This is a genomic window from Streptomyces oceani (genome assembly GCF_001751245.1).
In the GTDB taxonomy this organism is placed as follows: domain Bacteria; phylum Actinomycetota; class Actinomycetes; order Streptomycetales; family Streptomycetaceae; genus Streptomyces; species Streptomyces oceani.
On record NZ_LJGU01000137.1, the window covers coordinates 93,755 to 146,471 of the forward strand.

39 protein-coding genes and 1 pseudogene (1 of these 40 only partly in view) are annotated in these 52,717 nt (G+C 67.9%); 24 read left to right on the forward strand and 16 right to left on the reverse strand.

Going from position 1 to position 52,717, the window contains the following annotated elements; genetic code table 11:
- Positions 1-236: pseudogene (locus AN216_RS30330) on the forward strand (PD-(D/E)XK nuclease domain-containing protein); it begins 351 nt to the left of the window's first position.
- A 338-nt stretch (positions 237-574) separates the two neighbouring features.
- Here the strand turns inward: AN216_RS30330 and AN216_RS30735 are convergent.
- The 3 genes from AN216_RS30735 to AN216_RS19890 all read right to left on the reverse strand — a co-directional run bounded on the left by AN216_RS30735 (position 575) and on the right by AN216_RS19890 (position 10,140).
- Positions 575-700 carry a hypothetical protein gene (locus tag AN216_RS30735; RefSeq protein ID WP_275522409.1) on the reverse strand — a complete coding sequence of 42 codons (126 nt, stop codon included), beginning with the start codon at positions 698-700 and terminating at the stop codon, positions 575-577.
- Between the two features lie 225 nt (positions 701-925).
- On the reverse strand, positions 926-3,208 hold the full coding sequence (locus AN216_RS19885; RefSeq protein WP_070198056.1) for a UvrD-helicase domain-containing protein: 2,283 nt from the start codon (positions 3,206-3,208) through the stop codon (positions 926-928).
- Positions 3,205-10,140: a DEAD/DEAH box helicase gene (locus tag AN216_RS19890; RefSeq protein WP_070198057.1), complete on the reverse strand. Its 6,936-nt coding sequence runs from the start codon at positions 10,138-10,140 to the stop codon at positions 3,205-3,207. The genes AN216_RS19885 and AN216_RS19890 overlap by 4 nt, the downstream gene beginning before the upstream one ends.
- Positions 10,141-10,374: 234 nt before the next feature.
- On the opposite strand from AN216_RS19890, the gene AN216_RS19895 reads away from it, so the two are divergent.
- A complete protein-coding gene (locus AN216_RS19895) occupies positions 10,375-12,432 on the forward strand; it encodes a hypothetical protein (protein WP_070198058.1) in 2,058 nt (685 codons plus the stop codon).
- 7 nt (positions 12,433-12,439) lie between these two features.
- On the opposite strand, the gene AN216_RS19900 is transcribed toward AN216_RS19895, so the two are convergent.
- Positions 12,440-12,931: an ATP-binding protein gene (locus AN216_RS19900; RefSeq protein ID WP_420855775.1), complete on the reverse strand. Its 492-nt coding sequence runs from the start codon at positions 12,929-12,931 to the stop codon at positions 12,440-12,442.
- 149 nt (positions 12,932-13,080) lie between these two features.
- Here AN216_RS19900 and AN216_RS19905 point away from each other — a divergent pair, with 149 nt between their 5' ends.
- A complete protein-coding gene (locus AN216_RS19905; RefSeq protein WP_070198060.1) occupies positions 13,081-13,935 on the forward strand; it encodes a helix-turn-helix domain-containing protein in 855 nt (284 codons plus the stop codon).
- Entirely contained in the window at positions 13,932-14,204 is a 273-nt protein-coding gene (locus AN216_RS19910) for a DUF397 domain-containing protein (protein ID WP_070198061.1), read from the forward strand. Before AN216_RS19905 ends, AN216_RS19910 begins: the two co-directional genes overlap by 4 nt.
- A 58-nt stretch (positions 14,205-14,262) precedes the next feature.
- On the opposite strand, the gene AN216_RS19915 is transcribed toward AN216_RS19910, so the two are convergent.
- The 6 genes from AN216_RS19915 to AN216_RS19940 all read right to left on the reverse strand — a co-directional run bounded on the left by AN216_RS19915 (position 14,263) and on the right by AN216_RS19940 (position 26,328).
- Positions 14,263-14,922 (reverse strand): hypothetical protein, encoded by a 660-nt coding sequence (locus AN216_RS19915; RefSeq protein WP_244502540.1) that lies wholly within the window; start codon positions 14,920-14,922, stop codon positions 14,263-14,265.
- A complete protein-coding gene (locus tag AN216_RS19920) occupies positions 14,919-16,142 on the reverse strand; it encodes an AAA family ATPase (protein ID WP_070198062.1) in 1,224 nt (407 codons plus the stop codon). Before AN216_RS19920 ends, AN216_RS19915 begins: the two co-directional genes overlap by 4 nt.
- A gap of 58 nt (positions 16,143-16,200) precedes the next feature.
- Entirely contained in the window at positions 16,201-21,285 is a 5,085-nt protein-coding gene (locus AN216_RS19925) for an Eco57I restriction-modification methylase domain-containing protein (RefSeq protein ID WP_070198063.1), read from the reverse strand.
- A 33-nt stretch (positions 21,286-21,318) separates the two neighbouring features.
- The gene (locus tag AN216_RS19930; protein ID WP_070198064.1) at positions 21,319-24,216 is read right to left on the reverse strand and encodes a DEAD/DEAH box helicase; all 2,898 of its coding nucleotides are present in this window, start codon (positions 24,214-24,216) and stop codon (positions 21,319-21,321) included.
- A gap of 153 nt (positions 24,217-24,369) precedes the next feature.
- Complete coding sequence (locus tag AN216_RS19935) at positions 24,370-25,635, reverse strand: serine/threonine-protein kinase (RefSeq protein ID WP_070198065.1); 1,266 nt, start codon at positions 25,633-25,635, stop codon at positions 24,370-24,372.
- Between the two features lie 270 nt (positions 25,636-25,905).
- Positions 25,906-26,328 (reverse strand): YjbQ family protein, encoded by a 423-nt coding sequence (locus AN216_RS19940; RefSeq protein WP_070198103.1) that lies wholly within the window; start codon positions 26,326-26,328, stop codon positions 25,906-25,908.
- A gap of 137 nt (positions 26,329-26,465) precedes the next feature.
- Between AN216_RS19940 and AN216_RS19945 the strand changes: the two genes are divergently transcribed.
- From AN216_RS19945 to AN216_RS19955, 3 genes are all read left to right on the forward strand, one after another.
- Positions 26,466-27,683 carry an NAD(P)-binding domain-containing protein gene (locus tag AN216_RS19945; protein ID WP_079166772.1) on the forward strand — a complete coding sequence of 406 codons (1,218 nt, stop codon included), beginning with the start codon at positions 26,466-26,468 and terminating at the stop codon, positions 27,681-27,683.
- Between the two features lie 135 nt (positions 27,684-27,818).
- Positions 27,819-29,099, forward strand: coding sequence for an exo-beta-N-acetylmuramidase NamZ family protein (locus AN216_RS19950; protein WP_070198066.1), 1,281 nt, complete (start codon positions 27,819-27,821; stop codon positions 29,097-29,099).
- A 101-nt stretch (positions 29,100-29,200) separates the two neighbouring features.
- Entirely contained in the window at positions 29,201-29,488 is a 288-nt protein-coding gene (locus tag AN216_RS19955) for a YiaA/YiaB family inner membrane protein (RefSeq protein WP_070198067.1), read from the forward strand.
- Positions 29,489-30,181: 693 nt separating this feature from the next.
- Here the strand turns inward: AN216_RS19955 and AN216_RS19960 are convergent.
- The gene (locus tag AN216_RS19960) at positions 30,182-31,270 is read right to left on the reverse strand and encodes a hypothetical protein (protein WP_139140960.1); all 1,089 of its coding nucleotides are present in this window, start codon (positions 31,268-31,270) and stop codon (positions 30,182-30,184) included.
- Positions 31,271-31,683: 413 nt separating this feature from the next.
- On the opposite strand from AN216_RS19960, the gene AN216_RS28735 reads away from it, so the two are divergent.
- Positions 31,684-32,355, forward strand: coding sequence for a hypothetical protein (locus AN216_RS28735; protein WP_139140961.1), 672 nt, complete (start codon positions 31,684-31,686; stop codon positions 32,353-32,355).
- A gap of 59 nt (positions 32,356-32,414) precedes the next feature.
- Here the strand turns inward: AN216_RS28735 and AN216_RS19965 are convergent, their stop codons facing one another.
- On the reverse strand, positions 32,415-33,095 hold the full coding sequence (locus AN216_RS19965) for a hypothetical protein (RefSeq protein WP_139140962.1): 681 nt from the start codon (positions 33,093-33,095) through the stop codon (positions 32,415-32,417).
- 11 nt (positions 33,096-33,106) lie between these two features.
- Positions 33,107-34,111: a peptidoglycan DD-metalloendopeptidase family protein gene (locus tag AN216_RS19970; protein ID WP_070198070.1), complete on the reverse strand. Its 1,005-nt coding sequence runs from the start codon at positions 34,109-34,111 to the stop codon at positions 33,107-33,109.
- Positions 34,112-34,430: 319 nt separating this feature from the next.
- On the opposite strand from AN216_RS19970, the gene AN216_RS30335 reads away from it, so the two are divergent.
- The 13 genes from AN216_RS30335 to AN216_RS20030 all read left to right on the forward strand — a co-directional run bounded on the left by AN216_RS30335 (position 34,431) and on the right by AN216_RS20030 (position 47,740).
- Positions 34,431-34,829 (forward strand): DUF6668 family protein, encoded by a 399-nt coding sequence (locus AN216_RS30335; RefSeq protein WP_338059271.1) that lies wholly within the window; start codon positions 34,431-34,433, stop codon positions 34,827-34,829.
- 15 nt (positions 34,830-34,844) lie between these two features.
- On the forward strand, positions 34,845-35,099 hold the full coding sequence (locus tag AN216_RS19980) for a hypothetical protein (RefSeq protein WP_070198072.1): 255 nt from the start codon (positions 34,845-34,847) through the stop codon (positions 35,097-35,099).
- A 76-nt stretch (positions 35,100-35,175) separates the two neighbouring features.
- Positions 35,176-35,457 (forward strand): hypothetical protein, encoded by a 282-nt coding sequence (locus tag AN216_RS19985; protein WP_070198073.1) that lies wholly within the window; start codon positions 35,176-35,178, stop codon positions 35,455-35,457.
- A 24-nt stretch (positions 35,458-35,481) separates the two neighbouring features.
- Complete coding sequence (locus tag AN216_RS19990) at positions 35,482-36,255, forward strand: DUF8175 domain-containg protein (RefSeq protein ID WP_070198074.1); 774 nt, start codon at positions 35,482-35,484, stop codon at positions 36,253-36,255.
- Positions 36,256-36,257: 2 nt separating this feature from the next.
- Positions 36,258-37,478, forward strand: a complete 1,221-nt coding sequence (locus AN216_RS29370; protein ID WP_070198075.1) for a hypothetical protein — start codon at positions 36,258-36,260, stop codon at positions 37,476-37,478.
- A gap of 111 nt (positions 37,479-37,589) precedes the next feature.
- The gene (locus AN216_RS20000; protein ID WP_070198076.1) at positions 37,590-39,077 is read left to right on the forward strand and encodes an SCO6880 family protein; all 1,488 of its coding nucleotides are present in this window, start codon (positions 37,590-37,592) and stop codon (positions 39,075-39,077) included.
- The gene (locus AN216_RS20005) at positions 39,074-40,579 is read left to right on the forward strand and encodes an ATP/GTP-binding protein (protein ID WP_244502541.1); all 1,506 of its coding nucleotides are present in this window, start codon (positions 39,074-39,076) and stop codon (positions 40,577-40,579) included. Before AN216_RS20000 ends, AN216_RS20005 begins: the two co-directional genes overlap by 4 nt.
- The gene (locus tag AN216_RS20010) at positions 40,576-42,345 is read left to right on the forward strand and encodes a type IV secretory system conjugative DNA transfer family protein (protein ID WP_070198077.1); all 1,770 of its coding nucleotides are present in this window, start codon (positions 40,576-40,578) and stop codon (positions 42,343-42,345) included. Before AN216_RS20005 ends, AN216_RS20010 begins: the two co-directional genes overlap by 4 nt.
- Complete coding sequence (locus AN216_RS20015) at positions 42,345-42,743, forward strand: DUF4913 domain-containing protein (RefSeq protein ID WP_244502542.1); 399 nt, start codon at positions 42,345-42,347, stop codon at positions 42,741-42,743. Before AN216_RS20010 ends, AN216_RS20015 begins: the two co-directional genes overlap by 1 nt.
- A 55-nt stretch (positions 42,744-42,798) precedes the next feature.
- Positions 42,799-43,932, forward strand: coding sequence for a hypothetical protein (locus AN216_RS28745; RefSeq protein ID WP_139140963.1), 1,134 nt, complete (start codon positions 42,799-42,801; stop codon positions 43,930-43,932).
- A 15-nt stretch (positions 43,933-43,947) separates the two neighbouring features.
- Positions 43,948-45,537 carry a glycosyltransferase family 4 protein gene (locus AN216_RS27375; RefSeq protein ID WP_338059270.1) on the forward strand — a complete coding sequence of 530 codons (1,590 nt, stop codon included), beginning with the start codon at positions 43,948-43,950 and terminating at the stop codon, positions 45,535-45,537.
- Between the two features lie 191 nt (positions 45,538-45,728).
- Complete coding sequence (locus AN216_RS27380; protein ID WP_079166774.1) at positions 45,729-46,526, forward strand: zeta toxin family protein; 798 nt, start codon at positions 45,729-45,731, stop codon at positions 46,524-46,526.
- A 2-nt stretch (positions 46,527-46,528) separates the two neighbouring features.
- Positions 46,529-47,740 (forward strand): amidase, encoded by a 1,212-nt coding sequence (locus AN216_RS20030; RefSeq protein WP_070198080.1) that lies wholly within the window; start codon positions 46,529-46,531, stop codon positions 47,738-47,740.
- Between the two features lie 48 nt (positions 47,741-47,788).
- On the opposite strand, the gene AN216_RS20035 is transcribed toward AN216_RS20030, so the two are convergent.
- A complete protein-coding gene (locus AN216_RS20035; protein ID WP_070198106.1) occupies positions 47,789-48,304 on the reverse strand; it encodes an O-acetyl-ADP-ribose deacetylase in 516 nt (171 codons plus the stop codon).
- 114 nt (positions 48,305-48,418) lie between these two features.
- Here AN216_RS20035 and AN216_RS20040 point away from each other — a divergent pair, with 114 nt between their 5' ends.
- Together AN216_RS20040 and AN216_RS20045 are read left to right on the forward strand one after the other, a co-directional pair.
- Complete coding sequence (locus AN216_RS20040) at positions 48,419-49,513, forward strand: DUF2332 domain-containing protein (protein ID WP_070198081.1); 1,095 nt, start codon at positions 48,419-48,421, stop codon at positions 49,511-49,513.
- Between the two features lie 107 nt (positions 49,514-49,620).
- Positions 49,621-49,998 (forward strand): VOC family protein, encoded by a 378-nt coding sequence (locus tag AN216_RS20045; protein ID WP_070198082.1) that lies wholly within the window; start codon positions 49,621-49,623, stop codon positions 49,996-49,998.
- A gap of 93 nt (positions 49,999-50,091) precedes the next feature.
- Here AN216_RS20045 and AN216_RS20050 read toward each other — a convergent pair whose 3' ends face one another.
- Both AN216_RS20050 and AN216_RS20055 read right to left on the reverse strand, forming a co-directional pair.
- Positions 50,092-50,532 (reverse strand): ASCH domain-containing protein, encoded by a 441-nt coding sequence (locus AN216_RS20050; RefSeq protein ID WP_070198083.1) that lies wholly within the window; start codon positions 50,530-50,532, stop codon positions 50,092-50,094.
- Positions 50,519-52,387 carry an ABC transporter ATP-binding protein gene (locus tag AN216_RS20055; RefSeq protein ID WP_070198107.1) on the reverse strand — a complete coding sequence of 623 codons (1,869 nt, stop codon included), beginning with the start codon at positions 52,385-52,387 and terminating at the stop codon, positions 50,519-50,521. Before AN216_RS20055 ends, AN216_RS20050 begins: the two co-directional genes overlap by 14 nt.
- 150 nt (positions 52,388-52,537) lie before the next feature.
- On the opposite strand from AN216_RS20055, the gene AN216_RS29775 reads away from it, so the two are divergent.
- Positions 52,538-52,717, forward strand: a 180-nt coding sequence (locus tag AN216_RS29775) for a hypothetical protein (protein WP_212732732.1), incomplete at its 3' end; no start/stop codon positions are given.

Consider the following 52,717-nt stretch of genomic DNA (forward strand, 5'->3'; position numbering starts at 1 on the left):
GGAGGGAACGGGTGGCGGTGGAAGCCAAGTTGGCCAGCCATTCACTGAAAGGGAAACGGCTCAGGGACCAGATCGTCCAGGACGTTTTCGGTTACAGAAAGCATCCGGATGCACAGGCTCTCTTCGTTGCCGTATACGATCCGATGCACGTGGTGGACAATCCTCGGGGATTCGAGGACGACCTCGACGAAGAAGCATCTGCCTTCCCGGTCAGAGTTACCGTCGCCGACGGCTGAGTTCACCGGGCTGAGCCCGAGCTCTTCGGCAGGTTGCTCACGGTGTTTCGGCGCGAAGGCGCCTGGTCCTCGTCAGGGGCGCCTTCGCGATCTTACCCTCGTGGCCAAGGTGACGGTCTTCGAAAAGGCCGCGCGCCATTGGGGTCACCGAGGCAAGCATCAGCGGCGTCCTCGAAGGCCGCTGTGTCAAGCAGCGCGAGTCGGTGCGAAGCCCTGGGCCTTCAGCCCGTCCCGGTCAGCCGCAAACCGGAACGGGCTCGCCGCGGTGGACGCCGCTCTCGATGGGTTGGCCTCAGGTGATACCGCGCATGTGGCAACCGAACTTGGGACGTTCTTGTTCAGCCCAGGAACGACAGGCGCACCTTCCGCTCCGGATCATCCACGTTGGTGTCCGCCAACCTCCGCAAAACAACCGTCAGCATAGCCAGTGAGTAGCCGGCGACCAGTGTCTTCTGAGATACCACCCTTTCGCTCCGGACGCAGAGGCCACGCACTCCTACCCGCGCGCTCCCGAGCACCTCGACGTGAAGCCACTGCGAGCCAGCTGGGCATCGCTCAACCACCTACGCCGCCTCTGCAGCGCTGTGACGTGGTGCTCGAACTTGTCCGCACCCAGTGCTCCCCGCGTCCCTCCGCAGGAAGGACCAGATCCCCCGGCCACTGGACGCAACCGGGCCGAGACACCTTTCTCAGTTACCTGTTGAAGTTTCCTCGCTCGGAAGCAGGGGCGCGAGAAAGGGGCTCGGGGCCCCGTGCCAGAAGATGTCCAGGCTGTCACGTGCCCGTGTCGCCGCCACGAAGAGCAACGAGCGTGCCCGCTGCATGTCGCGACGGTAGCGCGACATGTCGACATCCTTCCTCCGCTGTATGTCGGCGCGAGGCACCAGTCCGTCGCTCGCCCCGGCGATGATCACGCGCTGGTACTCGAGCCCCTTGAAGCGGAACATGGTGCCGATATGGACGCCGGTGTCCCCTCGGGGACCTTCCGGGCCGATCTCCAGCGCCCTGATGTCGTGTTGAGCGAGGGTATACGCCATCTCGCCGGCCATCTGGTTCGTCGGAACGGCGATCCCGATCTGCTCGTGGGGGGTGTCACCCCACGACTCGATCAGTTCGGCAACGGCCTCGCGTGCGCTCTCCCAGTCCTCCTTGCCCTGCAGTTCGGGCACCCCGCCGCTGAGCACGGAGCGGTATCCGGCGAGGTTCTCGCCACCACCGTCGAGATCGTCGTACTTCTGCTCTCCGAGGACGTACAACGCGTCGTGCAGGATCTGCCGCGTCGTGCGATAGCTCAGGGAGAGCTTCGAGGAGCGACCGCGAATGTTGATCCCGAGACTGCCGAGCGTCACCTGGTTCTTGTAGATCCGCTGGTGGGTGTCACCGACCAAGAACACGTCGTTGCGGGCGGGAGCGGCCATGGCGCGCAGCATCTTCCAGTGCGCGGGCCGTAGATCCTGCGCCTCATCGACGACGATGTGCCGGTAGCGGTAGCGCAGCCAGCCGCCCGAGCCATCGGCGATGTGAATGTTCTCCCGCCCGTCGGCCTCCTCACGCTGCCGGTCGAGGCGCTGGATCCGGCGGGCGCGTTCCATCTCCAACTGTGCTGCCCGCTCTGCGACTTGGTCCCAGGTCTGCGCACCGAGCCGGTGGAGGCGCTGAGTGAAGCGTTCGACCAGCTGCCAGATCTCCGCGCGCTCGGCTCGCGTGACATTGCGGCCCCGCCCGGCCCTGCGGGCGCGGAAGTAGTCCGCACGGGAGGCGACGGCCTGGCCGAGGATGACCTGCGCCCACTCGTCGTGCAGGAACTCCGCGTCCCAGCCGGTCTCCCCGAGCTCGTCGAGTAGGGATCGCCACTCTCTTACGGCCTGGTTCTCGTCGATGATCCGCTGGCGGTTGCCCGGCTCCGCCTCGCGAACGGTCCGCAGCGCCAGCTGGTCCACATGGCTGATCTCGACCCGGTCCACGAGCTGTTCGCCCCCGAGAGCCAAGAGTCTCGAACGGAGGTCCGCCGCAAGGTTCTTGTTGAACGTGGTGAGAAGTACGGGCTTGTCACGCCCGCCGGGCAGGCGTTCGACAAGGTGACGCACCCGGTGCAGGGCGACGATGGTCTTGCCCGTGCCGGGGCCGCCTCCGACTCGGGCCGGGCCGTTGTAGTCGCGGGAGACGAGCTTCGCCTGGGTGGGGTGCAGGAACACCTTCCAGCGTCCGAAGTCCTCGCCTTCCAAGGCCTCCCGCAGCGCCTCGTCGGTGGTGGTGACCACGGTGGCGGGCCGCTCGACCGCGGCTCGGAAGTCCTCGGGATCGACCGGGTCCGGCGACGCGACCGGGGTGGTGACCTGATCGAGTACGTCCTGGTACGAGGCGCCGTCGTGCAGGGTGAGCAGCACCTCGCCTGTGAGCTGCGGGGCGTACTCGACGAGGCCGAGCAGCTGGTCCTCGTTGCTGAGGGCCCTGACGAGGGGGATGAGGGTCGGGGCGACGCCCAGCTCGGTGAGCTGCGCGTCCGTCCAGGCGGCGAAGAGGGGCTGCGGAGCGGAGGGCTCGGTGGGTTGGGGGCTCGCGGGCTTGTCCTGGGGCGCGGGCTCCCTTGCGGATGCGTGCGGGAGGCTCTTCTCCTCGACCCTTTCCTGGACGACCTGGAGGTCGACGTACTCGATGCCGCCGGTGATGCGGTTGACGGAGTACGTCAGCCGGTCCAGGTGCTCGTAGACGTCCTTGCGGTGCTTGACGGAGACGATCAGCCAGTCGTCGTCGGCGAGTCGCAGCAGCAGCGCACGGTACTCGTCGTTGACGCGTGCAGAGTACAACTTGTCGTGGCCCTGAAGTCGCTTGAGGCGCAACCCGGCCGAGTCCGGATTGGTCTTGAACTTGTGCTGGAAGTCATAGATCGCGCCCTTGACGGAGCGGGGGAGCTTGAGGACCTCCTTGTCCGCCTTGTCGAGCAGGCGCAGGCTTACGTTCTTGCTGGTCACAGCTGTCCGTTCTCCCCGTTGTCGGTACTCCTGGTCCTTTTTCGCGCGTCGACCGGCGGCGCGGCGTCTGATGTCGCGGCCTCGACTGCGTGGAGGATCTCTGTCGCACGCCACGCCACCGCCGGTCGCACCCGCCAGCCGGCTTTGAGGAAGGCGCGGTCCCGGTCCTCGGCCTCCGGATCGTGTGCTTCGCCCTCCGCGGGGCATGGGGCGAGGACCACACCGATGCGCGCTGCGGGCCAGGCGAGTTCGGCCATCCAGCCGCGGTCGTCGAGCTCGTACCCGTCCTCGGGGGCGGGGGCGCCGGCCTCGGCGAGCGCCTCGGCCAGCGTGACGAGGCCTATCTCATCCGGGTCGAGGTACTCCAGTACCTGGGCCCAGCGGGGGTCGCGCTCCACCACTCGCTCGGCAGCTGCGACCACCAGCGGCGGGGCCGCGGCTGCCTGTGCCTCGGGGGTGGACGCGGCGGGCTTCGCCGCCACGGCGGCGGGTGTTCCGTCGGCAGGTCCCACGAGGGTGCTGCGCACGGTCGCCAGCACGCCGCCGCCCCCAGCCACGTCGAGAGTCTCGGGGAGGAAGCCGTCCACTCCACTGGTCGTCAGCTGGGCGCTGTCGCCCTCCCCGGTGTCCAGGAACTGCAGCACGTTGCTCCAGTAGAGCCAGGCGCGCCACCTGCGCTTGTGGGCTTCTTCCTCGGCGTGCGTGCCGGGGCCGTCCTCGAGGAGGACCAGGCCGGTCCAGGCCGGGGGCTTCACCCGGCCGTCGGCGGCGAACACGAGGGGACAGCCGGAGGCGTCCGTCGCTGTCAAAACCTGGACGGGCCCGGCCGGTCCCTTCGGGGTGTCTCCGCGGAGTGCCGCACCGATCTGCTCTCCGACCGACGCGGGGGCCAGTGGAGCGCCCTTCGCGCCAGCCCCGGTGAGTCCCGCGAGTGCGGCCTCTGCCCGCCACCGCCAGCGCTCCTGCTCCGGCTGCCGCAGGTAGGCGACCAGCTGTTCGGCCGGGTTGACCCAGACGGTCTCCGCGAGCTCGCCGGGCAGTCCGCCGCGGACGCCGGCGTAGTAGCTGCGCGCCTTGGACTTGCCGCCCTCGCCGTACGGCTGCCAGGCCGGGCCGACCGGACCCGCGCCGGCGTAGCCGATGTCGCGTACGCGCTGCTGCCACTCCTGCACGTCCGCGTAGGTGAGTTGGAAGACGAGCATGCCGTCGGCGCGAAGCCGGGTGCGCTTGGTTGCGTCGTCGGCGGTCCGGTGGTGCTCGCGTCCCGCGTGGAACGCGTAGCCGTCCAGATACAGCGCGACGCGCGGGCCGGGCGCGTCGACGCGCTCGAAGAGCACGTCGGCACGGGTGCCGTGCATGGCACGCTGCTGCGATACGCGCCAGCTCAGCGTGGTCCCGGCCGCTGCCGTGAGTCTCAGATCCAGCGCATGGGTGCCGGCGGCGGTGACGTACGCGTTGGCGGTGGCCCGGCTCTCCGGCAGGCGGGCCCATTCGGCGAGGGCGTCGATGAACATGACCTCGAGGTCGCTCTCGGCCTGCTTGTCCATCGGAATCTGCGGCGTGCCGTCGACCTCAGTGGTCTCCCACAGCTCGCCGTCGACACCGAGTAGTTCGTCGAGCATCTGCCGCACTTCCTGGCGGCTCACCTTGTCATAGAGACCCGGGGGAACCCTGCGCAGCAGGCAACGATGGCAGCCGTCGAGCCCCTTCTCACGGCAGGGGCAACTCTCGATGACCTCGCGCGCCTTGAGCAGCACTTCCTTGAAGCCGCCGGGCGAGGCGAGCCGGTGCAGATATCCCGTGCCGCCGGGCAGGCGATCGTAGACGACGAGGAAGCGGCGCGGCCAGACCGTGCCCCGCTCGCCGCTGCCGTCCGGCATGGACACGGGGGTGATGTCGATGTGGTCCGGGTCGCCTCCGTAGCGTGCCGCGATGCCGGTGAACAGGGCGGCGGTGAACGAGGCGAGGCGCTCCGCGGCCCGCGCCACCGAGGCGGGCAGCAGTATGCGTACCGCCTCGGTGGTCAACTCGTGTGCGAGCAGCAGCGGTACGTCCTCTCCGGCGCCCTGCTCCTTCCCTGCCGCGGCTCCGCGCAGCCGTCGGCGCGGGCACCACAGCTGGTGGTGGGCGCTGGCTCGGGTGGAGCGGGCGAGGGACTCGCTGAGCGCGTGCTGCGGCTGGTCGGCCACGGGCTCGCCGTCAGCCGTCGCTCCCCCGCAACTCGTACACACGTGGAACGGGTTGAGGCGCACCTCCTCTCCGGCCAGTGGCACGGTGCTGCTGCCGTCCTGCCGGTCGAGGCCTAGGTTCAGAGTGCGGATCACGGCCTTGCGGGTGAAGTCGGCGCCGAACACGGCGGCCTTGTGGCGCCAGGACTTTCGCGCCCTGCGGTCCGGGTCGATGTCGACCACGGTCAGCTGGGCGTACTCCCGGCGGTCCCGCTCGTCGCGGTCGTCGCGCACCCGTGCGTCGTCCCGTTTGTCACGGGACAGCACCCGCTTGGGCTGCAGTACGTGCTGCACGCACCCCGCGTCGCCGATCTCCCGTGAGTCACATCGCGGGCAGGGCGAGGTGTCCTCCGCCGCGTTCTGCGTACGTACGTACCCGCAGGCGGGGCAGAGGCGCCACAGTGTCCAGGCGCGTCGCTCCGGGCTGCCGATGTCCAGGGCACGGACGACGTGCTTGTGGCCGTTGACGTAGAAGCTGTTGCCCGGGGCGAGTTCGGTGAGGGCGAGCTTGCGGGAACGCTCGTAGTCGCGGGTCTCGCTGCGGTAGACGGCCGCGGGACGCCCGGCGTCAGGAGCTTCGTCCTCGCCGGAGGCGTCGTCAGGGACCTCGCGCCAGTAGAGGGTGGCCTCCAGCTGGGTGGTGCTGTCGGTGAGGCTGTAGTTGGGCAGCAGTCCCAGCTCGACGAGCGCGCCGTGGGCGCTGGTCTGGCTCAGTTCCCGCAGCAGCTCCGCGGTGGCGCGCCGCTCCGCGAGCAGCTCGCGGCGTTCGGCGCTCTGCTCGCGGTCGTCGGCGTGCAGGCTCTCCATGGCCGTGTCGATGGCGGCGATGCGCCGGCGCAGTTCGTCGCGGCGCGCCGTCCACTCCTCCTCGGCCTCCTGGAGTGTCCGGGCGATGTGCTCCGTGGCGTACGCCCGCAGCTCGTCAGCGGCGTGATCGGAGACTCCGGAGTCGCCGCCCGGTTCTGCTGCCGGGAAGCAGGCGAGGAATTCCTCCACCAGCCGCGCGCCGTGGGTGAGCGCCGCGTCGGCCAGGTCCTGGCACCAGCCTGTGGTGCCGAACAGTGCCGAGGACAGCCGGGGTACCGGCATCAGCGTCTCGCCGTCCTGCGTGGTGAGTTCGCCCCGGGCGGCCAGGTCGAGCAGGCGGGCGGTGTACTGACGCCGCAGGATCTCCACGGCCGACAGGTAGCAGCCGGGCGGGACGATGTCGCCCGCGATCATCTCGGTGGGCTCGTCCAGGTAGTAGCGGTCGCGGGCCCGGCGCCCGCCGAAGGCCACGACCAGCGCGTTACCGGTCCCGCGGCCGGCGCGCCCGGCCCGCTGGACGTAGTTGGCCGGTCCCTTGGGGAGCGAGCCGAGCAGTACGGCCGACAGGTCGCCGATGTCGATGCCGAGCTCGAGGGTCGGTGTGCTGGAGAGCACATTGGGATCGGTGTAGTGGGTGCCTGCCCGGAAGGTGCGCTCCACGTGCTCCCGCTCCGGCCGCGTCAGCATGCCGGTGTGCTCGGCCGTCACCACTCGGTAGGTGCCGCCGGTCAGATACAGCCGTCGGTAGTAGTCGCCGCGGTAGTCCCGTTCGAGCTTTCCGCCGAAGCCGCCGCTGCCGGAGCCGGTGGATGACATGCCCTGCTGCGGGGGCGTCAGGAAGCCCTTGCAGCGGTAGCGCGGGCAGGGGTGTCCGTACCAGCGGGTGCGCCGGTCGGGGTGGACGACCTGCTGCCAGCCGCACTCTTCGCACCCCACGAACGCCTTGTTGACGCCGTCGTCCTCCAACAGTTGCACCGTGATGCTGCCCGGCTGGAGCCCGTACACGCGGGTGGTGCGGTCCTGCGCGGTGCGTACCGACAGCGCGCCCTCCGCTGCCAGCACGGGCAGCAGCCGCCGCAGATACTCCGCCGCCCCGGCCGCGTCGAGGCCGAGGCAGCGGCGCGTCCAGTCCTGGTACCAGCCGCCGCGCCCGGCGACGGAGTCGAACGCGCTCTTGTCCTTCACGGCGTCGAGCAGAAACCGCGGGGGCGCGACGCGCCCCTCGGGGAACGCCGGCATGCCCGTCGGGCGCCCCCCGGAAATCGTGAACTGGTTGGTGCCGACCTCCTTCAGCCAGGTGTCCAGCCAGCGGTGGCGCACACCGCCGCGCAGGCGAAGACGCTCCAACAGCCCGCGCACGAAGGCGAGATAGCGATCGGGCGTCGGCAGCCGGTCCGCGGCCACCAACTGGCCCGGCAGTTGCAGGTGCACGTCGCGAGCCAGATCGACGACGCGCTCGGGATCCTCGACCGCGACCTCGGCCGCTGTGGTGCGCGTCAGTTCGAGCGTCCGCCCCAGGCGGGAGCGGAGGCCGAACTCCATCACCGTGGCGAAGGCGAGCCGTTCCCCTATCAGCTTCCACGTCCGCGCGTCGCCCGTTCCCCGGCCCGAAAGCAGCCGGTCCACTCCGGCCTCGCCGTGCAGGTCGGGCGGCACGACGGCCGCCAGGGCCTGCGCGTCGTCCACGTTCTCCAGCACGTTCCCGATCAGGTCGTTGAGGGCCAGCGGCCCGCCGAACATGTCCAGTTCGTGGGCGATCAGGGAACGCAACGAGAACTTGTACGAGGCGTTGGCGACATAGCCTGCGCGGTGTGCGGCGTCCTGCGTGGAGTCGTTGAACAGCAGCGTCTTGCGCTCCTCCGGCGCCAGCGCGATCTCCTGGCCGCCCGTGAAGAGCTGGGTCACGGCGGCCGAGGCGAGTGCGGCGAGGGCGGTGCCGAGGAAGCGAATGCCGTTCTCGGTGTTGCAGGCGGGGCAGCGGTCGTCCTTCGCGGCCTTGTCCGCCGTCTTCTTGTCGAGTACAGCCAGCGCGAACCAGGCGTCCTGCAGCCCCTCCGCGTCCTCGGCGGCCGGCATCCGGTACGTGGCCTGAGCACCGTCGAGAACCACCACGGACAGCGGGTCGACACCGCCCGCGCCGGCGGCCGGCCGCGCCCGCTCGCCCGTGAGCGCGCCCAGGGCATCGCGCGCCTCGGCATCCGTGGCCGAGATGAAGTAGCGCAGCCGCCGCTTGTCCCTGCCGACGCCCGCCTGCCAGATTTTGGTGGGGCTCGTCTCCAGCTTCTGCGGATCGGCCTCCGGGGACAGCGCGGCCCAGCCGGAGCGGCCGCAGGTACGACAGTAGACCGCCGGGAGGAATGCCTGGGCAGGCCTGCGCACCGTGTCGGATCCGGGCAGCGCCGCAGGCCGTCGCGAGTCGGACGAGGGCCACTCCGCGCTGTCCGTCGAGTCCTCCACGGAGGGCGCGGCCTGCAGCGCGGCCTTGCGGGCCGCCGTACGCTCGTCCTCGTACCACCGGAACTCCGCGAACCCGCTCACACCGCTCAGCACCCTGCCGACCGGCCGCACCCACAGGTGCGCCTCGATGTGCAGCAACGGCCGGGGGCGGCGGGCGTCGGAATCGGGGTCGCAGGCGGAGGAGAGCAGGGCCACGAAGCGGGAGAGCGCCTCCAGAGCGAGGCGCGGGTTCTCCTTCGCCGTGCGTGCCCAGGCGTAGCCGAAGCGGGCCATGCGGTCGCGCAGCCCCCATTCGTCCAACGGATCGCCGTTCAGCAGGGCCAGCACGCCGTGTGTGAAGTCGTGCCGCTTCAGCAGGCGGCCGATCTGGAACGCGTCGATCCCCCGCCGCCCCAGCAGCCGGGCAGCGAGGGAGTTTAAGTCCAGCAGGTCGGGCCGGGACTCGACGCCCGGCCCGCCCGAGACCTCGATGACCTCCTTGGGACTCGGCGGCTCGTCGAACTCGTAGTCCACTTCCCCGACGAACTGGTCGGCGCTCTGCCGCTCCTCCCCGACGACCGCCTCCGGCCCGAACGGCACCCCGAATACCTGCTCGACGACGCCCAGCAGCGCGCTCGCGTCTCCGCCGCCCTCGCCCAGCGTCGCGGACGTCGCCACCGGGCAGGCCGAGCCGAGTGGCCGCCCGTCCCGGCTCGCGCCCACCGCCGAGGCGAGGCGCCGCAGCAGCATCGCCACATCGGTGCCCTGCGCCCCGTCGTAGGTGTGGAACTCGTCCAGCACGACGTGGGCGAGATCGGCGTCCGCCCACAGCGGCCGGTCCTCGGCACGCTGGAGCAGCAGATCGAGCATCTTGTAATTGGTGATCAGGACGTCCGGGGGCGTCAGACGCATCTCCTCGCGCCGGGTCATCACCCGCCGGAAGTCGGTGTCCGGCTTGTCGCCGATGTAGAGCCCTGCCGTGACCTGTGCCAGCTCGGGGCGGGCGAGGTACTCGCCGAGGCGTCCGGCCTGGTCGGTGGCGAGCGCGTTCATCGGATACAGCAGGACGGCCTTGACCCCGCGGCGGCCCCGCGCGCGCTCTCGGCGGCAGTGGTCCAGTACCGGCACCAGAAACGACTCCGTCTTGCCGGAGCCCGTCCCTGTCGTCACCAGCGTCGGCTCGGCGGGCCCGTTGAGGGTGCTGAGCCGCTCCCACGCCCGTGCCTGGTGCCGGTACGGGGGAAAGCCCGGCTGCCACTCCAGCGCCGACTGCCACCCGTCGTCCGCCACATGGAACGGCGTACGGATGCGCAGATACGGGCCGCGGAAGATGCCCGACTCCGGATCCGCGAGGAACCGCTCCAGCGCCATCCGGGTGTTCTCGTCCGCCAGGGCGTACGTCGTCGTGAGGTACTGCGTCAGACTGCCGCGCAGCTGAGCGGCGGCCAGGGTGGGCTTCACGACGGGGCCTTCCGGGAGACGGACACGGCAACGATCAAAGGCCAAGGTATCGCCCACCTTGGACATCGCGCCGCCCGCTCTCGATGTCACCCCTTGGCAGCTACGCACATAACTTGCTCTACTACAGGAGCCGTTGGCGCAAAATGTTCGCACACGCGCGGCTCCCCTTCCCTCCCCGCGGCAGGCACGTCCACTCTGGCCACCGAGCCGATACACGGGGGACGACGGGGGGACATGGGACTCGGTACGGGATTCGAGAGCGACGAGGACAGCCCCGCCGGGGAGCTCCACGAGCCGGATCGCCCACGCAAGGGCCGTCGGCTCAGCCTGCGCAAGGAGCCCGGAGCTCCCTCTCTCAGCATCCCCCGGCCGCGGCGCCCCGGCGAAGAAGCGACGCGTCCGCCCTCGGCGGAGACAGCGGACCACGAGGCGCTGTCCGACGTGGCCCGGTGGCTGTGTGCCGCCTCCTACCTCCGTCCCGATCACGCCACGAAGCTCGCCAGGTTCTGCGGCTACAGCGTCAGGCTCGCCCCGCGCGCCCTGTGGATCCTCCTCACCAGACGTAAGCCGTACAAACGTGAGCGCGCGCTGAACAAGCTGCTGACCGACATACGCCCCACGGATACGCAGCTTCCGGTACCCCTCGGCCACGAGTACCTGCGCTGGGTGCGCAAACGAGTGGGGCGCGGGCATCCAGTCCCGCCACACGGCTTCCACCTCGGCCCCGTGCTGCAGACCACCGCCTCCGCGGAGGCCCTCACCCACTTACGCCGCCTCCTGCTCGTGCTCGCCCTCGCCGCCGCGGTCCTCGCCGGCACGGCCCTGGGCCCGCTGACCGGGGTGGCGGTCGCTCTGGCAGGCACCTGGGCGGCCTGTTACGCAGACCGGATCCTCGCCTACTCCCAATTCCACAAGGCCCCTTGGGTACGCGGCCGGGGCACCCGCGACCTGCGATGGTGGATCGGTCCCGGCCGCCGCCGCGCACTGCGCCGGACACCGTCAGAGCGGAACGGCCTCATCGTCCCGTACGTGCTGCGCGAGCACTGGGGCGACAAACTGATGCACCACATCATGGGCGCGGGCACCGTGTCCTCCGACGACGCGATCGGCATCGACGTGGCAGCGGCCGACGCGGCGGAATCACGTAGCGCCGAGTCGGGGCAGGAACGCCTCGTCCGCGAAGCCTTCCGCAGTGTGGACGAAATCCTGGGGAGGGCGAGCACACGGAAACCGGTCACCCATTTCACCCCGGAGGAACTGCACAGCCACGTTGCCGACGAGCTCGGCAAGTTGCTCGACCATCGACCCACCCACCATCCGGACAACCGCCTCGACATCTTCGACGTCGCCGCCGTCTCCGCCGAACGCTGGCACGACATCACCACAACCGAGTGGGAGTCCCTGCTCACCCTCGCCCGCGAGGGCACCGGCGCCAAAGGTGCCGCCACGGAGGTCAAGGAGTCAGGACGGCTGCTGTGCGCACGCATCGTCTCCCGGGACGGGGAGCTCGTCACCTCGCTGTACGTCGGCTTCGCCTACGAGCACCACTTCCTGCGCGTCACCCTCCGCCCCCACGTCACCAACCCCGTGCACCCCACCCTCCGCGAAGGCGTACGAGCAGCCGAACGGGCCGGACCAGCCTGGCATCTGCGCACCGCGCTCAACGCGTTCCTCGACGTGTTCGCGCTCCTCGACCGGCTGCGTCCGATGCGGCCCCCCTCCAGACCCAAGGCCGATCCCGGGCGGGGGCCGGTGAGCCTGCGGGAGGTGTACTCCTCGCTCCGGATGGACGACATGCTCCAGTACGACGACGCACGGCGCCACATCGACTGGCTGCAGCGATGTGTCTTCCGGGCCGTCCTGGGCTTCCTCCAGGAGCACAACGTCGACGTCAGCGCCTTCCTCAAGCAGGCCACGTACATCCTGCAGAACAGCGGCACCCTCAACACCGGCGTCATCAACAACGGCTCCATGGGCAACGTCCAGAACCAGCCGGGGGCGAGCAACTCCCAGCAGCGCCAAGCGAACACCGACCCCGCCGCCGACGCCCGACTGGCCGAGACCCTCGACGCGCTCGGCGCCGCGCTCACCCGCGAACGCGCCCAGCTCACGGAACCCGAACAGTGCCGCGCACTCTTCGACTTGGTACGCCAACAGGAGCTCACGGAGGACAGCGGGCGGACAATGGCACAGTCCATGCTCGGCCAACTCGCCGAACGCTGCGGCGGGGCACCGGGCGTGGCCTCCTTGACCGCCTCGGCGCTCACCATGCTCAGCACCGCGATGAGCTGACGCCGGATCACGGCCGACCGCCGACCACGCCCGCCGCCTTCGCCACCCCCAACTCCGCCCAGACCGTCTTGCCCGGTGCCGACGGGCACGCGGCCGTACCCCAGTCGCGGGCGAGGGCGGCGACGAGGAGCAGGCCGCGCCCGTGCTCGGCGTCGTCGTCGGGGGCGGGTACGGGCCCTGGCTGCCGCTCGGTGCGGGTGTCGGTGACCTCGATACGGAGCACGGGCTTGGGGCCCGCGGACTCGGTGAGGCGGAGGTGGAAGTCGCGGCCGGGAACGTGCCCGTGCCGCACGGCGTTCGTGGCCAGCTCAGCGGCGATCGCGGTGACGGTCTCGTTGGCGGTCGAGGTGTACGGGTGGCCCCAGGTGTCGAGCCTGTGCGAGACGAGACGCCGGGCGAGCCGTGCGCCGCGTGGGGTGGAGGTGAAGTGCATGGCGAACTGATGGGCGGGGCCGGAGCACCGGGATTCGGAATCAGGCCTGTCATTTGCGTCGTTCATGGGAAAACGGTGGCGGGCCACGCATAGCGTTTACCAGGAGTGACAGGCGGACCGCGGGCCGTTGTATGCGCGGTGTGTGCGGCTGTATGCGGGGTGAGCCGTAACCGGGGGACGTGGTCCGCCGATTGGACAGGATTGGAGGTGGCCAGATGGACGAACCAGAGCAGTACGGGGACACGGACGGCGAGGAAGCAACGGAGCCCGGAGCGGGCGGGGGCTACGTCGTCGTCTTCGGGCAGCAGTTGAAGGCACTGCGGGAGCGAGCGGGGATGGACCGGTCGGAGTTCGCCTCGCGAGTGGGCTACGCGCCCTCGACCATCGCCGCCTTCGAACAGGGCAAACGCATCCCGCTGCCGACCTTCATCGACCAGGCGGACGAAGTGCTCGACGCGGGCGGGACGTTGAAGGCGGCGAAGAAGGAGATCGAGCGGGCCCAGTACCCGGCGTTCTTCCAGGACGCGGCGCGGTTGGAGGCCCAAGCGGTTGAGCTCCATGTCTACGCCAACCAAGCAGTTCCAGGACTGCTCCAGACAACGGAGTACGCTCTGGCGGTCTTCCAGATGCGCCGTCCGCTACTGGACGCGGACACCGTCGATCAGCGCGTAACGGCTCGCCTCGAACGCCAAGCAATCTTCGATCGAGTACCCATGCCGACGGTCAGCTTCGTGATCGAAGAAGCGGTCCTGCGGCGGCCCATCGGCGGGTGGAATGTCTGGCGCGGTCAGCTGGAGCACCTCCTCTTGTGCGGGCACCGCCGCAACGTGGAGATCCAGATCATGCCGATGGAACGAAGCGAACACGCAGGTCTGGCAGGCCCGTTCACCTTGATCGAGACGCAGGAAGGACGGAGGATCGCGTACGTAGAGGTGCAGCGGCACAGCCGTCTCTACACAGAGCGGAAGCCGGTGCGAGAGTTCGAGGAACAGTACGGAATCCTGCGAGCGCAAGCACTGACACCAACGGAGTCGCTGGACTTCGCAGAGAAGCTGCTGGGAGAGAGATGACCACCGAAAAGGCCACACAGAAGGTCGATGGGCTGCACTGGTTCAAGAGTAGCTACAGCAGCGGTGAAGGCGGCGAGTGCGTGGAGGTTGCCCTGAGCTGGGTCAAGAGCAGCCACAGCAGCGACAAGGACGACGCGTGTGTCGAGGTCGCCTCCTGCCCTGACGTGCTGCACGTGCGGGACTCGAAGGTTGTGGGAGGGCCCGTGCTGGACCTCTCCCCCACTGCCTGGTCAGAGTTCGTCGCGTTCGCGACCCAGCACAGCGCCTGACGCAGGCCAACTACCGGTGCCCTGCGGCCTGCCCGGCAGACCGCAGGGCACGTGCGTGTCACGTGTGCGTGGGCCAGTGGGCGAGCTCAGCGACGAGGTCGCTGTGTGAGGTATTCCGCCCCACCGGTGCGGTGAGCAGCCCTTTCTCCAAGGCCTTCTTGGCGATAGCCGGGCCGTCACTCTCGCGGAAGGACGGGGAGCCCAGACCTCGCTTCAGCTTCTCCTTCGGGCTGTCTATCAACCCCGTGTCCTTGCCGCGCAGTTGGGCCGGAACCTTCCACTTGGGACGCACCTGCGCGAACGCCTCGGGAAACAGGAGCAGCCAACTCTCCGACTCCCACGCGGCCAGCGCGTAGGCGGCCTCGGCAGGGCACTGTCGGCTCAGCTCCGCGGAGACCGCCTGCCGAACGGTCCGGTAGCGGTTGCCCGCGTAGTCGTCCAGGTCCTCGTGCACGGCGAAGCCGACAAGCGGGCCCTTCTCCCGGAGCGCCCTGCCCTTCGCCTTGCCCACGAGGACGCGTACGTTCTCCTCCAGCGTGGCCCCCGTCTTCTTCTTGAGCCGGACCGGATCGTTGATCCTGACGATCTTGGCATCGCCCAGGCCGGGATGATGCGCCTTGATGAACTCCGCGAGGATCTGGCAGTCGTTCGCGTCCTCCCCGGCCAGGACGATTACTCCGCGCCCGACTCCGGCCCCCTTGGCCCCCCGACGGCTCACATCTCACCCCCGTTGAGGTCGCCCCCGAGCACGCCGGAGAACCAGAGGTCACCCAGCGGCTGGTCCCCGCTCTCCTCGACGATCTCCCGCACGTCGTCAACCGTCAGCGCGGGGATGATCGATGCCCCCTCCCCGTCACGTTCGCAGACCACGATCTCCTCGGGGAGGAGCTGGTCCACGAGGGCCGGCGAGTGGGTGGCGACGAGGAACTGGCTGCGGCTCGACGCCTCACGCAGCCGTTGCACGATCAGGGACAGTGCCTGCGGGTGCAGTCCGTGGTCGATCTCCTCGACACAGGTGAGGGCTGGCGGATGTGGGTCGTAGAGAAGCGCGAGCAGGCCGAGCAGGCGCACGGTGCCGTACGAGGCGTAGGCGAGCGGTGTCGGGCGGCGCAGCCCGCGTTCCCGGAGCAGGACGGTGACCTGGTCGGAGGCGCCGCCGAAGGTGGCGAACTCGATGTTCTCCAGCTGCGGCAGCACGGTGCGCGCGTCATCCACCAGGGATGCCCAGGCGTCCTCGTCCTCGGAGCTGAGGTACATCAGGAACTCGGCCAGGTTGTCCGCCTGCGGGGACAGGTCGACCAGCCGGGCGCGGCGGCGCAGACGGTACGGCTGCCGGGCCGCCGCCACGTCCACGTCGAACACCTGGAAGGAGGAGAGCTGCTGGGCGAACCGGGACACCTCCGCACCGCCGTCCGAGGAGGCCAGCCGCGGGAGCGTGGACAGACCACTGCTCAGCCGCTGGATACCGAAGCTGCCGCTGTCGTACTCCTTGCCCGCCTTCTTGTCGGTGACCTGCGCAGAATCCCCGGAGATGGTGATGCGCCGTCCCCGTCCCTGCGTGCGCTTGAACCGGAAGGACTCACTGCGCGACAGGCTCTCGGCGCCGGACTTCAACACCCTTCTCCGCACGGTGAGTTGGTACTCGTCAGGGGTGTTCGCGGTCGCGTTGGTGGTCCAGGTCGCCTTCAGCCCGATCTTCAGCGAGGGCGGGGGCTTGGACCCGCCCCAGAAGGCGATCTCGTCGAACCCCTCCCGGGAGTCCAGAGCAGGCTGGAGGTCCGTACGGATGACGTCGGCGAGAAAATCGAACACCTCAAGGACGTTGGACTTCCCCGCAGCGTTCGGCCCGACGAGGACCGTCAACGGACGGAGCGGAACGGTCACGTCGCGCAGACTGCGGAAGTTCTCCACGTGAAGTTCAAGCAGGCGGTCGGACATGAAGAATGTCACCTATCTCGCGGGGAGGGCAGGACGGGGAAGCCGGAGCGGGCGAGTATCAGCTTCGTTGCGGAGTCCAGCGCCCGGCGGCGATCTCCGCATCCAGCCGAGCCTGGAACGTGGCATGCGCCGCCCGCATCTCGGTCTCCCGGTCAGCCTTGTAGAACGGCGCTGAATATCCGTCGGGTGGCGGAGTGTTGGTCGGGTCCTCCAGGTGTGCGAGCAGGTCGATGTAGTCCTGCTTGGTCTGACCGTGACCGTAGGTGTTGAAATCCCCTGCGATCTTACGTCCGTTGGCGTCGAAGTACGTCGCCGCCTCGTAGTCGTACAGCTGCGGGAAGCGGGACTTGAAGATTGCTACGAGTTGGTCGGCGGTGATGCCGAGCCAAACGGCGACTAGGGCGTCGAGCTCGACCAACATGGCGCGGCGGGCATGCTCGGTACGGAGAGGGGTGGCGTACTCCCAGCTTGGCCTGAGGTCGGCGGTGAGAGGCTTCAGGCCGGGCCAGTCGGGGTTGGCCCAGTCCTCATAAGCCGCCCAGCGCGGATCGAACAGCTCTTCCCAGAGCGGGGCGTGGTGGGCCGTCAGAGCATTCAGACGGAGGGCGCGCAGGAGAAGAGCGGAAGCGAGGGGGTGACTTGACTCAGGGGCCGGCATCTTGCGGGCCTCGCTGGTCTGGAGATCGGGACGGCCCGTGATTCGCAGCAGGTAGTCAAGGGGAAGCGCCGCCCAGAAACCTGCGTTGAGGGCTGTGAGCCGATTGTCTTCCAAGGCCAGGGACTGCACTGTGTGCACATGGGCGGGGCCAGGCGGGATGAGGGCAGCTTGTAGACTGCGGCTTGTGTTGAAGGGGATCATCCTTCGCCAAGCCAGCCGGAAGAATTCAGTGTGCGGCTTTCCGAACCAAGAGTCCTGGTTCGCGAGATATGTCCGCTCATCGGTGGCCCTCACGTAGTTAGTCACGGGGACGTGATCGCCGGGCAGTTCCGTTGGCGTGAGCGTATCCCAGTGCCTTTGATTGCGGCAGGGAATCATCGGCTCCTTCGAGAAGGGGGTTGCACATGAGAAGTGAGGCCCTTGCAGAATCACATCCGTGAGCTCGCTTACGACCTGGTTGCCCCAGCGGATGAGCCCCTCCCTCTTGGCAGCGCCTTCGTCGTACCCCGTTGTGATCAACGGACCGTAGTCCGCGAGGCTATTGGGATAGTCAGCAAGCGCCTCCACTGCGCCCTGTTCACTGACGACTGCCGGATACAAAAGAGGAGTCTGCACCGATCCGCCCGTTGAACTCGTTAAGGCCTGCCAACTATCCAGCAGGGCCGCGTCCACGTGTACCACCCGCTCGCGATGCGGCCGAATATCCCACGAACCATTGTGTTTGATGCCGGGCATCGGGCCTTGCCCATCGTGGTACAGCGAGTCAGGCAGGACATCGGCGCCGCGAAGCTGACTAACGTGTAGAAAATCAGGCTCCTGCGACGTACCGTAAACGTGCATCCCGAATTCCTGGGATCGGGAGAGGTCTTCGAATGCCCAGTTCGCGGAGTTGACGAAATGTGCGTGCACCCGCAGATGCCGGTACGCGGCAGCTCGGATTGCTCCCTCCCGCACTCCGCCGAAGTGCGTGTCTGGGTGGATGAGACCTGCACTGCCGTACTGCGCAATGTGCTGCCAAACCTGTGCCACGAATGCACGGTAGAGGTCACCCTTCGTTCCCACTAGCAGCGGATAGGCGACCGGGCTACCTAGCGCGGTTACCAGCCCAGTATTCGATGCTAGTTCGTCCAGGAAGTAGGAACTGTTGTCGTCTGACGCCTTGAGCAGTTCCTCCTTGCGTAGACGCCACTCCGACGCGCTTGGCTTTTCAGACAGCGTGAACCATGGCTCCTGCTCAGCGAGGACCTGGTCCTCATGCCACTGCGGCCGAACCCACGGCGGATTCCCCACCTGCAAGTCGTAGCCGCCCCGGGCAAAGACCTGGGCGAACTCCAGCTCCCAGTGGAAGAAGCCCTGGCGGTCGGCTACCTCGTTGGCCGTCTTCAGCCAGGGGAAACGGTTGGGGAGGCGGTGCCAGCGGCGCATGCCCATCCAGTCGGGGAGCTGGTCCTCGTAGAGTTCCAGCTCCTCCAGTGATGCGAAGGTGGCGACGAAGGAGTCCTCGGGCACGTCCTGGGTGCCGAGCAGCGCCTCGGCGAAGTCGAGCCAGCCGTACAGGTCCGCGAGGGGAATGACCCGGCGGCGCTGGCCCTTGACCGCTTCCTTGCGGCCTCCTTTCTGGTGCTTGGTGGCGCGCTTCGCCTGGACGGACGTCACCTCGCCCAGGAGGTCGACGGTCTCGTAGGTGTAGAGCACGTCCTCCGCCGCGTCCGCCTGGGCGCCAGAGTCGGCGCGTTGCGCCTCGCGCTCGTACTGTTCGTCCGTGCCGTTCAGCAGCGCGGCCTTCTGGACCGGCCAGAACCAGAGCGCGCACCAGGCGTCCATCAGGGTCTTGAGGCGCCAGTAGGGAGTGTCGGGCGCCTCCAGGTCGGCGAGGACCTTGTCTCGCGGTACGGCCACCTCGGGCGAGCGGAGCCAGCCGTCCTCCGCGCCCCACACGTCGATGCGGCGCGAGATCTCTCGCTCGGAGATCTCCAGGCGCCGGGCCACCAGGCCCCACAGGTACTCGGCACGGCGCGCCAAGCCCTGCAAGCGTTCGGTCTGCTTCTTCGTCGGCGACTTGGCGAGCGTCCTGCGCCATGCGCCCAGCGCCTTGGCCGCCTCCGGGGCGAGCGCCTTGGCCTCCTTCTCGGCCGCGACCGCGCCCCACTCCTTCGCCGGAAGCAGGAAGTGGTGCACGGCGCCCTCCGGCAGGCCGCGCCCGCCCTGGGAGTCGGCCAGCGGGAAGCGTTCGGGGGTGGTGCCGAGCCAGCCGCCCCTCTTCAGTTTCTCCGGCCCGTACACCTCGCGCCGGCCGCCGATCAGGGAGTTGCCGCGCCGGAGGTGGAGGCCGAACCAGGGGGCTTCCATGCCGGGGTGCATGGTGTTGAGCCACAGCGAGACCTCGGCCAGTTCGACGGCGGTCGAGTTGAGGTCGACGCCGTAGGAGTTGTGCAGGGCGATGTACGCCTTGGTTTTCTGCAGCTCGACGGCGTACTTCTCCGTATCGATCGCCTCGCCCAGCTCGTCCTGCCTGCGCCGCAGGTACTCCGCCGCGACCTGGTTGATGGCCTCGTTGAGGAACGCCCCCGAGCCCAGCGCGGGCTCGCAGATCCTCCACTCCAGCAGCTCCCGCGCCGGGGTGTCCTCACCGTCCTGGTCGAGTCGGTGCTGGAGGGCCAGCTGAACGGTGACGCGGGTCAGGGACTCGGGGGTGTAGTACGAGGCGGAGGTCTGCCGGTCGCGGCCGGAGAGGCGGTAGACGAAAGAGCCGGGGGCGTAGCGCGCCCGCCGCTCCTCACCGGTGTCCTCGTCCTTGACCCGTACGAACACGTCGTCCGGGTACTCTCCGATGCGGCTCGCGGGGATCATCCAGGAGCCGTCCTTGGAGTCGCCGTTCTTCGCGACCTCGTACAGCTCTTCGCCCGCGATGGAGCCGGAGTACGACATCAGGCCCTCGTAGACCGCGCCGAGCTGGTTGATGCCGAGCTGGGCGTACGAGATGAAGCCGCCGCGTTCGCCCTTCTTGCCGCGGGTGAGCATGAGCAGGCGCAGGACGCGGTAGAGGGTGGCGTTGCGCAGGCGGGTGTCGATGAAGCGTTCCTCGCCGGTGGCCGCCTCCGCGTCGGAGTCCGTGCGCGGGTCGCGGACGGCCTGCTCGCCGATGAGGCGGATCGACTCGGTCTCGAAGAGCTTGGAGTGGAGAGGTTCGAAGCGAAGCCCGATATCCTCCGAGGCCCGCTCGCCGTCGGCCGCCTCGGCCTGCTCGGCCTCCCCCGCCTGCTCCGCCGCGGCGCCGTGGGTGCGGCGGGGGCGGTAGCCCTCCTGGACCCTGCGGAAGAGGAGGTCGAGGGATTCGTAGAGATAGAAGCCGGTCCGGGACTTCTCGTCGACGAGGTCACGTTCGGCGACGAGTTCACCGAGCCGGCCCAGGCCGTAGCCCTGCTGGTACTCGGGGTAGTCGGCGGGGAGGATGCCGAGTTCGGGGCGGGCCTCGGCATAGAGGAGGAAGAGGACGCGGTAGAGGTAGCGGAGTGATTCGCGGGTCAGCTGGCGGCTCAGCTCGGGGAGTTCCTTGACCTGCTCGGGCCGTACGCCCGCCTCGTGCAAACGGTCCAGGACCTCGTTGGCGATGAGCTCGATGCTGGTACGTAGCCCGTCACGCAGCTCACTGGAGACGCCGACCGCGTGCTTTGCCGACTTGCCGACGAGCTCGGCGAGGGGGTTCTCACCGCCCTCCTCGGGGGTGCGGAGCGAGTCGGCGCCGAACAGGGCCGCCACCGTGTCCAGTTCGCCGCCGTTCCTGGTGTCGTTGCGTTCCAGAGCCGCGTCGAGGGAGACGGCGAGATAGCGGCCCTCGCCCCAGGCGGCCCGGTCGGCGAGGACGACGACGCCCCCGGCGAGCAGCAGGACGTAGCGGGGCGCGTCCTCGGCGGCGAAGAGGAAGGCGGCCAGCTTCGAGCCCGTGGCCACGGTGCTCTGGGCGTCGAGGCGCAGCGGTTCCAGCAGGCGGCCCGCGCCGTCGGCGTCCAGGGCGTCGTCCGGCTTGGTCGCCCAGCCGCAGTCGAGGGCGACCAGGCCCTTCTCGGCGTGTGCGACCCGTACCTCGTGGGACTGGTCGGCGCGTTCGACGGTGAGGGTGGCGGGCTTGGCGTCGAATCCGAGGGCGCGCAGCACCTCGGCGTTGAGGGCCCGTACGCGCGTGCACCACTCGGGCGAGTCGTAGGTGAGCGCGTCGTCGTCGGTCCTGGCGGGGCGCTCGTCCAGCCCCTGGTCTTCCCCCGTGGCGAAGAAGGAGCGGGCCTGGAAGTACGGGCGGCGCAGCGCGCGCAGGCCCGCGCGCGGAGTGACGGGGAGCACGTCCTCGGGGCGGTCCTCCCCTGCCGCCGCCTCTTCTCGCTGCTTCCACCGCGCGAGGAGGCCGGACTTGATGTCCTTGGGGAGGATCTCGGCCAGGTAGTGCGCGGAGAAGTAGTCGCCGCGGTTGACCAGGGAGTCGTACGTCATTGTCGGTGACCTTCGCGGTGTCGGCGGGAGGTGTCAGGCGGGGGTGAGGACGGCCAGGACGCGGAGCATGGGGCGGCCCGTGGTGAGGAGGGAGTCGGCGAGAGAGGCCAGCCGCTTCTTCGAGGTGTGGCCCTCGGCCGGAGCGCCGGAGAGGGTCGGCTGCTCCCAGTCCCCCAGGCGCAGCTTGTACTCCTCGATCGGCCCGCGCAGCGGCTCGTCCCAAGCCTCGCGGTGCTCTTCCAGGAAGGCTTCGGCTGCGTCCAGCACAGCGGGGATGGCTTCGGTGAGGGCGGTGGTGTCGTGCGGGGTGGCCGGGTTGGCCATGGAGGGGCCGACGCCGGCCCGGCGGAGGACCTCCACCATGTCACCGTCGACCGAGCAGCCGTCGGGGCCGACGCCGGAGCCGTCCGTCGTGACCGCCATCCACTGGACGACGGTGGGACGCCCTTGTTTGTTGGAGTAGATGCCCTGGACGAGGTAGGTGGGGCGCTCGACGTCGGCGGTGAGGACGGGGGCCTCCTGGCGGTCCAGGCGGACCAGGACCTTGTCCGTCAGCCACTCGACCACCGGATGCAGGTCGGTCAGCAGGGAGATCTCCGGCCAGCTGGTGGTGGCCGACTCACGGGCGCGCTGGAGGCTGTGCTCGGCCAGGCGACGGTTCAACGTCACCAACAGGCGTTCGCGAAGGCGCTGTTCGCGGACGTAGTCCGGGGGCAGGGCCTTGAGGCGGTGCACGAGGTCGGCGGGCGGGACGAGGGAGATGAGGCCGGTTTCGGGGTCGGTGTCCAGGTCGAGGCTCTTCCGCGCGTCCGGGAACACCTCGCGCAGCGCCTCATCCAGGAACTCGCGGGTGGAGGTGAACAGGCGCGGGACGTGGGCGCGGGGCACCGAGGCATCCGTGACGCCTTCGGGTTCGTCGCCGACCGCGCCGAAGAAGTCGGCGAGGAAGTCGTCCATGCCGCCGTCGCCGCTCTCCGCTCCTCCCTGGCCGCTCGCGTCAAGGGACTCGTCGACGGTGCGGCCGCGCAGCAGGTCCCGTACGAGGGACTTCTCCTCCGCCTCCGCACGGTAGAGGCCGGAGACGGCCTCCGCTGTGCCGAGTGCGCGGTGTGCCTCGTCCTCGCGTTCCAGCAGGCGCTCGGAGACGAGGGTGTCGTCCTTGGCGCCATCGACCGCGCTGGTGAGGATGAGCGCGCGGAACTGCGGCTGGTGCGCCTGCCCGTAGCGGTCGATACGGCCGTTTCGCTGCTCGATGCGGATGAGCGACCAGGGCACGTCGTAGTGGACCAGCTGGTGGCACTGGCGGTGCAGGTTGACGCCCTCGGAGGCGACGTCGCCGGTGAACAGGATGCGGACCGGGGTGTCCGCCAGACCGAAGTCCTCCACGCACTGCATCTGCTGCTCGTCCGTCAGCCCGCCGTGCATGACCCGACCGGCTTCCTTCGCCGCCTTTCCCTTGAAGCCGAGGGCGGCCGGGACGGTCTCGGCCAGCCACTCCAGCGTCTTGACCCGCTCGGAGAAGACCACTGCCCGAGTGGCCGACCGGGGTCCGACCCCGATCTCCCTGAGCTGCTCGACGAGCGCCCGGAACTTCCCGGAGTCGTCCTGTGTCATCCCGTCGGCCAGCTCGCGGAGCCGCTGGAGGGCCGTCAGCTCGGCGGACACAGCCTGGGCGTCACCACTCTCCTCCGCCTTCTTGCCCAGGGTCCTGATACGGCTGTCCACCGTCGCGACCAGCGCCTTGTGTGAGGAGAGGAAGGACTTCAGGAGCGTGTACGGGAAGAGCGGAACGTCGCTGACGGACGGGGCGCCGTCCGCGGGCAGCCACACCCGGGCCAGTTCCTCGAAGACTTTCTCCTCGGCCGGGGTGGCCTCCGCGTGCACTGCGCGGGAGGGCCCGCGGTCGGCCCACTGGCCCTTCATCTGGTCGCGGACCTCGGGGCTGACCTTCGTACGGCGGATGAAGAGGTGCTCGATGTCCTCGGCACGGTAGTGCTCGGGGTCCCGGATGGCTGTGGGGTCCAGGAGGGAGATGAGCTCGGCGAAGGAGCGCGCGTCACCGTTGTGCGGGGTCGCGGAGGCCAGGATGAGGGCGTCGGTGCGCGGGGCGAGGGTCTGGGCTAGCTGGTTGCGCAGAGAGCCCTTGTTGATCAGGTTGTGGGACTCGTCGATGACGACGGCGTCCCACCGGATGTGCTCCAGGTGGTGCTTGTACTGGTCGGTGTTCTTGAGCGTGTCGATGGAGACGATGACGCGCTTGAAGTAGGTGAACGGGTTGCGGCCCGCCGGGATCTCCCGCTGGATGCGCTCGATGCCGACCGAGTCGAGGCGTACCAGCGGGACCGCGAAGCGGGTCCACACCTCCTGCTGGAATTGCTCCAGCACGTGCTGCGGGGTGATGACGAGGATGCGTTCCCCGCGGCCGCGGCGGATCAACTCCGCGAGGGTGAGTCCGATTTCGAGGGTCTTGCCGAGACCGACGACGTCCGCGATCAGCAGTCGAGGCCGCAGGTTCCGCCCGGAGAGAGCGAGTTCGGCGGGGCGCTGCTGGTAGGGCAGGGGGTCGAGGAGGAAGGAGTCGGCGAGCGCCAGGCCGCGCTCCGCCTGCGGCAGTGCGGTCTTGCGGAGTACGGCCTCCAGGTAGAGCCGTGAGCGGCGGAAGGCGGGCGAGTCGTCCCGGACGAGCCGGGTCGCGCGCGGGTCGAGCAGCTCAACACGGTCCAGGTTGGTGAAGAACACCGCCTCCTGGTCCCGTACGAATTCCGAGGCGCCGACGGCCTCGATGAGCGTGCCGTCGTGCGTGGTCCGCTTGGTGTTGCGCACCAGCCACACCTCGTCGCGCACGAGGATCTGCGCACCGGCCGGGAACTGGGCATCCGAGCGGCCCGCTGTCGTTTCCGGGGCGTCTGCGGTGGTCTGGTCGGCGGTCACCCGAGGGCCTCCTGGTCGGTCGGTCTGCGGCGGGACGAGGCGGGGTCCCGCGCGCGGAGGAGCCGCCGTCGGTCTGTCTCCCAGCGGCGCGGTGGAAGGGACAGAAGTCGGTGCGGCACCAAACGGGGACGGGCCCGCTCGGTGGGCGTCATATCAGAACGGGGCGCCGGCCGCGTACGTCCGGCGGAGCTGTGCCGCGGTCGTACGGGCCTGCTTGGAATGCAGGACCGTGTGCCGGACGGACGCGCTTCGTTGCCGACCCAAGTGCGGCGACTGCGGCTCCCGCGGCTCGGGCTGCGAGCGTTCCGGGCCTGTGGCGGACACCGGGGAGTCGCACACGGAAGACGAGGGCGGCTCAGGAGTGTCGCGCCCGGTGGTGTCGGACGGTTGCGAGGTGGCGGTCCGCGGCTCCTCGGAGTCGGGCCGCGTCCCGCCCTCCTGCCCGGACCGTGGCGGGTCGGACACGGTGCTCAGGGCGGGAAAGGGAGCCGTCGACAGCGGCCCGCCGAGGTCGGCCGCCTCGGGGACATCCTGCTGTGCCATCGATGTCGCATAGGCGGTGAGCCGACGGCGCGCCTGTGCGATCTTCATACCCTGTGCCTCGATGAGGCTCCGACAATGCCGCACCACCTCTGTCAAGGAGGGCCGGTCCTCAGCGGACCGGGCGAGCATGTCGGCGAGGAGCGGGGTGAGTTCCTCAGGTGCCCCGGAGAGATCGGGGACCGCGTTCGGATCGGTGACCTGTTGGAAGACGAGATACGGGGTGGCGGCTCGGTACGGGTAGTGCCCTGTGGCGGCGAACAGCAGCACGGCCCCGAGCGAATACACGTCCACGGCGCTGCTCAGCGGCTTCAGATTCGCCGCCTGTTCGGGCGCCATGCACACCGGAGTGCCGACCACCTGGTCCGGGGCGGTGAGAGAGATGCTCGACTCGGCGAAGACGGCGAGTCCGAAGTCGATGATCTTGGGCCCGTTGGGGCCGAGCAGTACGTTCGCGGGCTTGAGGTCCCGGTGGAGCAGGCCCTGGTCGTGTACGGAGGCCAGGGTCTCCGCGAGGATCGCGCCGAGCGCGGCGACGAGCAAGCATCCCATGGGACCGTGCACTTTCACATGCTTGCCGAGGTCGGCGCCCTCCACGTACTCCGTGGCCAGCCAAGGCTGTTCGGCCTCGGCGTCGTAGCCCATCAACGCCGCGATACGCGGGCCCCAGACCGTCTTCAGGACCTCAACCTCCTGGGCGAAGCGCAGTCTCGACTCCGAGTCCACCACTGAGGGCTTGATCACCTTCACCGCCGCGGGCTCACCCCCGGGCGACTCACCGAGAAACACCCGCCCCATGCCTCCCTGCCCGATGCGCGCCTGGAGTTCGAAACCGCCCAGCGTGACGGGGTCCTCAGGGCTCAGGGGAGTGGTATGCAAGTCGTCCTCGGTCCTCGATCCTGGCCGCACGCCTGCGGCACTGGGGCTTCACTGCCTGAAAGGGGGCCGTGGAGCAGGCCACAACCTCGTACACGGTAGTCGACGGGTACGACAGACGGTGGGCGAATGCGATTGTCAACGCCCGCGCGGATGTGCAAACACGGGAACAGGAATCACGCATCACCTTCCGAACCCGTCGCGTAGGCGAAACGGGAGACATCCACGTACCTCGTGACCTACCGGGCAGGTGCATGGCGACATCACCCAGGCCTAGCCCAGAAAACTCAACCGCACCTTCCGGTCCGGGTTGTCCACGTTCGTGTCCACCAGGCAGACCGACTGCCAGGTGCCCAGTTCCAATCGTCCGCCCAGCACCGGCAGGGTCGCGTGCGGTGGCACGATCGCCGGCAGGACGTGGTCCCGCCCGTGCCCGGGGCTGCCGTGCCGATGCCGCCAGCGGTCGTCGGCCGGCAGCAGATCCCGTAGCGCGGCCAGCAGGTCCTCGTCGCTGCCCGCACCGGTCTCCAGGATGGCCACGCCCGCTGTGGCGTGGGGTACGAAGAGGTTGAGCAGGCCGTCCCGGCCCCCAGCCGCCTGCCGCAGGAAAGCGGCACACTCATCGGTGAGGTCGGTGACCACCTCACTCGACCCGGTGGTGACCTCAAGGACGTGGGTACGCAGTGTGTCGCTCATGACGTCCATGGTGCACGCCCGTGTCCGTACTCCGGAGCAGCCGCCTCGGCCAGGCCGCGCCAAGGCCGGTAGGCCGTCCGGCACGTCCGGCCCGCAACTCCCGGGAAGAACGAGCCGCCCCCGCTCGTTACCAGGTCATGCAGCACGTCGACATCGTCGTCATCGGCGCCGGTCAGGCCGGCCTCTCCAGCGCCTACCACCTCCGTCGGCTCGGCCTCACCGCCGGGCGGGACTTCGTCGTCCTGGACCACTCCCCGCGTCCCGGTGGCGCCTGGCAGTTCCGCTGGCCGACTCTGACGTACGACAGGGTGCACGGCATGCACGCGCTGCCCGGCATGGAACTGAGCGAGGCGGGCGTCGAGGCCGACCCGGACCGGCCGTCCTCGGGGGTGGTCGGCGACTACTTCGCCGCGTACGAGAACGCCTTCGGCCTGAGGGTACGTCGCCCCGTCCACGTGCGTGCCGTACGAGAAGCGCCGGACGACCCGCGACTCCTGCTCGTCGAGACCTCCGCCGGCACCTGGCGCACCCGCGGTGTGGTGAGCGCCGCGGGCACGTGGGACCGGCCGTTCTGGCCGTACTTCCCGGGGCGGCGCGACTTTCGGGGCCGGCAGTTGCACACCGCGGACTATCCGGGACCCGATTCCGAGGCGTTCGCCGACAAACGGGTCGTCGTGATCGGTGCCGGGACCTCCGCCGTGCAGCACCTGCTGGAGATCGGCCCGGTGGCGGCACACACCACCTGGGTGACGCGTCGCGAACCGCTCTTCCGCGAGGGCCCGTTCGGCAGCGAGGAAGGCCGGGAGGCGGTGGCTCGCGTCGAGGAACGGGTACGGGACGGGCTGCCGCCGCGCAGCGTCGTATCGGTGACCGGTCTGCCAATGAACGAGGCGATACGGCGGGCTCGGGAGAGCGGCCTGCTGACCCGCCACCCGCTGTTCGAGCGGATCACACCGGAGGGGGTGCGGTGGCCCGACGGCCACACGGTCTCCGCTGACACGCTGCTGTGGGCCACCGGGTTCCGGCCGGTCGTCGCACACCTCGCGCCCTTGCGGTTGCGTGAGCCGGCCGGGGGAATCGCCCTGGACGGTACCCGGGTGATAGGTGACCCGCGGGTGCATCTGGTCGGCTACGGTCCCTCGGCCAGCACGATCGGCGCGAACCGCGCGGGGCGTACCGCCGCCCGCGGGCTGCTGCGGCTGCTCGGCCAGGACACCGCGTCGCCGGCTCCGGAGCAGCGCCCGTACCCCGTGCCCCTGAGGGGCCAACCGTCACCGAAGGACGAAGGGACGGGGACGGCGGAGGGCGTACTCGCCGGCGGCGCGGCCGTGCGGAACGCGGTTCCGGTCGGCTGAGCCAGTCCCGTCGCTCGCCGTGCGCTACCCACTCCGACGCCGGGGGCCGCACCCGCCTGCCATGCCAGTGCTCTAGACCATTGCAGCCGTGCGTGGCCCCTTGTCCCGCTACGCCGCGCTGGATAGCTTCCCCGCATGCCTACCCGCCGTAGCCTCCTCGCCGGTGGCACCGCCGCCGCGCTGTCCGCACCCCTGGTCTCCGCCACGTCGGCTTCGGCCGCCCCGGGACGGCCGAAGCATCGCGTCACGCCCGGTGCCGATCGGGCCGCCGCCGACGGCTGGTCGACGCTGCGGGGCCGTAAGGTCGGGGTGATCAGCAATCCGACCGGGGTGCTGCAGGACACCAGCCACATCGTGGATTCGATGGCCGCGCGGGACGAGTTGAACATCGTCGGCGTGTTCGGCCCGGAACACGGCTTCCGTGGCAGCGGCCAAGCGGGGGAGTCGGAACCGGAGTTCGAAGATCCGCGTACTGGCCTGACCGTGTACGACGCCTACGGCGCCGACGAGAAGAAGCTGCGACAGCTCTTCAATAAAGCTGGCGCGGACACCATCGTCTTCGACATCCAGGATGTCGGCGTACGCTTCTACACCTACATCTGGACGATGTACCAGGCGATGGTCGCGGCCCGGGCCATCGACGCCCGGTTCGTGGTGCTGGACCGGCCCAACCCGGTCGGCCGTCGCGCCGACGGCCCGATGATGACCGAGAAGTTCACGTCCGGCGTGGGGTTGAAGCCGATCATCCAGCAACACGGCATGACGGTCGGCGAACTGGCCCGTTACTTCAACGGCGAGCTGCTGCCGGACGAGGGGGACGGTGGCCGGGTCGACCTGGAGGTCGTCGAACTCCGTGGCTGGGAACCGGACTCCCTGGCGGTCGAGAACGACCTCCCCTGGGTGCCGCCGTCGCCCAACATGCCGACTCCGGAGACCGCGACCGCGTACCCGGGCACCGGCTACTTCGAGGGCACCAACCTCTCCGAGGGCCGCGGCAGCACGCGTCCCTTCGAGTTCATCGGCGCCCCCTACCTCGACTATCACTACAGTGACCGGCTCAACGCCCGCGAACTGCCGGGCGTGCGCTTCCGCGAGTGCTACTTCGTGCCGACCTTCAGCAAGCACAAGGAGAAGACCTGCGCGGGCGTGCAGCTCTTCGTCACGGACCCGCGCCGCTTCGAGCCCGTCCCGGCCGCGGTCGCCATGCTGGTGGAGGCCAGCAGATACGACGAGTTCGCCTGGCGTGAGGACGACTGGGACAAGGAGCGTCCGTACTGGATCGACAAGCTCTCCGGTTCGACCAGGCTGCGGAAGATGATCGACTCGGGCGCGGAACCGGAGGAGATCGCGACCCACTGGCGGGGCGACGTACGGGACTTCGAACGCGCGCGGCGGAAGTACCTGCTCTACCGCTGAAGTTGGTGAGGCGAGGGCCGTGGCGGTCTCGCGAAGTACTGGGACGGCGAGTGAGTACTCGTACTCATGACGGTGTGTCGGGGCCGTATCACGATGGGCGCATGACGACATCCATTGAGCGGCCGACCACCACGGCCTTCTTCGCCCAGGCCGCCATCGCCTTCGGCGTGTCACTGCTCGCGGTAGCCATCGGCGTGGTGTGGCTGCCGGTCGGCCCCTGGGAGCGCGGATTCCTCGCGCTCGGCGTGCTGTTCCTGGTCAGCTCCTCCTTCACGCTCGCCAAGTGCGTGCGCGACCGGCAGGAGTCGCAGGAAGTCACGAGCAGGGTCGAACAGGCCCGTATCGACAAGATCATCACCGAGCACGACCCCTTCGACATGAAAGCCTGACCGGGCGTGGGGCTCGCGGACTTCGCCTCACCCTCGGACTGGCCCCCTCGGGCCACCACCCGGCTGCCGACGATGCGGCTGCTGCTGCACTGGTTGTTGGTGGCGTTGTGCCGCTTCCCGTACCGCTGCCGACCGCTCACGGTGCATCGCGTGCACGCCAGCCGAAGTGACGCCGGAGCGCAGGTTCGCCATAGCCGCCAACGGCATCCGTCCCACACGCGCCACGTCCCCCTGCAACCGCGAACGCATCGCGCCCACCTGGGCCAAATGGCCAGCCAGCTCACCCTGACCCATCTCCCGGACCGAAGCCTGGGCGGCAGCGAGAACCGCGCTCGGATGGGTGGGGATCGGGGCCGAGCCGGAGCGTGCAAGCGTGGAGGGTATACCGAGGGAGCGCAGGGCTGACATATCCGCGGTTCGATCGTGGGCGGCGGCGCGGAGGTGCCAGGGAGCCGGTACCGCGCCCTTCGGTCGGACGGATGTGGTCCGCCAACTCACGGTGCCGGAGAACTCGTTCACCAGTACCTGCGCGCGTGGTCGTACGGACCTCTCATGCGCAGCTCGGGCGCGTGCCGTGTCCCGCTCGGCTTGCCGTTGCTGCGACACGTCTCGACGAGTGAGCCCCTCGGTCCCGCTACGGAAGCGGTCGCGGGGAACATCCCCCGACGGTCCCGTCATCATCGCCTACTTCCGTCAGGCCCGCTGGGTGAGCCGGACCATCCGCTGTTTCGCGGCGTCGAGCTTCTCGACCTCCTCCGCGGCCTGCCCACCCACCCGTACGAGCGCTGACCAGAGGTCGACGAGTTCCCGACCACACTCCAGCCCGACCCGTGGATCACCGATCCTGGGCCAGACCGCAGCAGCACGCATCAACGTTTCGTAGGCACGTGGGTCGCGCCGCTGGTACCGCGCTCTTGCCACCTCCAGCGTTGTCGCCATGGAGCGGGCCATGTCTCCTGCCAGATAGGCCACCTGCGCCGAGAGCTCACGCAACTCCAGCACATGCGGATGCTCGGTCCCCAGTTGCTGGCTCACCACAGCCAGGCTCTGTTGGGCGGTTGTCGCCGCGAACTCGATGTGTCCCATCTGGATGGCGTGGTTGATGCGGGAGACGGCTTCGGCGACAGCCGGTGGTGTCCGATCAAGAGGTGGCGGCCCCTCAGTCGTCGGCTGTTGCTGGGGCGTCACCGGCTGCTGGATCTCCTCAACCGGCACCGGGTGCTCCAAACCCGGCGAAGCGGGAGCGGGTCGCGCCGCAGCCGACGATACGGAGGGAGGGGGAGTCATTCGGGTGTCCGGTGCGGGCGGGGGAAACGTCTGTTGGTCCTGCGGATGTACGGACCTCTGCCCGTCCTTCTCCAGTGACGTCTGCTCCGTTTGCGGCGCCCCTGGACTGGCTTGGGCGGTCGACCTCGATGTCGCGTCGCCCACGGCCACGGAAGAGCGCGCCGACGCGGCGACCCCACTTGCCGACAGGGGACGCTCCGGCATCCGCTCCGGCTCGCCGGCGAACTGACTGGAACCGTCCGTCTGCACCTCGATAGGCGTGATGAAGCCACCACGAGCGTCATGCACGGTGGCACGCACTGGATGGCCAGTGGCCATCGCCAGGCGGTAGAGATAGTTGAGCACGGAATCGTGCAACGCCTCGTCGTCGCGGGGGGCCACTGGCATCTCGCCGATGGAACAACCTCCCTCCTCCGTGATCAACACCTCGAAGGGAGTTGGCGTGGACTGCCCAGCTTCGGCAGTCGGTTTCCTGTCACGACGCAGCTTGGGCATCAGGCTCTCACTAGGCTTTCGCTCCGGGCCAGGGGGACTGTGGGCTAAGAACATCGTAGTTCGGCACCTCTCACCACGTGGCTGTCCGCGTCGGTCAACTCACCGCTCCCGAACGGCGCCTTCCCCGTTCTCGCGTACTGAGACATCTGAGCCGAGGATCTGGTTCCGGAACGGCAGGCTCCTCCCAGCGGCTGACACTTGACGCCACCACAAGGCCGACAGAAGGGCAACTTTCACACCTGAACCGCACTCAACTCCAGTACACCACGCGGTAGTTCGTTCATCTGAACGCCCAGCTTGGCAGAGACCACAGTTCACGAAACCCTCGCCAGGGCCAACGGGTTCTACGGTAACCTCTCCCCGCACTGCGAACGGAACGTAACCTGGCCGTCACGAAGAGGAGACTGTCCGACATGCGCGCAATGACGCGAAAACTGGCCACGGGCTCGATAGCCGTCCTCTGCCTCACCTCCTTGGCCGCGTGTGGGGACGAGGGCGGCAAAGATTCGAACCCGTCCGGGAAGGCTCCCACCACCTCCAACTCTCCCGAGGCCAAGCCACCGAAGCCCCGCGGCCCCGTACTCAAGGGCAAGGTTCTACGCAAATTCCCCTACGCAGCACAAATCGCATCCGCCAATACCAGTTATGAGATGAAGGATGGAACTCCCGTTGATCCAGGAGAACTCAGCTTGCAGATCTTGATGGTCGTCAAATCTGACCTGGACGGTCGTTCTATCAGGCCGCCAGGGTCCACTTCTATGGAGTTCCGAATGGCTCCAGGAGAGGGAGGGCAGGAAGGAGTATCCATCAGCCTGCATCCCGCAACGAATTACTTCAAAGCTGCGGACGTGAATGCCCAGGGCGAGGGTTCAGGGTTCGGCGAAGAGGACCTCCACGGAAGTCTCGAGGCGGGGACTCCCTACTATGTTACTTGGGAAGTTATCGTGGATGAGGGCCTACAGCTTGGCGAGGGCAGACTTTGTCCCCCGAACACGGGAGAGGAGCGCGATGCCGAGCCTCCGTCGGTCGAGGGCTGGAATAAACGCTGCATCCCCGTCGGCAAGGTGAAACAACCCACCTCCTAACGTCATTACGCCGACTCCCCCAGAAGGCCGGGAGCGTCCTTGGGTGGCCCGAACGATGCCTACGGGCTTTCCGAGGACTCATCGGTATCCCCGGCCTGGGTACTGGGCACCGCGGCTGCCGGGATGAGGTGCAACTCGCTGATGCGCCAGGGCTTCCCCTTCTCGCCTCGCTTCAGAGTGACGAACGCCTGCACCCTAGGACCCTGGCCTTTCCAGTCGTCCCGACCGATCGCCTTGCCCTCGACGGTGAGTTGCCGATGGGCCTTGAGTGGCCTGTCGGGCGGCGCGTCACCATCAAAGATGAACTGCGTCTCGACCTTCATCCACGCCTTGTGCTCAGCCCACTCGTTCCAGCGTGCGTCCGCCCCCGCGGCCCTTCGGTATTCCCGCTCCTGTTCGGCCTTCTTCTCAGTGAAGTACCGCGCGGCCCGCAGCACGGCGTCCTGCGGACTCGCGTCGTACTTGGTGTCATAGCTGTAGGCCACGCGGGCCCATGCCTTGACGACCTCGGTTGGATTCTCTCCATCGACCTCGGGCGGCTTCGGCACTTTTGCGTCCGGCCCTAGCGGCTTGCCTGATGGCGCCGGCGCCTTGGCACTGAAGGTGGACCGTGTTGGCTTGACCCTGGGTCCGGAGTCGCCCTCCAGCCCCGGCAGGCCGCAACCAGCGAGCGCGACGAGAGCCGTGGTCACGGCTGCGCTGATGATGACTGACCGTCGTTCGGTGATCCGTACGTTCACGCCGCCCCCTATCAGAGTCCGAGCCACGGGGCGGGGTCGACGTACTCGCCGTCGAGTTCGACCTCGAAATGGCAGTGCGCGCCCGTGGAGTACCCGGTGGATCCCACCGCGCCGACACGAGTTCCGGTCTTCACCTTCTGGCCCTCCTGCACGGTGATGGCGGACATGTGGTTGTAGGTCGTCGTGACCTTCTTGCCATCCTTCGTCCCATGTGAGATCTCCACACGGTTGCCGTAACCGCTCGACCATCCGGCGAAAATGACGGTGCCCTCCAGCGACGCGCGCATGGGATCACCCATCGCGGCGTCGAAGTCGATTCCGGTGTGAAGCTTGTACTCGCCCGTCACAGGATGCTCACGCATTCCGTAAGGCGACGTGACAGTGGGGTCCCCGCCGATAGGCATCGCCATCTTCGCCCCTGGTGGGATCTTGACGTCGCCTCCGACCGCCTGTTCATACTTGGAGATCAGCGACTTGATACGGGCGACGTAGGTGGTCGTTTCGTCGTACGGCGGCATGCCACCGTACTCCTGCACCGCGCCCGGCCCAGCGTTGTAGGCGGCGAGCGTGAGGTCGAGGATGTTGTCTCCATCGGCATACGGCTTGACCTCGTCGACCAGCGCGCAGTCGTAGCGCCCCTGAGCCATAATGGCGTCGCCCGCGTCGTACGGGGATATGCGCCCGTTGTTGTCGTCGTCCCGGCCCCACGTGTCCCACGTGCCGGGCATGAACTGAGACAGCCCCTCCGCGCCCACGGGCGACTTCGCCTTCGGGTTCCAGCCAGACTCCGCCTCGATCTGCGCTGCGATGACGGCCGGGCCGATCTCCTTGCACTGCTTGCCGGACTTGAGTACCCAGGAAACGTATTCCTTCGGCACTTCCTTGGTGTTGAGGCCCCCACCTCCACCTGTGGTGTCCTCGGGCTTCTCAGCCGCCATGCCGACGAACAGCAAGAACGGCATGAACGCCAGGGCCGCCGCCCCGCCAACCGCCCACGCCACACCGCTCTTCGACATTTGCCCCCCGACCCGTCGATCCACAACCGACCGGTAGATCCTACTGTTTGATGCGGTACGCTCTACGTTCCGTCACGATGACGGTGCGTACAATATAAGCTACTGCCGTTCAGTACATGACACGTACTCAGGAGAGCGTGTACGCAATCAACTTGGGGGACGCACGGGGGCCATGGTCGATAGTGGCGCTGAGGACTACGGTCCGGAGATCTGGGTTCGTGGTCCTGTCAAAGACACTCGCGTCAGCACTGAAGAGGCGGCTGGAGCGAAGGCGCAATCTGATGCGGCGGCAGGAGCCGCGATGCAGCACCTTGCCTGGATGAACGTCCACGGCGGAGCCGGTGCGTCAACGCTTGCCCAGCTTGTCGGCGGTGTCGACATCGGCCAACGCTGGCCGGTGCCGACACAGGGCGAGCCGACCACCGTGCTCCTGGTGGCTCGCACACATGCCGCCGGCCTTCGTGCCATCTCCCAGACCCTTGACGTGTTGCGGCGTGGTGAGCAGCCTCCAGGCGTTCAGATCGCCGCCGTGATCCTGGTGGCCGACGCACCTGGTCGACTCCCACGACAGCTCAACCAACGCATCAAGATCATCGGGTCCGCGGTGGCCGTGCACCGTGTCCCCTGGGTCCCAGCTTGGCGCACCGGGGAAGTTAAGGGGCCAATCCCTCGTGAGGTCAGCGCCCTCGCACGCCTCGTCGTTCCAGCAACCCAGTAAGCCGGAGGGATCGCGATGGAGAACGTCCTGCTGTTCGTCGCCGGACCGCCCGCGGAGGTCACCGACGAACTGAACAAGATCCTGGGTTGGATGGCCTGGTTCGCCTCCGCTGCGGGAGTGATGGGCCTGCTCATAGTTGGCATGCGCATGGCAATTTCACTGCGCCAGGGAGAAGGCCAGGAGCATCTGGTTCAGTTCGCGACTGTGTTGGGTGCGTGCATCATCGCCAGCACGGCCGGACCCATTGTCCAATTCCTGTTGGCGGACTGATGACCGTAAGCCCTTACAACTCATATGCAGAATTCACGAATTGACGCCCACAAGACAACAGAAAGAGGAGAACCGCATGTCGATGACAAGAATCCATCAGCTTCTGGCCGACGGCAACGTGCCGCAGCCCGATTCCAACGCGCCCGACAAACTGACGAACAAGGTCGACACCGTGCTCGGCATAGTGGCCTGGGCAGGTACGGCCGCGGGCGTGGCAGGTGTGCTGATCACCGGAGCGATGATGGCCATATCCATGCGCCGAGGTGAAGGCTCCGAGCATATGGGAAGGCTGGGCATGGTCCTGGGCGGCTGTGTACTGGTGTCCTCGGCGGGACCGCTCGTCAACTTCATCTTCTGACCTGGCGAGCAGGAGGGGCATCTGATGGCCAGGCGTAGTAAGCACGATGAGGGCGAATGGGAGCAGCCATTCTACCAACAGCGGGGCTGGCTCCTCTCAGCAGGATTTCTTCTCGCCCTGGTGGCTTTGGCCGGTATGGCTGCGCTCGTCGACATAGGCGACTCCAGCAGCGGTACGCAGGCCACGAACGACGAGGATAGACCCTCGCCTTCCTCCAGCGAACGTAAGCCTGGCGGAGATCGCGCCGAAGACGGCAGACCAGCCGGATGCCGTACTGACGACAGCGCTCAGGAGGAACCGACGGAGCCTCCCAAGGACCTGAAGTGGAAGAACATCGGAAGCAATCCCGTGCCGACGTCTCCCACCGCAGGACCGTTGCAGTTCGACGGGCCAGTCTGGTCCTGCTACGCCCACACTCCGATGGGGGCTGTCATGGCCGCGCACTCAATAATCCAGCACATCCCCTATTCGGGTTGGGAGGAGCTGGCTGAGGAGCAGTTCGTCCCCAACAAGGGACGCGAGGTGTTTCTGAAGAAGCGGGCCGAGGAAGAGGACAGGCCACTTTCGGCACCGCCGAACGACATCCAGTACGCCGGGTTTCAGATGCTGTCCTATTCGAAGGAACAGGCGTCCGTCATGATGCTTCTGCACTTCTCCGCTGACGTCTACTTCAGCGCACCGGTTGATCTTCAGTGGCATGAAGGCGACTGGAAGCTGGAACTGAGCAGCGATGGGAGCTATTCACCCGACCCCACCATGGTGGATGGCACCAACGGCTTCGTGACCTGGGGGAAGTGAAAATGTGTAGTGTCACGGACTGGGGCAGCTGCATCGAGGACGTCAAGGGTGCGGTTCAGGATGGGCTCGCCAAGGCAGCCGACACGGTGATTGGAAACGTCGTGGAAGCATTCGCCAGCGCGCTGGGGGAAGCAGCGGAGTCATTCATGACATGGCTCAACAAACTCTGGCTAGGAATAGAGGCTGACGGCAGCGGAACCTCCATCCATGATATCCAGAACGAATTGGATTGGCTCGTCGGCTATGTGGCCGTGGCATCACTGCTTTTCGCAGCGATGCGCATGGCCCTAGACCGAAAAGGGCAAAGCATGCAGCAGGCCTTCCAGGGAATGTGGCGCGTGATCCTGGTGAGCGGTATGGCAACAGGCGTCGTGATGGCGCTGTCCAGCGCGGCAGATTCCTATGCTATGTACATCTACGAGAAGCCCAGGGGGGACAAAGAATCAACAACCCTCCTGGGAGGGGCGCTTGTGGCCTTGGCTAAGACAAGTCCAGGGCTGATTATCGTCTTTGGCTTGCTGGCCATCGTTGCGGCCTTGGTTCAGGCCCTCCTGATGCTGTTGCGCATTGGGGCTATGGTCATGTTGGTAGGCACTCTGCCACTCGCTGCCGCTGCCTCCATGACGGGCTGGGGAGGAGGTTGGTGGAAGAAACACATCGGGTGGCTCATTGCCTGGCTGCTTTACAAGCCCGCAGCTGCCTTGGTGTTCTTCTGTGGTCAAGTAATGATGGACAACGCGGCGAAAAGTGAAGGCGAACCAGAGATCACACAAGCTGTGGCTGGCCTGGCCACGCTTATCCTGGCGGTCTTCGCCCTGCCAGCTCTCCTCAAACTGCTCGTCCCGGCCACTGCGGCGCTCGGCAACACCTCGGGAGGCTCCGTAACGCTCAACGCCGCCAATACCGTTGCCACCGGCGCGGTCAGCATTGCCGGCGGTGGAATGAGCGGCGGTGGCGGCGGAAAGGGCGGCGGCGAAGGACCCAAGGGCTCACCTTCCAGCGCTTCGGCACCATCGTCCGGGGGTGCCGGCAGTGGCGGTGCAGGCGGGGGCGCTGGTGGTGCCTCCGCTGGTGGTGCCTCCGCTGGCGGTGCCGCCGCGGGTGGCGCTGCGGCGGCCGGAGTGCAGGCAGCGGCCGTAGCCGCTCAAGCCACCACGCAGGCAGCCACCGAGGTAACCAACTCCTTCGATGACAACGACGGAAACAAGGGCCACAACGAGTAGTCCAGCGCCGCGCCACGACTGGCGCTCGTACGGCGGTGCACAAGCCGTACGAACCGAGCCGGTCCACGGCATCCCAATAAGCAGAGCAGGGAACGCACCGAAAGGAACTTCATGGCTTCCGAAGCCGCACGTCCCACGTACGGCAACTGGCGGCAGCCCAGACGTCCCGGCCTGGGACCGCTCGGGCTGCTCGGCACCGTCGTCACCTTCGGCGGGCTGGTCGTCGTGCTGCTCGCCTCGCTGATCTCCCTGCCTCTCGCGATCACCGTGCTGGTCCCGTTGTTCCTGATCGTGGCGCCCATCGCCGTACGTACGGCGGACGGCCGCAACGTCTACCAGATGCTCGCCGTCCGTGCGGGCTGGTTGAACCGCAAGTCACAGGGCGCGCACGCCTACGTCTCCGGGCCACTGTCCAAGCGTCCCGGCGGCCGGTACTCGCCTCCAGGACTACTGGCACGGGTCAAGATGCACGAGGGCCGGGACGCGTACGACCGACCGTTCGGGGTGCTGCATCACCCGGGTCGGAACCTCTACACCGTGGTACTGGCCTGTGAGCCGGACGGTGGATCACTGATCGACGCCGAACAAATCGACATCTGGGTCGCGGCCTGGGGCGACTGGCTAGCGCGACTGTCCCACGAGCCGGGGTTGCGCGGCGCCTCGGTCGTCGTGGAGACGGCGCCGGACACCGGCACCAGGCTGGCCGCGGAAGTGCTACCACGTCTGTCTCCGGACGCACCGCCGGCCGCCCGAGCCGTGATGGAGGAGGTCGTGGAGCGCTATCCCTCGGCCTCCTCCGAGATGTACACGTACATCACCCTGACCTACGGCACCGTCGGTACCCGTCGCAAGCCAGACGAGATGGTCACGGACCTGTCCATGCGCCTTCCCGGCCTGTTGTCCGGTCTGGTGGCGGCGGGTGGCGGGTCCGCGTACCCGCTGTCCGCTGAGCGCATCGCGGAGACCGTCCGTGTGGCCTACGACCCGGTCATCGCACCGGACGTTCTCAACGCCCGTGCGGAGAGCGCCTCGACCGGCCTCGAATGGGACGACGCGGGGCCGGCCGCCGCCTTGGAGAGTGTCAAGAGCTACCAGCACGACTCCGGTGTCTCCCGCAGCTGGCTCCTCACTCTGGCTCCGCGCGGCACTGTCCGGTCCAACGTTCTTCGTGGGCTCCTGGAGCCCGCTCCCGGTACCAGCCGCAAGCGCGTCTGCCTGGTCTACCGACCTATCGACCCCGCGACGTCGGCACGAATCGTGGAAACCGATCGGCGCAGTGCGCACTTCGCTGCCTCCTCCGGTCGTGGGCTTGTCGCGGCCCGAGCCTCCACCGCGATCAAGGCAGCCGAGCAGACAGCCGCTGAGGAGGCGTCGGGTGCCGGACTCGTGGAGTTCTCCATGCTGCTGACGGTCACGGTGGAGAGCGAGGAACAACTGGCGGACGCCGCAACCACGGTACGGAACCTCCAGGCCTCGTCACGGGTGCAGATGCGGCCGGCAGACCGTATGCAAGCGTCGGCGTTCACCTGCAGTCTCCCGGTGGGAATCCTGCCTTGGGAGCACACCCTCATGCCACGCGAGGTACGGGAGGCGCTGTGAGCAAGAAGAAGCCGAAGAGCGCTCGAGCGCAGACACGGACGGCACCTTCCCGGGGCTGGCCAGGTCCCGGTGGCGGCCAGATCGCACACCTCGACCCGCCCGCGCTGTGGCGCGCGACCACCGTTCAGGCGTGCGGCCTGTGGCCGTTCGCCGCGGGATCGGGCGCTCCCATGACGGGCGTCCCGCTCGGCCAGCATCTACAGACTGGCGCCACCGTGTGCGGAGACCCAGTTTCCTGGTTCACACGCGCGCGTTACATCTCCAACCCCTCGCTCTTCATGCTGGGCATGCCAGGTCTGGGCAAGTCGACTCTGGTGAACCGGATGCTCATCGGCCTCTCCGCCACAGGCGTGGTGCCGCTGGTGTTGGGCGACCTCAAGCCCGACTATGCCGACACCGTCCGCGCCCTGGGCGGTCAGGTGATCTCCATTGGTCGTGGCGTCGGCGGAATCAACGTCCTCGATCCCGGGGCGATGGGCGAAGCGGCTCGCCAACTCACCGGTGAGGCCGCCCGTACACTGGCGGCCGAGGCGCACGGGCGTGTGCTCAACATGGTGGCCGCGCTGATCACCATCGTTCGTGGACGTCCCATGGATGATCACGAACTGTCGGTCGTCTCCGCGGGTCTGCACCACCTCCGAGAACGAACCCCAGCGGGACGCGCGCCACTGCTTCCGGACCTGCTGCGGGTGCTTGATGAGGGGCCGGAGCGGGTGCGCGCGGTGACGCTAGATCGGGGGGACAACACGCGGTATCGGGAGGCCGTTGACCCGCTGCACCGGTCGCTGCTCGGGGTCCTGGACGGGCCGCTCGGTGACACCTTCGCTGCCGAGACGTCGACCCGTATCAACCCCAACTCCCCCGCCGTGTGCATCGACATCTCCCGGATCGGCGAGGCCGACACCCAACTGACCGCCGCGGCGATGCTAGCTGCCTGGTCGGACGGATTGGGGACGGTGGCCGCGAGTCACGCGTTGGCGGACGCCGGCATGGCACCCCAACGTTGGTTCTTCACCGTGTTGGACGAACTGTGGCGTCCGTTGCGCGCCGCCTCCGGCATCGTCGAGCGCATTGACGCCCTCACCCGGCTCAACCGAACTCTCGGCCTCGGGGACGCGAAGATCACCCACACCCTCAAGGACGCCGAGGCGTTGGGCAGCGACGCGGACAAGGCGAAGGCCCGGGGATTCGTCGAGCGCGCCGGGATGGTGGTCTGCGCCGGGCTGCCAAGGGCAGAGATGCAGGACCTCAGCAACATCGTTGGCCTCTCCGAGCGCGAGATCGAACTCGTCTCGTCCTGGTCCTCACCACCAGGATGGGCCGGCACCGGAACGAACGAGGAGCCGCCGGGACGAGGACGTTTCCTCGTCAAGGTCGGGGGGCGACCCGGCATCCCCATCCGGGTGGCCATCACGGACACCGAGCGGGAGTTGCACAACACCAACACCCGTTGGACAGGCGCGGGAGACACACCCGTAGAAAACTCGGGAGCAGTGCGATGAGCTCATCACATACGAGAGGTCGCAGGGGTGGCGGGGGCGCGGACGAGGTGCTGCCCTGGGTGATTGTCGCCGTCTTCGGGATCTGTCTGGTCACCTTCTTCGGCGCCTGGCTCGGGGGAACCATCGGCGCGGCCGTGTCCGGCGCGGGCTGGAGTCCGCCGGAATTCGCCCTCCAGTCCATGGCCGACCTCGTCAACGAGGGCCCGTCCGCACTGTGGCCGGACGCCCCGGTCGGCGCCGTCATCTGTGGGATCGTGCTGTTTTTCGTCCTGGGCGCGGCGCTCATCGTGTGGGTGGTGCTGGCCGTCCGAAGGCGACTGTCGAAACCAAAAGGACTCGCGGGGCGTCGTGATCTGACGACGCTGCTGCCCAAGCAGGCGGCGGAGAAAGCTCGGTCGCTGCGTCCCTCACTCGCGAAGTCGGGGAAGCTCGATCCGGACGACACCGGCAACCTGTTGGGGAATCTCGAGCCCAACGGGCCGGAGCTGCGCTCCTCGTACGAGGACGTGGAGCTGCACCTGATGGCCCCACGGTCCGGGAAGTCCACCAGCATCGCCGCACCGCGCATGCTTCGGGCCCGTGGCGCGGTGCTGTTGACCTCCAACAAGGCCGACGTCTACACCGTCACCAAGGCCGAACGACAGCGGGTAGGCACTGTGTGGACCTTCGACCCGCAGGGCATCGCCCATACACCACGGACCATGTGGTGGGACATGCTCTCGGAGGCCGCGACCATCGAGGGCTCCATGCGCCTGGCTGGCCACTTCGTGGGCGCCGTCAACGACGACGCGTCCAAGAAGGACTTCTGGATCTCAGCCGCGCAGAACACGCTCACGGCACTCTTCCATGCTGCGAACCGCGGGCAGCGCCAGGTGACGGATCTCCTGGGCTGGCTGGCCGACCCTGCCGACCGAACTCCCATCGACATCCTCAACGATGCCGGTATGCAGGCTCTGGCCGCTCAGTTGCAGGGCACCATCCAGGGAGCGGTGGAGACTCGAGACGGGATCTTCGAGACTGCCCGGCAGTGCGTGGCCTGTCTGTTGGACCCGCGAATCGCCGCTTGGGTGACACCGGATTCACAGGTGGCACAGTTCTCTCCCAATCGCCATGTCCACAGCAAGGACACGCTGTACCTGCTGTCCAAGGATGGCGGTGGTTCGGCGGCCGGCGTCATCGCGGCCATGGCCGACTCCGTGATGCGCGCCGGCGCCGTGGCCGCCGAACGGATGGGGGGTCGACTCGACCCGCCGATGACGGCCGTGCTCGACGAGGCAGCCAACGTCTGTCGCATATCGGACCTGCCTGACCTCTACTCCCACTTCGGCTCGCGTGGCATCAACGTCGTCACGCTCCTACAGAGTTACCGTCAGGGCAGCCGGGTGTGGGGGGAAGCCGGTATGGACGCACTGTGGAGTGCCGCCACCATCAAGCTGCTGGGCGCTGGTCTGGACGACGCCGACTTCGTGGAGAAAGTCTCGAAACTGGTGGGTGAGCACGACGTGTCGACGGTCAGCATCTCCCGCAGTAAGGACGGACGTTCCCGTTCGACTTCGTACCGCCAGGAACGGGTCATGCCGGTGGACCGAATCCGTGCGCTGCCCAAGGGCACTGCGCTGTTGTTGGCGACGGGCATTCGTCCGGCCATGATCCGACTGCGGCCCTGGTTCCAAGAACCGGGGGCTGGGCACATTCAGGCCGCGGCCAAGGCGGAGACGGACGCGATGACGGCACGTGCGGCACGGGGAGTGATGGAACAACTGTGATGGAACAAGACGACGGCCTGATGGGTGAGAGCTCACAGACGCCACCGTTCATCCTGTATCTGGGTGAGGAGGCGTACACCGAGGAACTGCGTCGGCTGGCGCTGTGGGTGAACCACCTCCTCATACCCGTCTACGGCCGGGAGACCCGTTCCCAGGCACCGTGGTGTCCCCGCTGGTGGGAACACCTTGAGGCAGTGGCACGTCTGCACGCCCTGTGGCTGACCTGGCAGGAACTCACTGACCCGGCGGCCGGGGCGAGTGGCCCGGCCCTGTGGCACCGCGACCACCTGGACCCCACCATGGCCGAACTGCGGGACCCCGCTGGGCCGTTCGGAGGGTGCAAGGCCGGAGCCCACCGAGCCAAGGAAGCACCCGTGGTGGAGGAATACGAGGGCTGACCGCACCCCGGTGCGGCGAGATCCCGAGAACCGTTCGTGCAAGGAGAGAGCCTGGATGACCAGTTCGGATAGTCAGCTCGCGGAGTTCGAGAGGGTCTACTCCGCAGCCGCCAGGATGCTGTGGGCCCAGGAGAACACCAGTTGGCGTGATGACAGTGCCGGTTGGCCCGAGCAACGACGACATGCCTTCCTCACGCTCGAGGAACAGCTCAAGGACGCCGCCCCGGAGCCCGCTCTGCCGGGCGATCCCATCGATCCCGCACGTCATCTCATCTCCCGCCACGCAAGCGGCGCGGACAACCGTCCGCTGGCCTTCAGCGAAGCAGTTACCGAATGGCGCGAACGGCTAAACGAAGATCCCGGATTCCTCGTCCCCCTCCGAAAGCCCTTCCCCGACTACTACATGGAACCCGGATCGTGCGTCATCATCCCCTACGGAACCCACCTTTCCATGACGGGTGTATTCCCCGAGATCTTTCACCGCTTGGCACCCGGACGGCCCCCCCTCACCATGGGACAAGGAGGGGCGGAACTCAGCGAAGTAGCCCACCAAGCCGCACAGTCCCTACGGGCACCACTCGGCATCCCCGCTGCTGCCACGCCCACTAGCCAGCAGATTTGCGGCGACATCCGCTGGGCCACCCAAATCACCCATATCGAGACGCGGTTGGACCGCCTGAAGCAAGCGGCCTGGGTAGCCATCGAAACTCTACCCACACCGGAAGAGCACAAGAGAAATCCCGACTTCTCACTTCAAATGGGAATGCTGCGGACCGGAGTTAACCTTCGCAGGCTACTGCACGGTGAACCCGTACACGCATGGCAGGAGACATACGAGCACATCGATCCAACGGAGGACCGCACTCCAAGCGTCTTTGATGATGGCACTGGAAAGAAGCGCGCAATTCCATTGCGGGAAATGTCAAAGCAATGGAACGAGGGATTCTCGAGGAATCCACAGCCCTGGACTCCGAAAACCTACCAAAGACAGTACGATCCAAACCGAGGCGAGAGTCAAGTTGTTCTTTCGCGCGCCAATGCCTTGGTTTTCTCCGAAATTCTTGTTGAATATTCTGCAAGGATTTACCCAACTCGCCACACGGGCCTAGTACATTTCGACGCCATCGAACTAGGACAATTCATAAAATGGGAATTTGGCAGATCCATCCGGAGTCACGTGGGATTTTAGTCCAGAGGGATAAGCGTGAAAGCACAACGGCTTAGAATTCTTGCGGTATGCGACCTTAGTGGCATGGGAAAGGGTGGCGTCCCGGTATTCAACCAAAAAATCTGCGAAGCGTTGGCCACTGAACACAGTGTCACGCTGCTAACAGCCGCACTGGACACACCACCTCATCACGGCGTCCAGGTTGTGAACGCACCCTTTCCACCCGACTCAGGCGACCAGCCACCAGAGGGCCGGGTGTGGCTCGAGTACTGTGCGCAGTTTGATCCGCAACGCCTCGGTCTACCAGCGGCACAGGAAAGGCCTTTCGACCTACTCATAGGCCACTCCCGATTTTCCGGACCAGCTGTCATAGAACTGCGAGACAGATGGTACCCAGACGCCCGCGTCACGCATATCTTACACACCAGCCCAGAACGCCTCCCCGAGGTCAAATACCCGCACGATCTAGAACGGGCACAAGGCAAAGCACACCACGATTCAATGATCGAACGCGAGGTCATGGCGCAATCCGATCTCGTAGTGGGGGTCGGTCCACTACTAACACAAGAATCCCAAAGGCTCTCCTCAACTAGCGATGCGCCTCCCCGAGCTCACGAGCTCATGCCGGGTACCACTATCGAAGAACCCATTCAACACAGCACGCCCAACAACAGACTCAATCTTCTCATAACGGGCCGTACCGACGACCCTCTAAAAGGTGTGAACGACGCAGCATCCGCTGTCAAGCAACTCAACGACGCTGGGATTCAAGTTCATGTGACAGTACGCGGCGCGCAACCAGAAGGACTCATCGAGGCACAACAGACTCTACAAGATATGGCTGGCTCTGGAAATGTCACGGTGAAACCCTTCACTGACAACGCGTCAGAATTACAACAGGACGTCCGCAGCGCCGACGCAGTGTTGATGCCCTCCCACCATGAAGGCTTCGGTCTTGTCGCCACTGAGGCTTTGGGGCACGGCACGCCTGTCCTGGTCAATCAGGACAGTGGCGCAGCACAGTTCCTCGGAGACGAGAAGCGAATCGATCCGCGCATCGGGCAACCCTGCATCGTTCCGGAGCCACAGAACACAACACAACGACCGAACGTATGGGCCAACGCCATAGCGAAGCTCCACACAGAGTTACCCGAACGCCGCGCGCAAGCCCAACTCCTGCGCGAAGAACTCAAGAAGTACTCCTGGCCGGATGCCGGACGCTCACTCGTCCAAGCCTCGATGAACGCACCAACCCTGGCCGCACGAACCGCCACCAACACCCACACTCACACCCAACAACAAACAACGGTACAGGGCCCACACGGAACCCTGATGCACAACAACCAATCCTCCCACACGGCCTCGGAGTCGAGCGGTCTCGCCGCAGCGCAATCCCAGCCCAATATTCCCACACAGACACCGAACCAGCCGCAAACCCAAGCGGCCCCGTCAAAGACCAGCGCACCCGTCTCCCTCCAAGACATCGCCTCCATGCGCACCAACCCACCACGAACCGCAACCCCAAAACACAATCAGCAAACACAACCACCCCAAACCCCGACTCCTAAACCGCCTCACCGCCAAACACCCAGTCACCCCCAAAACCCAAACGGCCCCAAGCGCTGACGACAGACGTCCGAGTCACATGCGTTGTGGTCCGCTTGCGTGAATAGTATGCCGGATTCAGCAGCCCGTCCGGTGAGCAGGACGATCTGAGCAACGCGGGAGGATTCGCCGTGGGAGGTGCCCGAAACCCCTGGAAGTTGTCTGATCGGGACAGTCGGCGAATCTTCGAGGACCGCATCGTTCCCCGGGCCATGGAGGGTGTCAGGCTCCCGGAGGAGCCACACGTCGTCTTCGTCGGCGGCCAGGCTGGGTCGGGCAAGACCTGCGGACTACAGCCGACCCTTTCGAATCTCCATACCGAAGGGAGCGTCGTTGCCGATTTCGACGCCCTTCTCAGTCATCATCCACATTACGCGGAGCTCCTGGAAACAAATGACCAGAAGGCTGCTGAACTGGCCGGCGACGACGCTTACCTCTGGATGCGTGATTTGATCGACATGGCCCGGGAAAGGCGAGTCAACCTTGTCCGCGAAGGTCACATGGGTGGGAGTTCGACGGAACGGGAGGCGTCGCTCTTCCGGGAGCGCGGATTTCGAGTCGAGGCTGATGTGATGGCCGTCCCTCAAGCTCTCAGCAGGTTGGCCAACCTGAACCGCTATCAGGAAATGCGGGAACGTTCCCTGCACGGGCGTGTGGTGGCCGTCGATATTCATGACAGAGCGTACAGCGGAATACCTCGTACGTTGAAAGCGGCCGACGAGCGAGGGTTCCTCGATTCCGTCCGCATCCATCGTTGGGGCGGTGGCATCGTGTACGAGAACTTCCTGGACCCAGCAGGTGGATGGCGCGGCGCGGGACGTTCCCGGGACGCGTTGGAGGCCGAGCGCGCGCAGCCACTGAACTCACGGCATGTGCGCTGGTTCCAGGAGCGCTACGCCCACCTCGAGCGGACCCTGCCGCCCCGACTGCGCGCCCAGTTGCCGGAGATCGCACGTCTCGGGCAGCGGATCGGTGCCACCGTGCGCGTCCCCTCAGCAGGTGAGCCGTAGCCATGAACGGTTCCCAGTCATGGAGATGCGAGTGGCTCTCCGCCCAGGCTGTCGCCGACACGGTGGCCCGAGGTGCGGCCTCCGCCGAGGAGGTGACGCGTCTCGCATTGTCTCGGGTGACCGACCGGGACACCCTCCTGCGTGCCTTCGTCGAGACGTGGCCCGAGTCCGCGCTCGACACCGCCCGGCGGGTCGACGGGCAACTGGCCGCGGGTGAGGCTCTCCCCCTCGCTGGAGTGCCGATCGGTGTCAAGGGAAGAAGGGGCACGGAGGCGCTGGCGGCCCGGCGGCTGATCGCCGCGGGGTGTGTGCCCGTCGGTGCGACGTCGGTGCCGGGGTCCGGCGGCCCGTGGCAGACGTGGGGACGGGGGCGAGGCGGACGCACGGTCAATCCCTGGCGCCATGATCGTGTGCCCGGCGGCTCCTCCGCCGGCTCGGCGGTGGCCGTCGCCTCCGGGATGGTGCCCCTGGCGACCGGTAGCGACGGAGCGGGGTCGGTACGGATTCCCGCCGCCTGGTGCGGTGTCACCGGCCTGAAGCTGACCGGAGGTGGATTGCCCTCGCTCGATCCGAGCGGGCTCGCGGCACCGGGCGTGCTCGTACGGGACCCCGCGGACCTGCGGGCGTACCTGCGGTGCGTCGACCCGGCGAGGGCAGGCATGGACCCAGACACGTGCCCGGACGCGGATACGGCCCGCATGGCGGCGCCTCTGACGGCGGTCTGGTCCGAGGACCTGGGCTTCGGCACGCCCGACCGGCCCGTGGTCGAAGCCGCCCGGGAGGCGGTCCACCGATGCGTGGCGTCAGACGTGCTCCGGTTGGTACGTCCCCGTACGCCCCTCCGACTGTCCGATCCGGCGCGGGCGTGGCTTGCCCTGCGGCAGGGCGGCGACACCGAATCGAAGGAGATGGCCGCGGTGACTCGCGCTGCCAACGACGCACGCCTCGCCGCGTGCTTCGCCGAGGCCCGGCTGCTGCTCACACCCACCACACCGAACCCACCACACGGCCACGACGGACCTGGGGAGCGCTATAGCACCGAGTTGACCTGGGCCTTCAATCTCAGTGGTCACCCAGCACTGAGCGTCCCCACCGGCGAGACGGTGGAGGGCTGCCCTGCGGGACTGCAACTGGTGGCACCGCACGGCCGCGAGGCGCTGCTGGCTGGGGTCGCCCGGGGCGTGACGACGGCGGTGTCCGCGCGCACGGCTTGACCGCGCGGCTCCGTGGCCGTCGGTTGTCACCCTCCGAGACGCGACCTCTCAGAGTACGGCTTGGTAGGCGTCGTGCGTGTCCTGATCGAAGACCACGAACCGCACCTCGTCGAAGGCACCGGCGGCGGCCACCTTCGCCCGTACGGTGGTCACCGCACGCCGGGCCCCGTCCGCCTTCGGCCATCTGTACACGCCGGTGGAGATCGCCGGAAAGGCGACCGTACGGGCGCCCACGTCACGCGCCACCTGAAGCGACTCCCGATAGCAGGACTCCAGGAGCGCTGATCGATCCTCCTTGGTGGACCAGACGGGCCCGACCGTGTGGATCACCCAACGCGCGGGCAGGCGACCGGCCGAGGTGGCCACGGCACTGCCCGTGGGGAGTCCGCCACCGAGGCGCCCGGCACGCAACGCACGGCACTCGGCGAGGATCTCCGGTCCGCCCTTCCGGTGAATCGCGCCGTCGACGCCGCCACCGCCCAACAGCGTGGAGTTGGCGGCGTTGACCACCGCGTCGACTGGTTGTTCCGTGATGTCGCCTCGCACGAGAGTGATCGCCGTCATGCCGTACATTTTCGCAGAGGGAACGACGGGCAGGGCGGTGGTTTCCCAGGACGGTGGTTTCCCGACAGCCGCTGCCCCGAAGCTTCCTGACGCACCAGTGAAGGAGCCCCGGTGATGTCCCGAGAGCGGGCCGCGGAGATGATCGAGTGGCAGGCCCGGGCCTGTGCCGAGCTGGGTTCACCGCTCTACGCCGAGCTGTTGCCGCGGGTCGCTGAGGACGTCCGGGCCGGCGGGGTGTGCGCGCGTGCCGTCACGGGCCACGAGGACGCTCCCGGACCGGACGCCATCGCGCTGCGCTTGCTGGGTGGCGTGCACGCCCTGGTGCTCGCCGAGCAGGCGCCGGAGCTGGCGGCTCACTACCCCAGCGCGGGAGGCGAGTTCCGTACGGACCGGCGGGACACGCTCTGGCACGCCTTCCGGGACACGGTGGGTGGCGCGCTGGCTCACGTACGGGACTGGCTGGACCGACCGCCGCAGACCAACGAGGTCGGGCGGGCGAACGTGCTGCTGCCCGGCACTCTGCGGGCCGCCGCGAGGCACCCTCTTCCCATACGGCTGTTCGAGCTAGGCGCCAGCGCGGGGTTGAACCTGCGCGCCGACCTGTTCCGGTACTCCGGCGGCGCAGGCGCCGAGCGGTTCGACTGGGGCCCGGAGTCGTCACCGGTCCAGCTGTCCGACGGCTGGCGGCAGCCCGTACCGGAGTGGTTGACCGAGGCGGCCAGGGCGCATCCGACGCTCGAGGTGGTGCAGCGTGGCGGCTGTGACCTGTCGCCGGTCGATCCGCTGTCCCCGGACGGGGCGCTGGCGCTGCGCGCGTACGTCTGGCCGGACCAGTGTGCGCGCGCAGCGCGGCTGGACGGGGCGCTGGCGCTGGCGGCCGAGGAGCCGGCCGAAGTGGAGCGGTGTGGTGTGGCCGAGTACCTCGCGGGGGTCGAGCTTCGGCCCGGCACGCTCACGGTGGTCTGGCACTCGGTCATGCGTCAGTACGTGCCCGCCGAGGAATGGGCCCGGGTGGAGCGGGACCTGCGCCGGCTGGCGGCGGCCAGCGGGCCGGACGCGGCGTTCGCCCAGGTCGGCTTCGAACCGCGACGAGCGGGCGAACGCCGCCCGTTCACGCTGTCGGTGCGGGTGGACGCAGGCCCGGAGGAGTGGCTGGCGGAGGCGGCGCCGCACGGCCTCCCGGCGCGCGGGACGGCGCCCACCACCTGAACCCCACGGGGCGGTGGAGCGCCCGGGCAGCCGCGCGTGGGAACCGGTCTCCACACTCGCCGGCACGTCACCACGTGTGTGGCCGACCACGGCAGTAGGCTCCGCACATGCCCGCACGTATCAAGGCAGTGGTCCTGGACGCCGTCGACCACCAGGCACTGGCCGACTGGTGGTGCGCCGCGCTCGGGTACCAGCGTCGCCAACCACCCGCCGGGTACGACCAACGCCCCGCCGAGTGGCCGGTACCGCTGTACGACCCGGCCGCTCGCGGCCCGATGATCTGGGTCAACCCGGTCCGGGAGCTGCCGGAGGACCGGAGCCGGGTGCGGCTGGACGTGTACGGGCACACCGACGAACTACTGTCCCTGGGGGCCGTACTACTCCAGCGGCATGCCAAGCCCGTCGACTGGGACGTGCTGGCGGACCCGGAGGGGAACGAGTTCAGCGTGTTTCCCTTCCCGCCTCGCCGTCCGCCCTCGCACTGAGAAGGCCGAGGTTCGCCCGCACTGGGGCGCGCGGACGCGTACGGGACACGGGTCCGCGCGATCTCGTACGGGCGGGTGTAGGGGCGGGGTCAGTCAGTGGCGTACCAACAGCCGGAAGCGTTCGGTGACCACGAGGGTCTCGTCGTCGACCGTGAACTCCGGGTCGCCCAGGGAGGCGCGCAGTTCCGCGCTGTGCCAGAAGTCCTCGTGTCCGGCGCGCCACTCGGCGACCGTACGGTAGCCCTCCCCCTCGTCGACGGCGTGCGCCAGGTCCACCTCGGCGAGCCGCAGCAGCCGTACCTCGGTGACCTCGATGACCGCCACCGCTTCCCCGTCCGAATCGATCACGACGCTCCGATCGCCGGGGCGGGGCAATGGCACGCCCTCGTGCTCGTACTCGAGGTGCAGGGACGTCGTCGTGGTCTTGCTGCCCTCCAGGATCGCGGCGACCAGCTGGTCCCGCAGCGGGCCGGGGAAGGCGAACTCGGCGGGCGGCAACTCGTCCTGGCCGGGGGCCTGTTCAGGGTTGAGCATCAGGTGAGCATAGCCGATCGGTGGGCTGCGGAGACGCGCGGAATCGGGCGACCGTACGCTCGGATGCCGGCCGGGGAGCGTCCGCGGCACCGTGCTTGTCCTGACGGACGAGCGCGGCGTAGTGCCCGTCCCGATCGAGGAGATCCTCGTGCGTGCCGTGCTCCACCAGGTGCCCGCCGGCGAGCACGACGATCTGGTCGGCGTCCCGGACCGTGGAGAGCCGGTGTGCGATGGTCAGTGTGGTGCGGCCGGCCGACAGGGCGTCGATCGCCTCCTGTACGGCTTGCTCGGTCCGGGTGTCCAGGGCGCTGGTCGCCTCGTCCAGGACGAGCACGGGCGGGTCGCGCAGGATCGTACGGGCCAACGCGAGGCGCTGCTTCTCGCCACCGGAGAAGCGGTAGCCACGTTCGCCGACCAGGGTGTCGTAGCCGTCCGGGAGACGCTGGATGTGCTCGTGGATCTGCGCCGCGCGGGCGGCGGCGTACAACTCCTCGGGGGTCGCGTCGGGTTTGGCGAACCGCAGGTTGGCGGCGACGGAGGCGTGGAAGAGGTACGTCTCCTGGGAGACCACCCCGACGGCGGCGCTGAGGCTGTCGAAGGCGAGTTCCCGCACGTCGGTGCCGTCCAGCGTGACGCGGCCCGCGGTGACGTCGTACAACCGTGGCACCAGGTATCCCAGGGTGCTCTTGCCCGAGCCGGTGTGGCCGACGACGGCGAGGCTGCTGCCGGCGGGCACGGTGAGGTCGACGCCCTCCAGCGCGGCCTGCGCCTGCTCGGTGTCGTAGGCGAAGGTGACGCTCTCGAAACGCACTTCGCCACGGATGCGAGCGGGCCGTACGGGGTAGGCGGGCTCGGTGATGTCCGGACGCAGGTCGAGATACTCGAAGACCCGCTGGAAGAGCGCGAGCGAGGTCTGCATCTCCACGCCGGTCGACAGCAGCGACACCGAGGGGCGGAGCAGTCCCTGTTGCAGGGTGACGAAGGCGACGAGCGTGCCGATGGAGAGGGTCGGGCCGCCCAGGTGCAGCAGGAGTCCCGCGGACCAGTACAGCAGCGCGGGTACGGCGGCCATGGTGATCCCGATGGTGGCCATGCGCCAACGACCGGCCATGCTGGACCGGATCTCCAGGCCCGCCAGCCGCTCGGACTCGTCGGTGAAGTCCGCGGTGAGGGCGTCCGTACGGCCCATGGTGCGGCCGAGCAGCATGCCGCTCACCGAGAGAGACTCGGTGACCAGGGCGGACATCGACGCCATCTGCTTCTGACGCTGCGTCGTCAGCTTCTTGCGTTCCCGGCCCACGCGTCGGCTGATGTACACGAACCAGGGGAGCAACAGGAGCGAGACGAGTGTCAGCCGCCAGTCCAGTGCCAGCATCGCCACGAGGGTGGCGACGACACTGGTGAGGTTGGAGACCAGCGAGGTCGCCGTGGAGGTGACGGTGGCCTGCATGCTGCCGATGTCGTTGGCGATGCGGGACTGCACCTCGCCCGTGCGGGTGCGGGTGAAGAAGGCCAGAGGCATCCGCTGGAGCTTCGCGTACACCTGGGAGCGCAGGTCGTGCATGACACGCTGGCCGACGGTGGTGCTGATCAGGGTCTGCAGCACGCCGAGGACACTGGTGGTGACCGCGACGGCGATCATGCCCATCGCGAGGAGCGACAGGAGTCCGGTGCGCTGCTGTGGGATCGCGACGTCGAGGACCGCGCGGAGCAGGAACGGCGAGGCGACCGACACGACCGAGGAGGCGGCGACCAGCAGACCCACGAGGGTGAGTCGCCCCTTGTAGGGGCGGAAGAGCCGGAGGATGCGGCGAGTCGGGACAGCGTCCGCCTCGGCCTGAGGTGTGGTTCTCAGGGGTACGGCTTGCGGGGGCGTGCCCCGTGCGGACGGGGACTCTCCGGATACGGCCCCCCGGGATGCCGCCTCGCCTCGCTGGTTTCGCGCGCCGCCAGCACACGCCTTCGTACGTCGCAAGGTCCTCCCTGGTACGGCACGGCTTGAGGGGTGGCCGACCAGACGGGACCGTACGCCGAACCGGCCGCCGCGAGCATAGCCCAGGCCACACACGTCAGCCTCGACCACGAGACGCACCTCACGACGGCGCTCGGGGCGGCGGTGCCGACGGGGACGTCGCGGGGGCGCCGGCGCGGGGGCGGGTACGCCGCGCAACGCAGCGCGCTGCCC

Coding starts and splice junctions, on each gene's coding strand:
- AN216_RS19895 (WP_070198058.1), top strand. CDS start 10,375: ATGGGACTCGGTACGGGATTCGAGAGCGACGAGGACAGCCCCGCCGGG.
- AN216_RS19900 (WP_420855775.1), bottom strand. CDS start 12,931: ATGAACGACGCAAATGACAGGCCTGATTCCGAATCCCGGTGCTCCGGC.
- AN216_RS19905 (WP_070198060.1), top strand. CDS start 13,081: ATGGACGAACCAGAGCAGTACGGGGACACGGACGGCGAGGAAGCAACG.
- AN216_RS19910 (WP_070198061.1), top strand. CDS start 13,932: ATGACCACCGAAAAGGCCACACAGAAGGTCGATGGGCTGCACTGGTTC.
- AN216_RS19920 (WP_070198062.1), bottom strand. CDS start 16,142: ATGTCCGACCGCCTGCTTGAACTTCACGTGGAGAACTTCCGCAGTCTG.
- AN216_RS19925 (WP_070198063.1), bottom strand. CDS start 21,285: ATGACGTACGACTCCCTGGTCAACCGCGGCGACTACTTCTCCGCGCAC.
- AN216_RS19940 (WP_070198103.1), bottom strand. CDS start 26,328: ATGAGCGACACACTGCGTACCCACGTCCTTGAGGTCACCACCGGGTCG.
- AN216_RS19945 (WP_079166772.1), top strand. CDS start 26,466: ATGCAGCACGTCGACATCGTCGTCATCGGCGCCGGTCAGGCCGGCCTC.
- AN216_RS19950 (WP_070198066.1), top strand. CDS start 27,819: ATGCCTACCCGCCGTAGCCTCCTCGCCGGTGGCACCGCCGCCGCGCTG.
- AN216_RS19955 (WP_070198067.1), top strand. CDS start 29,201: ATGACGACATCCATTGAGCGGCCGACCACCACGGCCTTCTTCGCCCAG.
- AN216_RS19960 (WP_139140960.1), bottom strand. CDS start 31,270: ATGCCCAAGCTGCGTCGTGACAGGAAACCGACTGCCGAAGCTGGGCAG.
- AN216_RS28735 (WP_139140961.1), top strand. CDS start 31,684: ATGCGCGCAATGACGCGAAAACTGGCCACGGGCTCGATAGCCGTCCTC.
- AN216_RS19970 (WP_070198070.1), bottom strand. CDS start 34,111: ATGTCGAAGAGCGGTGTGGCGTGGGCGGTTGGCGGGGCGGCGGCCCTG.
- AN216_RS30335 (WP_338059271.1), top strand. CDS start 34,431: ATGAACGTCCACGGCGGAGCCGGTGCGTCAACGCTTGCCCAGCTTGTC.
- AN216_RS19980 (WP_070198072.1), top strand. CDS start 34,845: ATGGAGAACGTCCTGCTGTTCGTCGCCGGACCGCCCGCGGAGGTCACC.
- AN216_RS19985 (WP_070198073.1), top strand. CDS start 35,176: ATGTCGATGACAAGAATCCATCAGCTTCTGGCCGACGGCAACGTGCCG.
- AN216_RS19990 (WP_070198074.1), top strand. CDS start 35,482: ATGGCCAGGCGTAGTAAGCACGATGAGGGCGAATGGGAGCAGCCATTC.
- AN216_RS29370 (WP_070198075.1), top strand. CDS start 36,258: ATGTGTAGTGTCACGGACTGGGGCAGCTGCATCGAGGACGTCAAGGGT.
- AN216_RS20000 (WP_070198076.1), top strand. CDS start 37,590: ATGGCTTCCGAAGCCGCACGTCCCACGTACGGCAACTGGCGGCAGCCC.
- AN216_RS20010 (WP_070198077.1), top strand. CDS start 40,576: ATGAGCTCATCACATACGAGAGGTCGCAGGGGTGGCGGGGGCGCGGAC.
- AN216_RS20015 (WP_244502542.1), top strand. CDS start 42,345: ATGGAACAAGACGACGGCCTGATGGGTGAGAGCTCACAGACGCCACCG.
- AN216_RS28745 (WP_139140963.1), top strand. CDS start 42,799: ATGACCAGTTCGGATAGTCAGCTCGCGGAGTTCGAGAGGGTCTACTCC.
- AN216_RS27380 (WP_079166774.1), top strand. CDS start 45,729: ATGGAGGGTGTCAGGCTCCCGGAGGAGCCACACGTCGTCTTCGTCGGC.
- AN216_RS20030 (WP_070198080.1), top strand. CDS start 46,529: ATGAACGGTTCCCAGTCATGGAGATGCGAGTGGCTCTCCGCCCAGGCT.
- AN216_RS20035 (WP_070198106.1), bottom strand. CDS start 48,304: ATGACGGCGATCACTCTCGTGCGAGGCGACATCACGGAACAACCAGTC.
- AN216_RS20040 (WP_070198081.1), top strand. CDS start 48,419: ATGTCCCGAGAGCGGGCCGCGGAGATGATCGAGTGGCAGGCCCGGGCC.
- AN216_RS20045 (WP_070198082.1), top strand. CDS start 49,621: ATGCCCGCACGTATCAAGGCAGTGGTCCTGGACGCCGTCGACCACCAG.
- AN216_RS20050 (WP_070198083.1), bottom strand. CDS start 50,532: ATGCTCAACCCTGAACAGGCCCCCGGCCAGGACGAGTTGCCGCCCGCC.